We start from the raw sequence: 41,548 nt of genomic DNA, 5'->3' as shown, positions 1-41,548 counted from the left end.
CCCGTCCCAAGGACCTCACCCCTGGTTAAAACACCAGGTGCACAAAAGCGCCGTTCATCACTTGCGGGGCGGGGTGGTGGTGCCGCGCACGATGAGCTGGGTTTCGGCCACGATCTGCGGAACGTCCGTGTTGTCCGAGTCCAGCCAGTCGAGCAACAGGTTCACCGCGGTGCGTCCCGCCTGCGCCACCGGCATTGCCACCGTTGTCAACGCGGGCGAGCAGAGCGCCGCGTACGTCAGGTCGTCGAACCCCGTCACGGACACGTCACCGGGAACGGAGATCCCGCGGTCCCGCAACCGCGCCAGCACGCCCAGCGCCATGATGTCGTTGTAGGCCACGATCGCCGTCGTGTCGGCCGCCACGGCCAGATCGGCCGCCTGCAGGCCACCCTCGTAGCGCGGCGCGAACGGTCCGAGATCCACCAGATCCACGCCGTGCTGGGCAACCGCCGACATCAGGCCGCGGCGACGCTCCTGGTTGGACCACGACGTGCGCGGCCCGTTGAGGTAGGCGATCCGCCGGTGTCCCAACGCGACGAGGTGGTCGATGATGGCGTGCATGCCACCGGCGGAATCCATCAAGGCGGCGGGCACTCCCGGCAGCCGCCGGTTGAGCAGCACCAGCGACGTCGCCCCTGCCACTTCGTAGATCTGCGAGTCCTCCAGGCCGGGCGCGCACAGCACGACGCCGTCGACCTGCTTGGCCATCGCGTGCACGAGCTTCGCCTCGGTGACCGGGTCCTCGTCGCTGTCGGCCACGAACACCGCGTAGTCGGCCTGCATCGCCCGCGCCTGCACGGCCTTGAGCACGCCCGTGAAGAACGGGTTGTCGAGGTCGGGCACGACGATGCCGATGTTGCCGGTCTTGCCGGTGATCAGCCCTCTGGCCGCCCGGTTGGGCTGGTAGCCGAGGTCGGAGGCGGCAGCCAGCACCCGTGACCGGGTCTCCGGGCGCACCAGCTCGGGAGATGTCAGCGCACGCGAAACGGTGGCGACCGATACGTGCGCCCTGCGTGCCACGTCGCGGATGGTGACTGCCACTTGTACCTCACCCTCAGCTGCCGGTTGAAACAATCATGACGGGTCAGGTCCTAAGCCGGTTCTTTGAGTCTCGTGACGAGCTGGGTCGGGTTCACGAACCGCAGCGCGATCACGAGGAGCAGCAGCATAGAACCGGTGTAGATCACGGCCATCGAGTCGACCATCTGCTGTGGCCGGATGCCCGCCGACGACATCGCCTCGTACAGCGACACGACCAGGGTCTGGCTGGTCGGTCCCGCGGTGAGGAACGTCAGTTCGAACATGCCCACCGTCCGCACGAGCACGAGGATCGATGCTGCCAGGATGCCCGGCACCAGCAAGGGGGCCAGCACGCGGGTGAAGATGGCGACCGTGTTGGCCCCGCACATCCGCGCCGCCGCCTCGATCTTCGTGTCGATCTGCTCGATGAACGGTGTCATCGTCAGCACCACGAACGGCACCGCCGGGACGAGGTTCGCCGCGATCACCCCGGCCATGCTGCCCGCCAGGTGGAACTTGTACAGCACCGTGGCGAGCGGGATGCCGTACGTCATCGGCGGCATCAGGATCGGCAGCAGGAACAGCACGTTGAGCAGCTTCTTGCCGGGGAAGTTCCGCCGTGCCAGCGCGTAGGCCGTCGGGACTCCGATCAGGACGGAGATGACGACCACCGCGATCGCGACCTGGAACGTGACAACCAGCACGTCCAGCAGCCGGTAGTCGCGCCACGCCTCGCCGTACCACTTGCCGGTGTACCCGTCCGGCAGCCAGGTGCCGAACCACGACTCGGCGAACGAGTTCGTGACGACGGCGCCGACGATGCCGGCCAGGTTCAGCATGAAAAAGGCCAGAGCGCCCCAGGTCAGCCACACGGCCGGACGTGCTTTCATCCTTTGCCTCCCGTGGCGCCGCGGTAGAGGGTCGTTCGCCAGATCAGCACCACGCCGATCACGATCAGCATCACCAGCGCCATCAGCATCGCGATCGCCGAACCCATCGCGAAGTCGTTGTCCCGCAACGCCGTCTCGTACGCGGCGATCGACATCACGTGCGTCTCGCCGGCCGGGTTGCCGACCATGACGGCGGACGGGAACACCGAGAACGCGAGCACGAACGACAGGCAGAACGTCACGGCGAGGCCCGGCGCGAGCAACGGCATCGTGATGGTGCGGAACCGTTGCCGTTTCGAGGCACCCAGGGTCGCCGCCGCCTGTTCCAGCGTCGGGTCGATGCCCGACAGGTACGACAGCGTCAGCAGGAACGCGAACGGGAAGCCGGTGATGATCAGCGAGAACAGCACGCCCCAGTAGTTGTGGGTGAGCCTCGCCGGTTCGTCAGCGCCCAGCGCGAGCCAGATGCGGTTGAACCACCCCGTCGGCCCGAAGAACGCGAGAAGTCCTTCCGCCGTCAGCACGGTGCCGAGGGTGATCGGCACGACGAGCAACGTGGTGAGCGCTCGCTTGCCCCGGAACCTCCCGCGCATCCGGAACGCAATCGGGATCGACGCCAGCACGTTGAACAACGCCGCCGGGAGGCCGAGCCGCAGCGTGATCCAGACGGTCTCGGCCAGATACTCGTCGGAGAAGAACGTGACGTAGTTCTGGAACGGGCTCCCGCCGCTCTTCGGCTGGAACGACAGCTGCAGCCCGTAGAGGAACGGGTAGACGAACAGCAGCACCACGAACACCGCGCCCGGCACCAGCAGCCACAGGACGCGGTCGACGCCCTTCTCGGCCAGCCGGTGCCGCAGCGAGGCCCTCTCCAGCACGGCCGTCATGAGAACACCAGCACTCGTTCGACCGGCACCTTCAACCTGATGGCGTCGCCGGGAGCCAGCCGCGAGTTCGTGCGGACGTGCAGCTGCGTGCCGTCCCGCAGCCGTGCCTCCACCGCCTGCTCACGACCGTGGTACTCGACGATCTCGACGGTGGCGTCGAGCGTGTTCTCGCCGGCCTCGGTCACCACCGCGAAGTCCTCCGGCCTGACCGCCGCGACCGCGTGATCGGCGAGCTCTTCCCGTTTGACGCCAACGAGTTCCACGCCATCGGCCCGCACGGTCGCCCGCTCGTCGTCCTGCGCCGTCACGGTCACCGGGATCATGTTGCGGTAGCCCATGAATCCGGCCACGTACCGGTTGACCGGATGCGCGTAGACCTCCTCGGGCGAGCCGACCTGCTGCACCTCGCCCAGCCGCAGCACCACCAGCCGGTCGGCGAGTGCCAGCGCCTCCTCCTGGTCGTGCGTGACGTAGACGGTCGTGAGCCCCAGCGACTGGTGCAGCCGGCGGATCTCGGTGCGCATCTCCAACCGCAGCGCGGCGTCCAGATTGGACAGTGGTTCGTCCATCAGGACCAGCGGCGGTTCCAGCACGATCGCGCGGGCGATCGCCACCCGTTGCTGCTGACCGCCGGAGAGCTGGGCCGGGAACTTGTGCTGGTGTTCCTCCAGCTGGACGAGCCGCACCGCCTCGTCCACCCGCCGGGTCAGCTCGGCCTTGGGGGTCTTGCGCATCGACAGGCCGAACCCGATGTTGCGCCGCACCGACATGTGCGGGAACAGCGCGTAGTTCTGGAACACCATCCCGAACCCGCGCTTCTCGGGCGGCAGGTCGTCGATCCGCCTGCTGTCGAGCGTGATCCGCCCGCCGGTCAACGGCAGCAGGCCCGCCAGGCAGTTGAGCGCCGTGGACTTCCCGCACCCCGACGGCCCGAGCAGGGCGACGAACTCGCCGCCCTTGATCGTCAGGTCCATGCCCTTGAGGGCAAGGGTGTCACCGAACGCGCGCCGCACGTGGTCGAGGTGCAGCTCGGCGAAACGCTGGCCCGTCACTACTTCTTACCGATCTCTCGGTCCCACCGCTGGAACGCCTTCACCTGCTGCGCCGCCGGCAGCGACTGCTCCTTGGGGTTGTCGGAGATCAGCTTGTCGTACTCGGCGCGGCCGAACTTCGCGATGGCGTCCTTGGACTCCTGCGGCGCCATGTCGAGCGTGACGTCCTTGACCGCGGGACCGGGGTAGAAGTACCCCTTGTCGTACGCCTTCGCCTGCTGCTTGGGATCCAGCATGAACTTGATGAGCGCGAGGTTCGCCGACAGCACGTCGGACGACACTCCCTTCGGGACGACGGCGTAGTGCGCGTCGGTGACCCAGTGGAAGCCCTTGAACGTCGAGATCTTCATGCCCTCCGGCACCGAGCCGAGCACGCGCGGGTTGATGTCCCAGCCGGTGGTGGAGGCGACCATCCACGACGTGCCGTTGGCGAGGTTCTTCATGACGTCGGTCGTGCCGCCGGGGTAGTTGTCGACGTACTGGCCCAGTTCCTTGAGGTACGCCCAGGTCTTCTCCCAGCCCTTCTCCGGGTCCTTGGGGTCGGAGTCGCCGAGCAGGTACGGCAGTCCCATGAGGAACGTCCTGCCGGGACCGGAGTTCGCCGGCCGCGCGTACTGGAACTTGCCGGGATGCGCCTTGGCCCACTCGAGCAGCTCGGCCGGCGACGTCGGCGGCGTCGGCACCTTCGCCGGGTCGTACTCCAGCAGCGGGCCCGCGGGGTAGTAGGTGACGGCGACGCCCTGGCCCTGCGCGAGCTTCTGCATCTCCCACGCGGGCGGGAGGTAGGTCTTCTCCAGGTCCGGCAGCTTCGCCGAAAATCCGGGGAGCAGTTCGTAGACGAGCTTCTGCTCGATGACCGACGACAGGCCGTCCGTGCCCGTGAGCACGAGGTGTGTCTGGGAGTTGCCGGAGTTCTGCTCGGCCTTGAGCTTGCCCGGCATGTCCGGCGCGGTCGCCTTGGTGTAGTTGACCTTGCTGATGACGTCCGGGTTGGTCTTGACGAACTCGTCGATCATGCCTTGGGTGAGCTGCAGGTTGCCTGCCACGTCGAGCACGTTCAGCTCGACGGGTTTCGACGGCTTGTCCGGGACGGTGGTGGGCGCGTTCTGCGCCTGCGGGGTCTCGGGCGCACCACACGCCGTGACCACCAACAGGGCGGGGATGACGAGCTGTAACTTCCTTGTCCAGCGCATCTCGGGGCTCCCTAACTGACTCTGGACCTGGCGCTCGAAAACGTTTACGGTTTTTCTGTAACACTCGTACACCCGCCGCCGGGTCGAACGCAATGCCGCCGCACAACCCATTCCCGACGAAAGTGGGAGGCTCCTGTGGCACCCCGTTCACGGCGGTTGCCGGTCACCAGAACCGGCATCCTGGCCACTGCGCTCGCGGTGGCGGTGACCTCGCTCGTCTCCGCGGCGCCCCAGGCGTCCGCCGCGGATGTCCTGCTGTCCCAAGGCAAACCAGCGACCGAGTCGTCGTCCGGTGGCGCGAACTACGCGCCCAGGAACGCCTTCGACGGCAACTCGGGCACGCGCTGGGCCAGCAAGGCGAACGTCGATCCGGCCTGGATCCGCGTCGACCTCGGCGCGTCCGCGAACATCAGCCGGGTCCGGCTCCAGTGGGACCTCTCGTGCGCCAAGGCGTACCGGGTCGAGACCTCCGAGGACGACTCGAGCTGGACGCCGATCCACAGCACGGCCGACGGCAAGGGCGGCGTCGAGGACCTGACGGTCACCGGGCGGGGCCGTTATGTCCGCGTCCACGGCACGACTCGGTGCCGCACCGGCACGTCGTACGGCTACTCCCTGCAGGAGTTCCAGGTCTTCGGCAGCACCGGCATCGTGGACCCCGAGCCGCCGTCGCCGCCGTCGGACCTCGTCGCGTCGGAGATCAAGTCCGACTCGGCGAAGCTGACCTGGAAGGCCGCGACGGACAACGTCGGCGTGACGTCCTACGACATCTACAACCTCGGCCAGTTCCAGAAGACCGTGCCGGGCAACACGCTCAGCACCGTTATGACCGGCTTGAAGCCGAACGTGACGTACGGCTTCTACGTCAACGCGCGCGACGCGGCGGGCAACGTCTCACAGGCGTCCAACACCGCGGAGTTCAAGACACCGCCCGCGCAGGACGACCCGATCCCGCCGACCGCGCCGAAGAACCTGCGCTCCACCGGCGTGACGGCGAACTCCGTGTCGCTCGCGTGGGATCCGGCGACGGACAACGTCGGTGTGACCCGCTACGAGGTCTACACGGGATCGACGAAGGTCGGTGACGCGACCGGCACGTCCGCGACGATCGGCGGCCGCACCGCCAACACCGAGTACACGTTCACGGTCAAGGCCTTCGACGCGGTGGGCAACCCCTCGCCCGCCTCGAACGCGGTGACGGTGAAGACCCGTCCCGGCGGCGACCAGGTCGGTGCCGTCACGCAGATCGCGACCGACAACGACGTGCCGTGGGGCCTCGCTTTCCTGCCCAACGGCGACGGCATCTACTCGCGTCGCGACGCGCAGGACATCGTGCGGATCACGCCGTCGGGCCAGAAGACCAGTCTGGGCAAGGTTCCCGACGTCTCCGGCACCAACGGCGAGGGCGGTCTGCTCGGCATCGAGCTGTCGCCGACGTTCGCCGCGGACGGCCTGATCTACATCTACCACACGTCCGCGAACGACAACCGGATCGTGCGCGCGAAGATCGTGGGCAACTCGCTGACCGGCTGGCAGACGCTGCTGACCGGCATCCCGCGCAACAAGTTCCACAACGGCGGCCGCCTGCGCTTCGGTGCCGACGGCAAGCTCTACGCGGGCACCGGTGACGGCCAGAACAAGGCCAACGCGCAGAACAAGCAGTCGCTGGGCGGCAAGGTCCTGCGCCTGAACCCGGACGGCACCGCGCCGAGCGACAACCCGTTCTTCGGCGAGGGCGGCAACGCGCGTTACGTCTGGACCTACGGCCACCGCAACGTCCAGGGCCTCGCCGTGGACTCGCAGGGCCGCATGTGGCAGGCGGAGCTCGGCGACGGCACGATGGACGAGATCAACCTGCTGCAGAAGGGCGGCAACTACGGCTGGTCGAACTGCGAGGGCACCTCGGGCAACTGCAGCGGCTACATCGCGCCCAAGAAGACCTTCCCGGTGAGCAGCGCCTCACCGTCGGGTCTCGCGATCGTGAACGACGTGCTGTTCCTCGCCGCCCTGCGCGGTGAGCGGCTGTACCGGATCCCGATCACCGGCTCGTCGCTCGGCACGCCCAAGGCCCACTTCCAGGGCACCTACGGCCGGCTGCGCACCCCGGAGCCGGCGCCGGACGGCTCGCTGTGGGTCACCACGTCCAACGGTGACAAGGACTCCACGGCGGGCAACAGCAACACCAAGATCCTCAAGGTGGCGCTGAACTAGGGGCGCGCTCCCACAGGCAGCTCGCCGTCGATGAAGGGCTCCTTCCTCCACCTGACGTGGATGAAGGAGCCCTTCATCGATCGCCCGGCCCAGCCCCGGCCGACAGGCCGTTCAGGAGCAGCGTGATCAACCGCCGCGGGTCGTAGCGCGGGTCGTCGCCCCGTCCGATGCACAGGTTCCCGATCCCGCGCATCAGCTCGTACGGCTGAATCCCTTCCCGGATCTCGCCGGCCTGCACCGCCGCGTCGAGCAGCTCCCCGCACACCGGTCCCAGCCGGTCGAGGAAGTACGCGTGCAACGACTCGAAGCCGCTGCTGTCGGACTGCAACGCGTTCGCCAGCCCGTGCTTGGTCACCAGGAAGTCCACGAACAGATCAACCCACCGCCGCAGCGCTGCCAGCGGTGAGTCCTCTTCGGACAGCAACGCCGGTCCCGCCTCCGCACACGCCTCGACCTGGTGCCGGTACACGGCGACGACGAGGTCGGCACGGGTGGGGAAGTGGCGGTAGATCGTCCCCATCCCGACGCCCGCCTCGGCCGCGATCTCGCGAATGGGCGCGTCGACGCCGGACCTGACGAACACCTCGGCCGCGGCGGCGAGCAACGTCTGCTCGTTGCGCACGGCATCGGCCCGCTTGCGTGGTGGCACAGCGCTCCTTCCCGGACGGTTGACAAAGCGGAACAGCGCTCCGTATCGTTCCGGAACGTCGCTCCACTTACGGCGACAGACTACTCGAAGGGGAACCGATGACCGTCTTCACGGTGAGTCCTGTCGTGCTCGACATCCCCGGAAGGCCCGTTGACCTGCAGTTGAAGGTCTCGGCGCCGACCGAGGGCAGCGAGTTGCCGATCATCCTGCTGTCCCACGGCCAGGGCTACTCGAACCACCTCTCCTCGCTGAACGGCTACGCGCCGCTCGCGAACCACTGGGCGGAGCAGGGCTTCGTCGTCCTGCAGCCGACGCACCTGAGCTCCCGCACCCTGAACCTGCCCGCCGACACGCCCGGCGCGCCGATGTTCTGGAAGCAGCGCGCCGAGGACATGTCGGCGATCATCGACCGGCTCGACGAGATCGAGAAGGCCGTGCCGCAGCTGCAGGGCCGCCTCGACCGCACGAAGATCGCGGTCGCGGGCCACTCGATGGGCGGGCACACCGCGAGCCTGCTGCTGGGCATGACGACCGAGGGCGTCAGCCTCAAGGACGAGCGGATCAAGGCGGGCGTGCTGCTCGGCTCCACCGGCCGCGGCGAAGGGCTCACCGACGTCGTCAAGGAGAGCTACGCGTTCATGCTGACGCCGGACTTCAGCGACATGACCACGCCCGCGCTCGTGGTCGCCGGCGACAAGGACGCCTCCGAACACCTCACGGTCAACGGCCCGGAATGGCACATGGACCCGTTCTACCTGGCGCCTGGCCCGAAGGATCTTCTCGTGCTGGAGGGCGGCGAGCACGGTCTCGGCGGCGTCTCCGGGTACGACGTCGCCGAGACCACGGACGAAAACCCCGAGAGGGTCGCGACCGTCCAGCGGCTCACCACGGCCTACCTGCGCAGCCGGCTGCACGGGACGGCCGACTGGCAGCGGGAGGCGTCAGTGGGCGTTGGGTTCCGGGTTGACTCCCGTCCGTGACAGGAACTCGAAGTCGCAGCCCTCGTTGGCCTGCGTGATGTGCTCGTAGTACAAAGCGCCGTACCCGCGTTCGAACTTCGGCGGCGGCGCGATCCACGCGGCTTTCCGCCGTGCCATCTCCTCGTCGGAGATCTCCACGCGCAGCACCCGCGCCTCGACGTCCAGCGTCACGAGGTCGCCGTCCCGCACCAGCGCCAGCGGCCCACCCACGTGCGCCTCCGGTGCGACGTGCAGAACGCAAGCGCCGTAAGAAGTTCCGCTCATCCGCGCGTCTGACACGCGCACCATGTCACGGACGCCCTCCTTCAGGAGCTTGTCCGGGATGGGCAGCATCCCGTATTCCGGCATGCCGGGCCCGCCCTTGGGGCCTCCACCGGCCAGCACGATCACCGAATCCCTCGTCACGTCGAGCGAAGGGTCGTTGATCCGTGCCTGCAAATCCTTGTACCCGTGGAAAACCACGGCGGGCCCGGTGTGCTTCCACAACGAAGGATCAGCCGCCACGTACTTGATCACAGCGCCGTCCGGTGCCAGGTTGCCGCGCAGCACGGCCAGCCCGCCCTCGGCGGAGATCGGATCGTCCAGCGGCCGGATCACGGCGGAGTCGTACACCTCGGCACCCTCCAGCTCCTCGCCGAACGTCCGCCCGGTCACCGTGATCCGCTTGAGGTGCAACGAGTCCCGCAACCGCGACAGCAACCCGCGCAGCCCGCCCGCGTAGTAGAAGTCCTCCATCAGGTGCTCGCCCGCGGGCTGGACCGAAGCCAGCACCGGAACCTCACGCGACAACCGGTCGAAGTCGTCCAGCGACAACGGAATCTGCGACCGCCCGGCCATCGCGATGAGGTGGATGTACGAGTTCGTCGAGCCGCCCAGCGCCAGCACCGTCCGGATGGCGTCCTCGTAGGCCTCCGCGGACAGCACGTCGGAGATCGTCAACCCCTCGCGGACCATCTCCACGACCCGCATGCCGGACGCGGCGGCCATCCGGTGGTGGGCCGAGTCGACGGCCGGAATCGACGACGCACCGGGCAAAGTGAGCCCGAGCGCCTCCGCCGCGGCGGTCATCGTGGAGGCGGTGCCCATCGTCATGCACGTGCCGGGGGAGCGCGCCAGCCCGGACTGGATCTCCGCCCAGTCCGCCGACGAGATCGTTCCCGCCCGTTTCTCGTCCCAGAACCGCCACATGTCGGTGCCGGACGCGAGCTTCTCGCCACGCCAGTGGCCGCGCAGCATCGGCCCGGCGGGCACGAACACCGCGGGCAGACCGGCGGAAGCGGCTCCCATCAGCAACGCGGGCGTGGTCTTGTCGCACCCGCCCATCAGCACCGCGCCGTCGACGGGGTACGAACGGAGGATCTCCTCCGTCTCCATCGACAGCATGTTCCGGTACAGCATGGGTGTCGGCTTCTGGTACGTCTCCGACAGCGTCGACACCGGGAACTCCAGCGGATACCCGCCCGCCTCCCAGACACCGCGCTCGACCTGCTTGGCCCGCTCGCGCAAGTGCATGTGGCACGGGTTGATGCCGCTCCACGTGTTCAAGATCGCGATCACGGGCTTGCCGAGGTGTTCCTCGGGATTCATGCCCAACTGACGCATGCGGGCGTTGTGCGAGAACGCCCGCAATCCCTCGCCCTCGAACCACTCCGCGCTGCGCAGCTTCACAGCAGGCTCCACGAGTTCAGCAGCACACCAACGGCCGACCGGTCGGCCTCGCTCAACACGCTGGCGGGCGGCCGCACGTCCCGGCGGCACAACCCCAGCTGTGCCAACGCTTCCTTCACCACGGACACGTTGTTCGCCGACTCGTTCGCCGCCCGCAACTCCTCGAACCTGCGGATGAACTCCCAGAACTCCATCGCCGCGCCGAACTCCCCTGCCCGCAGGCACCGGAACATCTGCACCGACAGCTGCGGCGCCACGTTCGCCAGGCCGGAGGTGAATCCCGTTGCCCCGACGGCGAAGTAGCCCGGCGCCGACAGCTCGGCCAGCCCGGCGATCCACGTCAGCCGGTCCAGCCCGGCGTCCCGCGCCACCGAGGCGAACCGGACCGGGTCCGGCACCGCGTACTTCACGCCCACGACGTTCGGACAGGCGTCCACCAGCGCGGCGATCTGCGCGCCCCCGATCCGCGGGTTCCGCACGTAGAGGATCACGCTCAGCTCGGGCACGGCCGACGCGATCGCCCGGTGGTAGTCGACCCACCCGTCCAGCGACACGTACGGGTGCACCGGCTGGTGGATCATGATCCCGTTCGCGCCGGCCCGATCGGCGAACCGGGCGGCGGCGACGGCGGTCTCCAGGTCGTGCCCGACACCGGCGACGATCGCGGCACGATCACCAACGGCGTCCACGGTGATGGAAAGCGCGCGCTCGGTCTCAGCGGCGGACAACGTGTAGAACTCGCTCGTGTTGCCGTTCGGCGTGACGACCGAGACGCCGCCCTCCACCATCCGGTCCACGATCGCGGCGTAGTTCTTCTCGTCGATCGCACCGTCGGCGTCGAACGGCGTGACGGTGATCGCCACGACGGACGCGAGCCGCTCGGAGAGGTCATCGAACGCCATCGGGAAGCTCCTCAACTACTCGGTCGGCGAAGGTCTGGATGTGGCGGCGGAGGAGTTCGCAGGCGAGGTCGTCCTTGCCCTGCACGGCGGCGGCGAGGATCGCGCGGTGCTCGGCGGCCTCGTCGTCCCAGGTCGGGCAGATGCCCCACCCGGCAACGGTGATCAGCGCGGCCTGGTCGCGCAGACCGTCCAGGATCTGGATCATCAACGGGTTGCCGCACCCGGCGTACAGGGCGCGGTGGAAGCGGCGGTTGGCGAGCGACCGCTGTGCAAGATTCTTTTGGGCCAGGTCGGAGACGTCCTCCAGCGCGGCAGCGGCGTCGTCGAACGAGGCGCCCAGCAGGATCGCGCGGCGCAACGCCTCGGGCTCCAGCAGCATCCGCACGTCGTAGACGGATCCGGCCATCTCGGCGTCGACCGTGCGGACCGCGGCCCCCTTGTACGGGCTCATCACGACGAGCCCCGACCCGGCGAGCGTCTTGAGCGCCTCGCGCACAGGCGTCTTCGAGACGTTGAGCGCGGCCGCGAGATCTGTTTCCACGAGCGCCTGACCGGGCTTCAGCTTTCCGTTGAGAATCGCTTCTTTGATCGATTCCAGAACGAAGTCGGTACGCGACGCGGGAGGCGCTTCCACCCGGTCATACATCATATATGAGACCCTAGGAGCTCCCAGACGCCCAGGTCAAGCGTCTGGTGTGGGCTGAGCAACGTCCGTGTATCTGCGTTGAACCAAGTTCCTCGGGCGCTCGTTTTGAAGGTGTCGGTCACCGCAACCGCGCGGGACTGGAGAAGGAGAAATGGGTGAGTCGTTCCGCGTGAACCGTGTCCATTGCCGCGTCCGCCAGCGCATGGCACCGAACGTCCTGGGCACCAACGAGTTGAACGAGATCGACACATGCTGATGGAAGAACTGCCACCGGAGGCCGCACTCGACGGCCCTCCGCGCAACGCGGACCACCTGCTGCAGCGCACGCTGGGCACGGTCCGCGAGGAGAGACACCAGGCCGTGCGACGCCGAGGGCGCATCACGGCCCTGACCTCGACCTTCGTGGTCGCCGGCGTGCTGGCCGGCGGCGTCTGGCTGGGCCAGGGCATGGGGGTCGGCGGTCCGACGTTGCAGGGAACCTCGCCGGCCGGAGCGCACCTGGCCGTGCGGGTCACCGACACCGAGGGCGGCCTGAGGCTGGTCGCCACCGTCGACGGCGTGCAGGACGGGGAAGCCTGCTGGCTGGTCGTGCACACGAAGGACGGACGAACCTTCACCGCGGGTTCGTGGCGAGCGCACGAGGGCGAGGTCACCCTCGCCGGGTCCGCGATGGTGCGGGCGGGGGACGTGGCCGGGGTCAGCGTGGTGGACCACCACCGCCAGCCGCTGGTCACCGCGAGCTAGTGAGACGCGCCCTTGTTGCCTTCGTGATCGGCTTGGCAAGCTGTAGCGGTGGCCCCGAACAAACCGACGACCATCGCAGTCGCGGCGGTCGCGGCCATCGTCATCGGGGTCTCCGCAACGCTGCTCTGCGGCGCGTCCAGCGGCAAACGACCGGCTGAGCAGTACGTGAGCGAACTCGGGCAGGTGCTGAACGAGCCCGAGCGGCCCGGCGTCGTCATCCAGTGCGGCACGAACGAGGAGAGGCACCTCAACGCCGACAACCCCGTTGTGTCGCCCGGCGTCCCGTTCGGCGCACACCACACACACGAGTACGTGGGCAACGAGTCGGCCGATGCGACGTCGACCAACGCCTCTCTCGCGGCCGCGCCCACGACGTGCGAGAAGGACGACCGCTCGACCTACTACTGGCCGGTGCTGCGCCTGACCGACGGCACGGGCCACGACGTGCACGCCGACGGTGGCGGACTGCACGGCAACACCGGCGAGGTGCTGAAGCCCAAGAGCGTGGAGATCCGGTACGAGGGCAGCCCGGTGAGCGATGTGCTGCCGATGCCGCGGTTCCTGCGCATGATCACCGGCGACCCGTCGGCGTTCACCAACAACTACGGCCCGAACGTCCGGGCCAGGTGGGGCTGCGCGGACCGGCCCGGCCGGTACACGACGAGGTACCCGCTGTGTGGGAGCGCGACCACGCTGCGCAGCTTCGACTTCGGCAGCTGCTGGGACGGCAACAACACCGACAGCGCCTCCCACCGCACGCACGTGGTGTTCCCGCTGGCAGGCGGTGTCTGCCCGCCCAAGACCTTCCCGATTCCGCGGCTGCGCGTCACCGTGGGGTACGACGTGCCGGCGGGCCGCCCGTTCGCCATCGACAGCTTCCGCGAGGAGCTGCGCGACCCGGCGACCGATCACGCGATGTTCATCAACGTGATGCCGGAGGCGCAGATGAGTGACCTCGTCGGGCGCCTGAACCGATCACGGCACTAGCATCCCCTCAACTTTTTCTTCAAACCTCTTTGAACCGAAGCCCGCTTTCGTTCGTGTGTCGGCTGAGGTCTTGAACTTGAACGCCCGCACGAGGTGTTCGCGGGCGGGGAGGAGTGGGTGGATGGCGGCTTTGTTCTCCCGCAAACGGGAGACCGCGGCCGACGAGGCACTGATCCGATCGCTCTACGAGGAGCACGGTCGGGCGCTGCTGGCGTACGCGACGCGGTTGACCGGCGACCGGGCGGCTGCCGAGGACGTGGTCCAGGAGACCCTCGTCCGAGCATGGCGCCACCCCGACGCCCTCGTGAACGGCAAGGGATCGGTGCGCGGATGGTTGCTGACCGTGGCGCGCAACATCGTCACCGACCGCGTGCGGGCCAAGGCGGCGCGTCCGCAGGAGGTGGCCGAGTCACCGGCGACGCCACCGATCGAGCGCGACCACGCCGACCAGGTCGTCGATTCGGTGGTGGTGCTGGAGGCGCTCGACAGGTTGTCCTCCGACCACCGCGACGTGCTGATGGAGATCTACTTCCGCGGTCGCAGCGTCACGGAGGCGGCAGAAGCGCTCGGGGTACCACCGGGCACGGTTAAATCAAGATCGTATTACGCGTTGCGAGCCCTGAGGGAGACGTTCGTCGGTCAACAGGTCGCACTGAAGGGGGTGGCCGGATGACCACGCAGCACGACCCGCAGCTGCTCGGTGCCTACGTTCTCGGAGCACTGGACGAGCAGGAGGTGCGCGAGATGGACGAGCACCTGGCGTCCTGCCCTGACTGCACGCGTGAGCTCGAGGACCTCCGCGCGATGGAGGCCTACCTCGGCGAGGTGCCGCCGGAGGCCATGCTCGACGGGCCGCCGGAGGGCGGCGATCTGTTGTTGCAGCGCACGCTCCGCCAGGTGCGTGCGGAACGAGGCGGCGTCGCGCGACGTCGCCAGTTCGCGTTGGGCGCCGCGGCAGCCGTCGTGGCCGCCCTGGTGCTGGGTGCCGGCGTCTTCGTCGGCAAGGCGACCTCGCCGGACGTCACGGCTGCCCCCTCGCAGACCGTGGCACCGGATCCGTCCGGCACCAAGCTCGCCACCTTCACCGACCCGGTGACCAAGGCGTCGATGACCGTCAAGGTCGTTCCCGCCGCGGGCTGGGTGCGCACGAACATGGCGATCAGCGGCATCCCCGAAGGCGAGAAGTGCCGGATCTTCGTCGTGGCGAAGGATGGCAGCCGCCAGGAGGCTGGTTCCTGGGTGGTGTCCAAGAAGGGCGCCGCCGAGGGCACGAACCTGGACGGCTCCGCGCTCGTCGCACCCAACGACGTCAAGTCCGTCGTCGTGGAGAACTTCGCGGGCAAGAAGTTCGTCGAGGTGCCCGTTCAGGCCTGACCGAGGGGTGAGAAAAGGAGGGGCCGTCCGATACGGGCGGCCCCTCTGCCTCGTCACGGCTTGAGCACGACTTTCCCGACCGTCGCACGGGATTCCAGCGCCTCGTGCGCCTTGGCGGCGTCCTTCAGCGCGAACGGCGGGTTGACCAGCGGCACGAACCGCCCGCTCGCGAGCCCTGCCATCGACTCGTCCTCCAGCGCACGGAGCCCGCGCCGCATCAGGCCCGGCCCGAGCGCGACCGTGGCCGTGAGGCTGTTGGTGAACAACGCCGCCGTGCTGATCGGCGTCATCGTCCCCGACGCCCAGCCGTAGATGATCTGCCGGCCGCCGACGCCGAGCGTCTTCAACGCGGTTTCCCCGACCTCGCCACCGACGCCGTCGAGCACGACGGTCATGTCCTTGAGCCCGTCCGCCCACCCCGGCCGGGTGTAGTCGATGGCGGCGTCCGCGCCGTTGTTCATCACGTGGTCGAGCTTCTCGCCGCTGGCCAGCCCGACCACCCGCGCGCCGACGTTGCGCGCCTCCTGCACGAACAACGCACCCATGCCACCCGCCGCCGACGTCACCAGCACCACGTCGTCCGCGGTGAGCTTCGCGGCGTCGAGAACCCCGACGACGGTGCGCCCGGTACCGATCATCGCCACCGCCGCCTCGAACGACACGTCGTCCGGAACGGCGTGCAGCGCCTCGACTTTCGCGACCGCCAGCTCCGCGTAACCGCCGTTGGCCTGGCCGAGGTGCGCGACGACCCGGCGGCCCAGCCACTCGGGCGAGACGCCGTCGCCGAGCGCCGTGACGATGCCGGCGACCTCCCTGCCCGGCGTCATGGGGAAGTCGACGGGGCCGAACGCACCCTTGCGGATGGTCGTGTCGACGAGGTGGACGCCGGCCGCGGCCACCGTCACGCGGACCTGGCCCTGGGCGGGCTCCGGGTCGGGAACCTCTTCGTAGCGCAGGTTCTCCGCCGGACCGAACTCGTACTGCCGAATCGCGAACATGCGGCCAACGCTATGAGCTCGACTTAACTGGAGGTCAACAGCCGTTTCGCGACGCGGGGACGAACACGCTGACCGCAGAGACGAGCAGGTCGCCGGCCACACCTCGAATCCCGCGGTCGAGGCGGCGACGCGAGAGCATCTCGGCAACCACTGGCGAGGGCTACGCGGTGCAGGCGAGGGGTCCCCTGGAACACAGCGTCGAGGACTGAACCGAAGTCGGTGGCGGTTAATGACACGAGTGTGCTAAAAACACAGTCGTGCTGAAAACCGTCATCGCGAGCCTGCTCCTGGTCACGTCGGCGCCCGTGGCGGTGTCGGCGGCCCCCGAGCAGGTGCCGCACGTCGTCGCGTCCAACTACCGCGACCTGGGGGACGGCATCGGGTTCGGGCAGGCCAAGGCGCACCTGTGCGAGCTCGCCGGGATGTTCACCGGCTACGCCGCCGATCCGCAGTTCCGGGACCTCGAGAAGAGGCAGGTGGTCGAGCGGATCGTCGCCCAGCCGCCGCCCGTCGGGCCGACCCAGCAGGTCCGTGACCTGGTCGCCGGGTACGTGCGGGGCTACAACCGGTACGCCGCAACACATCCCAGGTGCAACAGGCCGATCACCGAGGCAGAGCTCTACCGGTTCAACCACGCGGCGTTCAACGAGGGGATCTTCCGGGCGCACGCGGGCGTCTGGCCGTCGCTGCCGAAACAGGTCAAGGAGCGGGGGAGCAACTCGATCGCCGTTGGTTCGAGGGGTACCAGCGGAGGTCGAGGAGTGCTGCTGGGCAACCCGCACGTGCCGTGGAACGGCGAGATCTCGTTCTGGCACTCGCGGTTGACCATTCCGGGCAAGGTGGACGTCGACGGCGTGACGCTGCTCGGCATGCCGTTCGTGTTCAACGGCTACAACCGCGGCGTGGCGTGGTCGGCCACCGTGTCCACGGCGGTGAGCTACTCGGTGGCGAAGCTGAAACTGGTCGACAAGCACACCTACCTGGTCGACGGACGGCCGGAGCGGATGATCGACCGCGGCACCCACTGGGACACCCGCTACGGCCCGGTCACCACGCTCCTCCGCACGAACCCGCACCTCACGGGCCATGAAATGACGCCGCTGCCGTGGACCGACGAGGTCGCCTACGCCATCACCGACGGCGCAGCGGACCGGCTCGCGGCGGTGAACGCGGCGGCGGGGTTCCTGGAGGCGCGGACCACGGCCGATCTCAAGGCGAGCCTCGACCGGCACGGCGGCACGGTGCGCACCAACATCATCGCGGCGGACCGGCGCGGCAGGACGCTCTACGCGGGCATCCAGGTCGTGCCGGACGTGGCCGACGACTGCGTGGTGGACCAGGAGTTCCTCAGCCGCACCAGCGTCGCGATCGTCGACGGCACGCGCTCGGCGTGCAAGCCGGGGTTGCTGCCCGTGGACAAGATGCCGTGGATCGAGAGCGACACGTACGCGACGAACTCCAACTCCTCGCACGCGTTCGTGCGGGCGGACAAGCCGCTCACCGGATTCCCGCGGGCGTTCGGCGACGAGAAGATCATGAACCTGCGCACCGAGTTCGGGTTGAAGGAGATCCCTCGGCACCTCGGCCGCTACGACGCGGACACCATGCGGAAACTGGTGCTGGAGAACAGGAACACGGCGGCCGAGAAGTACCTCGACAGCATGCCGTGCACCCGTCCGGAGTGCGAGATCCTGCGGAAGTGGGACCGCCGCAACGAGATCGGCAGCGTGGGGGCGCTGCTGTTCGACCGGTGGTTCGCCACGGGCGGCACCCCGGAGGCGTTCGACAAGGCGGTGGCCGAGCTCGGGCCGAAGATCCGCCAGCCGCTCGGGGAGGTCCAGTACGTCGTGCGCAACGGCAGGAAGATCCCGCTGCACGGCGGGCCGGGAGCGTCCGGCGTCTACAACCTGATCAACATGGACTGGGAACGCCAGGAGGTCAGCGACGGGTCGAGCTTCATCTTCGCCGTCGAGTACACGGACAAGGCGTGCCCGACCGCGTACACGCTGATGGCGCCCGCTCGCCCCGACCTCTACTCGGCCAAGAAGTGGCAGAAGGGGGCTCTTTGCCGCTGAAGTCAGGTTCGTGAGCGCTCGACCCACTGCAGAATGCCGTGGGCCCCGCAGTCCCTGGCGGTCTTCTCGGCTTCGTCGAGCAGTGCCAGCTCGGCGTCGCGGTCACCGCTCTCCGCAGCCACCTGGGCGAGCGCGAGCAGTCCGGCCGCGACGCCGGCCTGGAAACCGATCTTCCTGCGCAGTTCCACGGACTCCTCCAGCTTGCGGCGCCCGGACGCCCTGTCGCCCTTGGCCAGGTCCGCGAAACCCAGGTGCCGCACGGCGTAGGACCTCGTCAGATCGTCACCTGACGCGGTGGCCAGCTCGTAGGAGCGTTCCAGGAACGGCACACCCGCCTCGTCGCCGTCCCTCACGACCTGGTGGTAGCAACCGATCCAGAACAGCGCCTCGGCTTCGCCGCGGGCGTCGCCGAGCCGGCGGTACAGCTCGGCCGCCTGCTCGAAGAGCGGGAGCTCCCGCGGATCCTCCTGGCGGTCCTGGAGAAACCGAGCGTGCAGGACACGGCCGCGGGCTAGCGCGAGATCGGCTTCGACGGCGTCCAGCTCGCGGTCGGCCTGGGTGAGCGCCTCCGGGTCACCGCCGAACACGGCCTGCTCGTAGAGTTCCTTGGCCCGTTCGGCCAGACTGTTCGTCGTCACCGCCGCACTCTAGTGCGCGATCATCACGTGCTTGACGCGCGTGTAGTCCTCGAGCCCGTGCATCGAGAGGTCCTTGCCGTACCCGGACGCCCCGAACCCGCCGTGCGGCATCTCGGACGCCACGAGCCCGTGGGTGTTGACCCACACGATGCCGAAGTCGAGCCGTGCCGTCAGCGCCGCGGCTCGGCTCGTGTCACGGGTCCAGATCGACGACGCGAGTCCTTGCGGCACACCGTTGGCCAGCTCGATCGCCTCGTCGTCGGAGCTGAACGACTGCACGGTGATCACCGGCGCGAACGCTTCCTCCTGCACCAGCTCGTCGTCCTGCGCGAGCCCGGAGATCACCGTGGGTTCCAGGTAGAACCCGGCCGATCCGTGCTGCTTTCCTCCACAGTGGATGGTCCCGGAGGAACGTGAGAGCAGGCCGAGCACGCGGTCCAGCTGCGCCTGGCTGTTCAGCGGACCGAAGTCGGTGCCGGGTACCTGCGCCGACGCCGCCTTCACCAGTGCCGCGACGAACTCGTCGTGCACGCCAGCGTGCACCAGGACGCGGGTGGCGGCCGTGCAGTCCTGGCCAGCGTTGTAGTAGGCCGCGCCCACGATTCCCTCGGCGGCGGAAGCCACGTCGACGTCGTCGAACACCAGAACCGGTGCGTTGCCACCGAGTTCGAGGTGCGTGCGCTTGACGGTCGCGGCGGCGCTGCGGGCCACCTCGACGCCGGCACGGGTGGACCCGGTCAGGGACACCATCGCGGGCACGGGGTGCTCGACCAGCAGGCGGCCGGTGTCGCGGTCGCCGAGCACGACGTTGAACACGCCAGCGGGCAGCACTCGGGCAGCCAGCGCGGCCAGCAGCACGCTCGACGACGGCGTGGTGTCGGCGGGCTTGAGCACCACGGTGTTGCCCGCGGCCAGCGCCGGGGCGATCTTCCACACGGCCATCATCAGCGGGTAGTTCCACGGCGTGATCTGCGCGATCACACCCACCGGCTCACGGCGCTGGTACGAGGTGGCGCCGGGGAGGTACTCGCCCGCGGCGGCGGTGCCCAGGGCGCGGGCGGCACCGGCGAAGAACCGGATCTGGTCCACGCACTGCGGAATCTCCTCGCCGAGCACGACCGAGCGGATCTTGCCGGTCTCCCGGATCTCGGCGTCGGCGATCTCGGCGGCCGTGGCCTCCACCAGGTCCGCGAGCTTGAGCAGAGCCAGCTGCCGTTCACCGGGGGTGGTGCGAGACCACGTCTTGAACGCCTCCGCCGCCGCCGCGACGGCGGAGTTGACCTCGATCTCCCGCGACACGACGGCCCGCCCGAACTCGGCGCCGGTCGCCGGGTCGACGAGCGGACTCGTCTCCGTCCTCCGCTCGACCGGGAGGCCGGTGGTGGCGTCGGTGGCGGGTGCCGACGTGCCGTTGATGAAGTTCGCGACGATCACGGGTGCTCCAGGTGCGTGGGGGCGAACATGCGCAACACCGCGGGCAGCACCACCACGTGCGGACCGTCCCCGGCGAACGCCTTGACCAGATCTTCGCGCAGCGACTCCGGCGTGCTGCGGGTGGCGGGCACCCCGAACGCCTCGGCGAGCGCCACGAAGTCGGGCCTGGCCAGCTCGGTCGCGGTGGCCTGGCCGAACGCGTCGGTCATGTACTCGCGCAGGATGCCGTAGCCGCCGTCGTCGACGATCAGCCACACCACCCGCGACCTGTGCTGGGCGGCAACGGCGAGCTCCGAGATCCCGTACATCGCGCCGCCGTCACCCGACACCGCCAGCACCGGACCGTCCACGGCCGCCGCGACGCCGAGCGCGGCAGGGAAGCCGTAACCCAGCCCGCCGGCGCCCTGGGCGGAGAACTGCGCGCCACCGCGCGGATCCCACGCCGACCAGGCCCAGTAGGCGAGGATCGTCATGTCCCAGCAGGTCGGCGTGCCGTCCGGAACCGCCGACCGCAGCGCCGCCAGAACCTGCTGCTCCAGCTCCAGTTCCTGCTCGGAGAGCCGCGTCCGCACGAGCTCCAGCAACCGGGAGACGCGCGCCTCGGCGACACCGTCCGCAGGACGTGCGGTCACACCGGAAGTCAAGGCGCGCAACGCGTGCCGCGCGTCGGCGTGGATGCCGAGCGCCGGGTAGTTCGACTCCAGCTTGCCCAGGTCGGCCTCGATCTGGATCACCGAACCGCACGGCCGGAACGTCCGGTAGTTGCTCGACAGCTCGCCCAGCCCGGACCCGACGACGAGCAGCACGTCGGCGGACGCGAGGAACTCCGTGGTGTGCCAGTCCTCCAGCCACGACTGCGCGGAAAGCGGGTGGTCCCACGGGAAGTTGCCCTTGCCGCCGAACGTCGTCACGACCGGCGCCCGCAGCTTCTCCGCCAGCTCCAGCAACTCGTCCGAGGCGCGCAGCGCACCACCACCGGCCAAGATCACCGGCCGGGAAGCTCCGTCCAGCAACCGGACGGCCTCCGCGACCAGCTCCGGCCGCGGGTGCAGTTCCCGCACGGACCACGACACCGACGTCACCGGCGGCACGGAAGCGGGCCCGAGCAGCACGTCCTGCGGAATCTCCACCCACACCGGCCCGAACGGCGCGGTCAGCGCGATCTCCCACGCCTCGGCCAGCGCCGACGGGATCTGCGACGCGTGCCGCACGACCCGAGCGTGCTTCACCACGTCCCGGAACGACGCGAGCTGGTCGGTGAGCTCGTGCAGGTACCCGCCGCGCACCCCGCCCAGCCCGGCGGACGGGATCTGCGACGAGATCCCCAGCACCGGCGCCGACGCGGCGGCGGATTCCTGCAGTCCCGCCAGGGTTTGCAGCGCGCCGGGCCCGGTCGACACGAGCAACGGCGTCACCGACCCGGTGATCCGCGCGTGGCCGTCGGCGGCGAAGGCGGCGTTGACCTCGGTCCGCGAGCCGACGTACCGGAGTTCGGAGCGGCGCAGGGCGTCGAACAGGCCGAGGGCGTGCTGGCCGGGGATGCCGAACACGGTGTGGGCGCCGAGCGCTTCGAGCGTCTCGACGACGACGTCACCGCCGTTGCGCTCGCTCACAGCCCCTCCTTGAGCGCCAGCAGGCTCACCAGGTCGTACGCGAGGTGGGACGCCGCCACCGACGTGATGTCCGCGTGGTCGTAGGCAGGCGCCACCTCGACGACGTCCGCCCCCACCAGGTTCAGCCCCCGCAGCCCGCGAACGATCTCCAGCAGCTCCCGCGAGGTCATCCCACCGGCCTCAGGCGTCCCGGTCCCCGGCGCGTGTGCCGGATCCAGCACGTCGATGTCGATCGACACGTACAACGGCCGTGACCCGATCCGCTGCCGCAACGCGTCGACGGTCTCGTCGACCCCGCGCCGCATCACGTCCGACGACGTCACGATGCCGAACCCGAGCCGCCGGTCGTCCTCGAGATCCTTCTTGCCGTACAACGGTCCCCGCGTGCCGACGTGCGAGATCGCCTCGGTGTCGAGGATCCCGTCCTCGACCGCGCGCCGGAACGGCGTCCCGTGCGTGTACGGCTCGCCGAAGTACGTGTCCCACGTGTCGAGGTGCGCGTCGAAGTGCAGCAGCGCCACCGGCCCGTGGATCCGCGACACCGCCCGCAGCAACGGCAGCGCGATCGTGTGGTCACCGCCGATCGTCACCAGCTTCGTCCCGTCGGCCTGCAGCTGGGAGGCGGCCTGTTCGATCGTCTCGATCGCCTCGCCGATGTGGAACGGGTTCACCGCGACGTCCCCGCCGTCCGCGACCTGGACGCGTTCGAACGGCGACACGTCCAGACCGGGGTTGTAGGGCCGCAGCAACCGGGACGCCTCCCGCACGGCCGAGGGCGCGAACCGCGCTCCCGGCCGGTAGGAGACTCCGGTGTCGAACGGGACTCCCACCACCGCGACGTCCGCGTGCGCCACCTGGTCGAGGCGCGGCAGCCGGGCGAAGGTCGCCGGTCCCGCGTAGCGCGGGACCCGGGAGGAGTCGACGGGGCCGATCATGCGTTCACCAGTTCCTCTTCTTCCGCCTGCCCTGCCACCCGGCGGTCCCACGCCGCCAGCACCTCGGCCGAGGTCGGCGGCGTCGCCAGGCTCACCACCACGTAGGTCACGAGGGACGCGCCCAGGCTGTAGTAGATCGGGGAGTCGGCCAGCACGCCGTCGATCACCATGAACGCGATCGCCGTCAGCGCACCGACCGCCATGGACGCCATCGCGCCGACCCTCGTGCCGCGCTTCCACACCAGCCCGCCGATGATCGCGACCAGCAGCCCGCCGACGAGGATGTTGTAGGCCACCGTCAGCGCGGCCACGACGTCGTTCAACGCCACCGCGATGCCGATCGCGATCACGCCGAGCACCAGCGTGAACATCCGGTTGGAGTGGACGTCGGTCTTGCGCTTCCAGATGTCGTTGGCGGCAACGGTCGCGCACGCGATCAGAGCGCCGGAGGACGTCGACATCATCGCGGCCAGGGCGGCGGCGAGCACGAGCCCGCGCACACCGGTCGGCAGCAGGCCTTCCACGATCGTCGCGAACGCCTCGTCCTTGTTGGCGATGTCCGGGTACAGCGCCTTGCCCGCCGTGCCGATCAACGCGCCGGCGACCGCGTAGACGAGGCAGTACAGGCCGGAGGTGATCCCGCCCCAGGTCGCGACCTGCGGCGACTTCGCGGTGAACACGCGCTGCCAGATGTCCTGGCCGATCAGCAGGCCGAACACGTAGATCAGCAGGAACGTGATGATCGTGCTGGTGCCGATGTTGCCGACGTCGAACATCGCCGGGTCGTTGAGCCGAGCCTGGATGCCGTCGATGCCGCCCGCCGCGTAGAGCGAGATCGGCAGCAGCAGGAACAGGATGCCGATGGTCTTCACGACGAACTGCACGATGTCGGTCAGCGTGATCGACCACATGCCGCCGAGAACGCTGTACAGCACCACGATGCTGCCGCCGATGATCACGCCGACGGACTTGGGCAGTCCGAAGAGGACGTTGAAGATGGTCGAGTAGGCGATCGTCGACGTGACGGTCAGCATCAGCGTGTACGCCCACATCACCGCGCCGGACACCGTCGACGAGTTGCCGCCGTACCGCAGATCGAGCATCTGCGAGACGGTGTAGACCTTGAGCCGGACGATCCTGCGCGCGAACAACGCCGACAGCAGCAGGATGCCGAGGCCGATCGCGAACACCATCCAGGCGCCGGAGATGCCGAACTTGTAGCCGAGCCCGACACCGCCGATGGTCGACGCGCCGCCGAGCACGACGGCCGACATGGTGCCGGAGTACATGCCGAAACCGAGCCTGCGTCCAGCGACCAGGTACTCGCTCTTGCTGGTGGCGCGGCGCATGCCCCACCAGCCCATGCCGATCATGCCGAGCACGTAGGCGGCGATCACCGCGTAGTCGAGAGCCACTGTTGGACCTCCTTGGGTTGCAGGTCACAGTAGGAACGGCCACTGGCGCAGGTAAGTGGTTGTTCTGCACAATCGTCCGACCATGGTTGTGCAAACCGTCCCACTGCGGGATCTCGTCGCGCGAGTCGATCTCGGGCTGACCGTCCTGTGTGGAACCGACGCGCTGGACCGGCCGATCCGCTGGGCGCACGTGTCCGAGCTGGCGGACCCGTCGCCCTACCTGGTCGGTGAGGAGCTGCTGCTCACGGCAGGCGTGCGGTTCCCGTCCGACGTGCCCGCGTACGTCGCCGGACTGGTGTCCAAGGGCGTCTCCGCGATCGGGTTCGGCGTCGAGCCGGAGTTCCCGACGGTGCCGTCGTCACTGGTGGAAGCCTGTGCGGCGCAGGGGATGCCGTTGCTGGAGGTGCCGCCGTCGACGCCGTTCCTCGCGGTGTCGCAGGCCCTCGGCGCGCTGCTGGCGGAGATCGCCGTGCGGGAGCAGCGGATGCTCGCGGACAGCCAGCGCGCTCTGACCCGCGCGGCGACCCGCGTCCGTCCCGTCGAGTCGGTGTTGACCACGCTCGCCGTCGTCCTGAACTGCCGCGCCGATCTCGTCGACCCCACCTCCGCGCCTGACGAGCTCGCCTCTCTCGTGGCACGCGTTGCGTCGGGCACCGGACCTCGTTCGGCTTCGACCCAAGTGGGTGAGGACCACGTGACGCTCGACCCGGTCGAGTCCGCGGTCCTCGTGGTGCGCCGCGACACCGCGCTCTCGCCAGCCGAACGGGCCGTCGTCGCGGTCGCGCTCGCGTTGCTCGGCCTGCTGCGCCGGGACGTGGAGAGCGAACGCGGCCAGATCGCTCGGGTCGCGGCGTCGGCGTTGTTGCGCTCGCAGGTGGCTGACGTGACGGGCGTGCTCGGGCCGGGGCCCTACCGGGTGGTGGCGGGGGAGTCGCGGGCGGACTACGACGTGCTGGCGCAGAGATACGGGCCGCTGGTGTCGAAGGAGGGGGACGGGTTTCTGGCGCTGGTGCCCGCGGCCTTCGAGGTTTCCGGCCCGGTCGGGGTCTCGTCACCATTCGCCGAACCCGCCTCCGCCCCCGCCCCCATCTCCGCGGTCGAGGATGCGGCAGCTGAGGCGACAGCGTTGCTGGCCCGCGCCAAAGCCACCGGCGCCCCGGCCCTCCCGGCCTCCGACCTGTCCTCCCTCGTCGACCCCGTCGCGGCCCGCGCCTTCGCCCGCCGCGAGCTGGCCGCCCTCCTGGGCCGCCCCGAGCTGGTCGAGACCCTGCGGGTCTGGCTGGGGCAGCACGGCAGCTGGGACCGGGCGGCGGCGGTGCTCGGCGTGCACCGCAACAGCGTTCGGCACCGAATCTCACACGTCGAACGTCTGCTCGGTCGTGATCTTGGTACGGCCGACGCGCGGGCCTCGCTGTGGCTCGCGCTGACGTGGCTCGATTAATTCCTTTGCGACGTGCGCGGCCCCTCGGTCATCATTGTTCCATGATTGCTGCAGATGAATGGGCCGGAGCGCCCTCGAAGCTGTGACCTGCTGGTACTCTTTCTTCTAATTACTTTCGAGCATTTGTGTACCAATGCTCGTTCCTGGCGTGTTCGTCTAGTGGTCAGGACGCTGGACTCTCAATCCGGAAACACGGGTTCGATCCCCGTACGCGCTACGTGGCCCGGTCTCTGTGGGGTGGACCGGGCCCGCTCGCCTCAGACGGGCCCAAAGAATCTTTCCAAAACTTCGCCCGAATGGTCTAGGCGCCAGTTACGCTCTGCGAATGGCTGCGGTCCCCGCCTTCGCACGCTACGAGGTCGACGTACGTCGGCCGAACGCCGCACGGATCCACGACTTCTACCTGGGCGGCGCGCACAACTACGCCGCCGACCGGGCGTTCGCCAAGCAGGCAGTCCGGATCGACCCGGAGCTGCCGCTCGTGACGCGAGCGCACCGGGTGTTCCTCCGGCACGCCGTCCGCCACTGCTGGGCGGCGGGCGTGCGGCAGTTCCTCGACCTCGGTGCGGGCATCCCGACGTGCGGTGCGACGCACCAGACGTTGCCGGACGCCCGCGTCGTCTACGTGGACTCCGACCCGGTGACCGTGGCGTTCGCGCGCGGGCTGCTGCGGGGTGAGCCGCGGGCGTGCGCGATCGAGGCCGACCTGCGCCGTCCCGAGCAGGTGCTGAGGCATCCGGGCGTGGTGTCCCATCTCGACCTCCGCGAGCCCTACGCGGTGTTGATGGTCGACGTCCTGAGATACGTCGACGACGCCACCGGGCCAGGGCGGGTGGTGCGCCGGTACCGGCACGCGCTGCCGGCGGGAGGGTTCCTGGTGGTGTCGCATCCGGCTCCGGTCGAGCAGCTCATGGAAGGGCTGTCGATCGAGGCGCCGTGCGTCGTTCCGGGCGCGTACGCGGGCATCGGGCGCAAGCCGGGTCGTATCTAGACGTCCCGTCGCACCTCCTAAGGGAACGTGCGGGATGCGCTTGAACGAGCGAAGGCGTTGCGGTGGGAGGGAAGGCCGCAGGACGCCGCCCTGGAGCTGCGCAAGGCGCTGCTGGGCGCCGGCGACCGGTGCGAGGTGCTGTACCTGTTGTGGGACTGCCAGTTCGTGATGGGCGACCGGGCCGCGGCGCACGAAACCCTGCTGGAGGCCAAGGGATTGGCCACGGGTGAGATGGTCGCGCGCATCGCCGTCGCCGAAGCCAGCTGGCTGATGTCGCAGGGCGAGTACTCCCACGCCGTCGCGAAGCTTGCGGCGGTCGACACCGACGACGACGAGATACGCGCGTACGCGTTGAGCGTCAAGGGTGTCTGCGAGGCGTTCCTCGGCGATGTGGAACGCGGCACCGCCACGCTGGAGGACGCTCGCACCGCCGCGCACCGCAGCGGCAGCATCCGTGAGCTCACCAGGGCCGTGGGGAACCTGACGTTCGTGCTGGGCAGTTCGGGACAGCACGAACGCAGCGCGCGCATCGGCAAGGAAGCGTTGACACGCCTGGGGATCCAAGGTCTCGCGCCGACGTTCAGCGCGGTGATCCGCTACAACCTCTCGACCAGTCTGCTCGCGCTCGGGCGCTGGCAGGAGCTGGACGCGCTGGACGTTCCGGACGCCGTCCCCGGCAACAAGGCCGCGCGGATCATGCTGTGCAAGGCCGAGGCGATGGCGTTGCGCGGGCGGGATCCGGACGACCTGATCGAACAGGCCGAGAAGGTCATCGAGGGCCCCGACGCGCTGTTCTCCGCCCAGGCCGCCTACACCAGAGCTGTTGCGGCCAGGGCGAAAGGCCGGTTCCGGGCCGCCGTCGAGCTGTGCCGCGAGACCGTCGCGGACCTGCCGGCGGCGTTGACCGGCGGCGAGGTCCTGCGGCTCTGCGCGGCGGGTCTCGGTGCGGCGCGCGACCTGCAGTCAGCGGGTGGCAGGGTGACCAAGCTCGATGATCCGGAAGCGACGGAGCAGGAGCTGCTGGCCAGGATCCCTGCGCCGCAGGGGCCGGAGGACGAGGTGTGGCGCAGGCTCGCCTTCGCCGAGGCCGGCCGCGACTCGTGGGACGAGATCGCGGTGGAGTGGGATCGCCTGAAGATGCCGTACCAGGCCGCCTACGCGCGAACCCGTTGTGGCGAACCGGAAGCGTTGCGTCACGCCGACCGCACCGCACGCCGCCTGGAGGCGCTGCCGTTGGTCAAGATGATCGACCGGCAGGCGCGCAGGCAGCGCATCCCGTTGTTGCACAAGGACAAGCCGCGGATCGGGACGTTGACGCCGCGCGAACGCGACGTGCTGGAACTGCTGGGATGGGGCCGTACCAACAAGGAAATCGCCGAGGAGCTGGTGCTGAGCGTGCGGACGGTGGGGCTGCACGTCTCGCACGTGCTGGCGAAGCTCGGCGCGAGCAACAGGTCGGAGGCGGCGCGCATAGCTCGCGACCAAACCTAGGTAATGCGACAGATGTGCGAGTGGACGTGCATGAGTTCTCCTTGAGGGGCAACGGAAACCCTGCTGAAGGAGAACGAGATGAACCTCAGGCGAGTCGCAGCCGTGTTGTCCCTTGCCGGCGGAATCACCGCCGGTTTCGCGGGAACGTCGCACGCACAGGCCGCCATGGCCGGTGGGTGCGAGCTGCGCATCACCGAAGTGCGTGCACTGGACCTGCAGGAGACGCCCACGGACGAGATCTACCTGCGGGTCGGTGACGAGAGAACCGGCACGCGCACCTTCACCGAAGGTCAGACGAGAGAGGCCACCGAGCTCGGGAACGCCGACGAGATCACGGAGTTCATCGCGCCCGGCGGTTTCGTCGTCGTGTCCGTCGTCGAGGACGACGCGCTGGCCGACACCGTCATCGGCTCGTTCCGCGTGCCGTGCCGCGCCGCCTCGGTGCAGCGCGACGTGTCCGGAGCCGGTGCGTTCTACCGGGTCTCGTACGTCGTGACCCAGCTGCCGTGATCCAGCTGCCCTGATCCAACTGCCGTGACGAGAATTCCGGGCGCCGAGCGGTGGGCGCGGCGCCCGGAGCCCACCTGTGAGGAGACCGACTGCCCATGAACCCGACCGATCCACCCACCGACACCGAACTCTGGGCCGTGCTGAACGTCGACGAGTTCCAGTTCCGGCTCGTCAAGCCGTGGAACCTGGACACGCTCGCCGCGGCCCTGCGCACCGCCGCCGCACGCGGCACGCAGGTCGAGGTCCGCGCGTACAACGAGCAGAACGCCGAGATCACCGTGCTCGTGAACCCCGCGAGGGCCCGCGTGGTGCACATCGGCAAGCGCAACGTCGTCGTGGCCCGCACCGGCATGCCGGACGTGTCGGCGGACGGTTTGACGGAGGTCAACGCAGGGTAGCCGTCCTGGCGACAAGTACGGAGCCTGGAGGGCGTCATGACCCACCGCGTCACTGTCAAGGTCGCCGGTCTGCAACCGGTGCAGGTGCTGGCCGCACTGGCCGGCATCGCGTTCATCGTGTTCGGCGTCGTGGGCTTTTCCCGCACCGGGGTCGGCGACTGGGCCACCCACTCGTTCGTGCTCGGGTTCTCGGTGAACCCGCTGCACAACCTGGTGCTCGTGGCCGCCGGCGTGCTCGGTCTGCTCATGGCTCTCGGGTCGGGCCTCGCCCGGCTGTACGGGTGGCTGATGTTCGTCGGCTGCGCCGCGATCTTCGTGTGGGGCCTGATGATCACCGGCATCCTCGCGAGGAACCCGGCGTCGCAGTTCGGCAACCCGTTGGCGCTCAACACGAACGACAACTGGCTGTACCTCGGCCTCGCGCTCTTCGGCCTGCTGCTCGCGGTGCTGCCCGCGCGCCGCAAGGTGATCGAGGAGGAAGAGGAGCCGGAGCTGCCCCAGCAGCGCTCGGCCGCGTTCCGGGGCGTTCGTGACGAACCGGACCGCGAACCGCGCATCGAGGAGATGGACCCGACCGTCAGCCCGAGGGAACGGGAACCCGTCACCAAGGAGCAGGCCGTGGTCGACCCCAAGACCGACCGCGTGAGCAAGGACAAGATCAAGCACTGACCCTGCACCGAACGGACGCGCCGGGAGAGCCCACATGCGGCTCTCACGGCGCGTCTGTTTCGATGTGCCGATGCCGGAGCTGACACACGAGGTCGTCATCACCTGGGGCACCGCGCTCGCCGCGTTCCTGGCTGTCGCGCTGCACGGGATCTGGCGATACACCCGCAACGTCATCACCATCGCCCACGAGGGCGGCCACGCGCTGATGGCGGTCCTCACCGGCCGGCGCCTCAGCAGCATCAAGCTGCACTCCGACACCAGCGGCCTCACCGTCTCCCGCGGCAAGCCCCGCGGCCCCGGCATGGTGCTCACCGCCCTCGCCGGTTACGTCGCGCCGTCGCTGCTCGGTTTCGGCGCGGCGGTGCTCATCACGAACGACCAGATCCGCCTGATGCTGTGGATCAGCATCGCCTTCCTCGCCGCGATGCTGGTCATGGTCCGCAACGTCTTCGGCTTCGTCTCGATCATCATCACCGGTGTCGCGATGTTCGTGATCTCCTTCGTCGCGAGCCAGGAGGTGCGGGACACCGCCGCGTACGTCTTCGCCTGGTTCCTGCTGCTCGGCGGGGTGCGGCCGGTGTGGGAGCTGCAGGTCAAGCGGTGGCGGCGGCAGGCCCCGCGCTCCGACGCCGACCAGCTCGCGTGGCTCACCGGCGTGCCCGCGCTCGGCTGGGTGACGCTCTTCGGCTTGGTCAGCCTCGCCGCGCTCGTGGGCGGTGGTGCACTGCTGCTCGGCAGGTGGTCAACTCCGCTGCTCTGACGAGCAGGGTCGCGTTCTCCACACGCCACTGGCTGTGGCGTGTGAGCCGCATCGACCTGTCATCGTCCGATGACGGGTTCGGGCACGTTGACGAGTACCCACGCCGAGCGTGCGCGGTTGCGCACGTTGATCCCGGCGACGTGGTCGGCAGGCCCAGCGAGGCCGCACCGGCGACAGCAGAAGTGGTCGCGATCGGACCTGTTGTTCCTAGCTGTGTGCCCACAGCGCGGACACATCTGGGACGTGTGGCGGGCGTCCACGGTGATCATCGGAACTCCTGCCCGTTTCGCCTTGTACTCGATGAACGTGCCGAGTTGGCGAAACGGCCAGGACGAGTGGGTGGCTCGCTGGTCGCGACGGGGCCGTACCCGGTCACGGATACCACTCAGGTCCTCCAGAGCGATACCGCGACCGGTGCGTTGGGCGACAGCCACCAGCTCCTTGGCAATGGTGTGGTTGACCTGTGTGACGTGGCGACGCTCACGACGGGCACGCCGGCGTAGGCGGCGGGTCGCGGACTTGGTCCGCTTTGCCTGCAATTCGGCGCGTTTCCGCGTCTGCCACCGCCGATAGCGCCGCAACCTGCGGCCCTGGAAGTTCGTTCCGTCGGAAGTCGTGGCGAGGTTCACGATGCCGCGGTCGACGCCGAGCCAGTCGGCTGGTTCGAAGGCGGGCGGCTCAGGCACGTCGCAGGTGGCGATCAGCAGCAACTTGCCGTCACGCAGGACCAGGTCCGTCTCGCCCTGGCGGAACGCGATGAGCGTCTTCAGCTGCTCCGGGTGTCCAACGAACCGAACTTTTTTCAGGCGGCCCGCAATGGTCCAGATCGACACCGTTTCGGCGTCGTGCTGCCAGGAGAGCATTCGGTCGTCGAACGGTTGGGCCGCACCCTCGCGGAACCTGATCGGCTTGTCTTCGGACCTGGCCCGGCTTGGTCCACGCAGCTTTCCGGTACCGCTGCGGGCTCGCGTTGCGGTGTAGGCGTCGACGACCTTCTTCACGGTTCGCACCGCAGCCTGGGCGCCCAGGCCGGATGATCTCAACTCGGCGTAGACCAGTTTCTGCAAGTCGTTGCGGGAGAACACGTTGCGCTCGAACGCAACGCGCGACACCTGGTTCGCCGCGGCGTTGCACGCGTGCAGAGTCTCCGCCAGCGCCGACGCCTGCTCGGCGGAGGGCGACAGGCGGACCTGCACGACGAGCTTCACCCCACGAGTGTAGAACGTTTGTTCGAGCGCGGGCGCGGTGGGTATCTGTTTTGCCGATGGTGAAATACTGGGATTCTTCAGCCGCGTTTCAGGAAGGTGGGTTCAGTGCTGCGTGGGGATGTCGGGCTCGAGCTGGGCCAGCGGGTCGCGCGGGCGTTGCGCGCCGCTCTGGACGTGGACATCACCGCAGAGGAAGCGCTGATCCGACCGTCCAACCGAGACGGTGCCGACTACCAGTGCAACGTGGCGATGAGCCTCGCGAAGAAGGTCGGCCGCAATCCCCGTGAGGTCGCCCAGCTCATCGTCGAGCACCTCGACGCGGCCGACGCGGTCGAGACCCCGGAGATCGCGGGCCCCGGCTTCATCAACCTGAAGCTGCGCCGCGAGTGGCTGCAGACGCAGACCGCGCGCCTGCTCACCGACGAGCGCCTGGGCGTGCCCACGGTCGCCGAGCCGCGCCGGATCGCGATCGACTACAGCAGCCCGAACGTCGCCAAGGAGATGCACGTCGGCCACCTGCGCTCGACGATCATCGGTGACGCGTTCTGCAGGCTGCTCACGTTCGCGGGCCACGAGGTCATCCCGCACAACCACCTCGGTGACTGGGGCACGCCGTTCGGCATGCTCATCGAGCACCTCACCGACGAGGGCCACGGCGCCGACCACGAGATCAGCGACCTCAACGCGTTCTACCAGCAGGCCCGCCAGAAGTTCGACAACGACCCGACCTTCGCCGACCGCGCGCGCCGCAGGGTGGTGCTGCTGCAGGGCGGCGACGAGCAGACGCTCGCGCTGTGGAACGAGCTGGTCGCGGAGTCGCAGCGGCACTTCAACCAGATCTACGAACTGCTCGGCATCGGCCTGTCCGCCGACGACAACTACGGCGAGAGCTTCTACAACCCCTACCTCGCCGACACGATCACCGAGCTGCAGCAGAAGGGCCTCGTCGAGGTCAGCGACGGCGCGCTGTGCGTGTTCCCGCCCGGCTTCACCAACCGCGAGGGCGACCGGCTGCCGCTGATCGTCCGCAAGAGCGACGGCGGCTACGGCTACGCCACCACGGACTTCGCGACCGTCCGCTACTGGGTGCGCGAGCGCAAGGTCGACGACCTGATCTACGTCGTCGGCACCCCGCAGGCCCAGCACTTCCAGATGATCTTCGCCATCGCGAAGCAGGCGGGCTGGCTCGACGACGCCCACACCGCCGTGCACACGGGCTTCGGCACGATCCTCGGCTCGGACGGCAAGACCATCCGCACCCGCGCGGGCGGCACGATCAAGCTGATCGAGCTGCTCACCGAGGCGATCGAGAACTCGTACAAGGTCATGCCGGAGACGTCCGAAGTGGAGGGTGCGGAGAAGGACGCGCTCGCCCGCACCATCGGCCTCGGCGCGGTGAAGTACGCGGACCTCTCCAACGACCGCGAGAAGGACTACGTCTTCACGTGGGAGAAGATGCTCGCCACCACCGGCGACACGTCCGTGTACATCCAGTACGCGAACGCCCGCATCCTCTCCATCGGCCGCAAGGTGGGCCGCGAGCCCCCTGCGGACGCCCCGCTGGTCCTGGTCGAGCAGGCCGAGCGCGACCTCGCCCTGAAGCTGCTGCAGCTGCCCACGGCGATCCAGGCCGCGATCGACGAGCTCGCCCCGCACAAGCTCACGACCTACCTGTTCGAGACGGCCACGGCGTTCTCCACGTTCTACAACCACTGCCCGGTGGCGACGGCGGAGACGCAGGAGCTGCAGGACTCGCGCCTGCACCTGCTCACGCTCACGTCGCGAGTGCTCACGCTGGGCCTCTCGCTGCTGGGTATTGGCGCACCCGAACGCTTGTAGAAGGTTTATCCCTGGTCAGACCACGGGTACGCAGTGATCGCAACTCTTCCGCCCAGCAAGGGAGTCGCGATGACCTGCACGACCCGTCTGCCCAAGCCGGTCACCGACGTGTGGGACTGGCAGATGCACGGTCTGTGCCGAGGCCGCAACAGCGCCATCTTCTTCCACCCCGACAACGAACGCGGCTACGCCCGAGCCGCGCGGGAGGAGAAGGCGAAAGCGATCTGCGGACACTGCCCGGTGCTGGAACAGTGCCGAGCCCACGCACTGGAGGCCCAGGAGCCCTACGGCGTGTGGGGAGGCATGGGGGAGGACGAGCGGCGTCAGATCATCGCCGCGGCCCGGCGGCGCGTCCGCGTGGCGTCTTGAAGAGCTGATCGGGGCTTGGCGGAAGCCAAGCCCCGATCAGTGTTCACGCCGGAACGCCGGAACGCCGGAACGAAAGCTCATTCCTCCAGCACGTCTCGCAGCTGCCGCAACGTCTTCGCGAGCAACCGCGAGACGTGCATCTGCGAGATCCCGACCTTCTGCGCGATCTGCGTCTGCGTCATGTTCCCGAAGAACCGCATGATCACGATCTTGCGCTCCCGCTCCGGCAGCTTCTGCAGCAACGGGTGCAGCGCCTCCCGCTGCTCGATCATCGCGATCTCGGGGTCTTCCTCGCCGATCGTCGAGCCGAGCGAGATCGACGAGTCCTCCGACATCAGCATGTCGTCCAGAGACGCGCTCTGGTAAGCGTTTCCGGCCGCGAGTCCTTCGTGGATCTCGTCGCGCGACAGTCCCAGGTGCTCGGCCAGCTCCGACGGTGTCGGCGCCCGGCCCAGCTGCTGCGACAGCCGCGAAGTGCCCGCGTTGATCGCGAGGTGCAGCTCCTTCAGCCGCCGCGGCATCCGCACCGACCAGCTGGAGTCGCGGAAGTACTTCCGGACCTCGCCCATGATCGTCGGCACGGCGAAGGACAGGAAGTCCGAGCCGCGTTCGGGGTCGAAGCGGTCGACCGCGTTGATCAGGCCCACCGTCGCGACCTGCACGAGGTCCTCGTGCGGTTCGCCGCGGTGGCCGAAGCGGCGTGCGATGTGCTGAGCGACCGGGAGGTGCTCGGTGACCAGCCGGTCCCGCAGCGCGTCTCTCGACGGACCCTCGGGGGTCGCCGCGAGCTCGGCGAACAGCGGGGCCAGGTGGTCGTAATCACCGCCCTGCGAGGTCTTCTTCTCCTCGGCAGGGGAGGTCGTGGTCGCCTCCTCCGAGCCCGTCACGCATCCACCGCCCCTGCCGAGGACTTCACGAGGCCGATGTGGACCACGAACCCTTCGGCGTCCTCGACTCTGGTCTCCACGGAGTCGACGAGCGCGGTCAGCACGCGCCACCCGAAGCTGCCCTCGTCGGGCCCTGCGGCGGACTTCGCGGCGACCTTCGCCGACACCCGGACCGCGCCGGCGGCGTCCACCGCGAAGTGACAGCTGAGCACGGCGTCCTGAGCCGCGAGCGTGATCAGCGTCGAGCACGTCTCGTCGACGGCGAGCTTCAGGTCCTCGATCGAGTCGAGGTCGAAGTCCTGCCTCATCGCGATGTCCGCCGCGACGGCTCGGACGATGGACAGCTGCGTGGGATCCGCGGCCATCCGCAGCTCGACCCCTGACAATTGCGTCACACCCACCTCGTTGTCCGTTCTGCTGAAGGCCGGCATGTGATTGCCGTACCCGATTCGAATTCGTTTCACACGTGTAGTGGTTCGACTGCCTGGGAAATCACCTGGCAGAGGCAATCCAGGGGAGGAGCGTTGTGCTGGTGCACGAGGACTTCCTGGCCCTCCGCTTCCCCGCAGAAGCACGTGAGGTGGCGCCGGTGCGCCACCAGTTGCGTGAATGGCTGCAGGACAGCGGTTTCGACGACGACGAGGCGAGTGATCTCGTCCTCGCGGTCAGCGAAGCGGTCAACAACTCCGTGGAACACGCGTACCCGGCGCCCGCGCGGGGCACCGTCGAGGTGCGCGCGCAGATCGCGAAGGACGGCTCGGTCGGCATCGACGTCACCGACCACGGCCAGTGGCGTGTACCGCCGCCGGCGCTGACCACGCGCGGCCGGGGACTCCTGCTCATGCGGGAGAGCGTGGACGAGGTCGCGATCAACCGCTCGGCGAGCGGCACGACCGTGCGACTGCGCCGCGCCCGTTCTCCGGTGGCGATCGCGCCCCAGACCACACCCGACTGCGAAGTGCACGTGTACGAGACCTCCTCCGGCGTCGTCGCCGTCGTGCGGGGAAACGTGCCCGAGGAGGCCGGACCGTCGCTGCGGCGCACGCTGTGCACGGCCGCCCGCGGCGGCACCGTGCCGCTGACCGTCGACCTCACCCGGCTGGGTGAGGACAGGGCCGGTGTGCAGCACGCCCTTCGCGCCGTCGCCGAGGCCCTGGAGGCGGCGGGAAACCGCCTCGCCATCCGGATGAACTAGGCGCTCAGGGCAGCGTCCACCGACTCGTGCACGCTGAACACCTCACCGAGCCCCGTGGCCTCCAGAGGCCGCGTCACGGCTCGCGCGGTCGCCACGACCTTGAGGGCCGCGGACTGCTGCGGCGCCAGCCGTGCGGCCTCCACCAGCACCGCCAGGCCGGCCGAGCCGAGGAAGGTCACGCCGGTCATGTCCACCACGAAGGTGCCGCCGTCCGACAGGCCGTTCACCAGAGCGTCGCGCAACGCGGGCGCGGACACCATGTCGACCTCGCCGGACACGGCGAGCACCGTGACGCCGGGCGCCGGCTGAGTCGCCGACAGGGCGATGGTCTGCTCCGCTCGCGGGTCCTGCACAGTCACCGATGTTCTCCCTCTCGCACCCAGGGAGCCGCCACTGCAGCGGCCCCGACGCGGCTGCTGGCTCAACCGCTGCGGCCTCAACCGTACGGGAGAGGCCGCATCACAGGACAGGTCGAGGTGTCCTTACCCAACGCGAGGGTGACTCAAACGTGCAGCGCCTCCCACAACCGTTGCGCGGTGTCGTAGGCGATCTGCGGAGGCATCGTCACGTCGTCGGCGTCCTCCAGCTCCCCGCACGCCACCAGGACCAGTGCCATCGCCACGTCCCGCAGCTTGACGTTGGCGTGCTGGCTCGCCCGCACCAGCAGTTCGAAGGCGTCACCCGGTGGGCAGGGCCGCGCTCCCATGAGCAGCCCCTTGGCCTGCTCGATGTAACGACGGTGCTGCACCATCCGCACCATCTGGTCGGCTCTGAGGACCTCGCCCGCGCAGAACTCGATCACCGCGGCCGCCGTGGCGACGAGCGGCTCGATCTCCTCGATGGCCTTGAGGTCCTCCGCCTCCGGCGGGTGGTCCAGGTACACGGTGAGCACGACCGGACCGCCGTCACCCCAGCTGCCCGGCACCGCCACGACGTGCAGGTCGCCGACCTCGCCGGCCACCTGCCGTTCGTCGCGGGAGGCGTCGACGAGCGGTCCCTCCCGCCGGTCCACCTGCGCCCGGTCCAGCTCTTCCGCGACTCCGACGGCCCTGATCACCGCGCCGTCCGGCCACACGCTCAGGCCGACGCCCCGGCAGCCGGGAAGCCGTTCGCACAGGTGCGACATCAACCGGGAGATCAGCTCACCACCGAATTTCACCTGGTTCACCAGGGAAGGTTAGGCCAGGCCGATATGTCGCAAACGTTGTGCGGTCGTCGCCGTACGACGAACGGTTGCGTCAGCAATGACCCGTTCATCCGTTCCGCTTCGGGGCCGAACAGCTCGGCGCGCGGTTCGATCCAGTTAACGCTAAGGACCCAAACAGGACACGTGTTCTGAACCACAGTCGGCCAGAATTCGTTCCCAGGGATAACGCCGGAGCCCCGGTGCACGACATCCCTGATGTCACGGAGGGACTGAAATGAGAACCGCCATGGAAACCCAGCCGGAGCAGACCGCGGAGCTGCCGACCACGCCGTGCAGCGTGGTGTGGAGCCGGGGCCACGCGTACGTGCTCGAGGGTTTCCGCGCTCGCTGGGTGGGCAGGGACGACCGCGGCCGCCCGCACGCGATCACCGGTGCCGAGATGCAGCGCCGCGGCTGGACGCTCACGCGGACAGTCTGATTTCACCCGCACGTAACGAACGTCCCGCACAGACCCGCAACCAGTCGCACCGCGAGCCGTGACGCCATCCGGCAGCCAGTGCGCAGTCACTCGTTTAGAGTGCGGGTGTGCGTGATCCGGCTGATCGCCTGCTGACGATTCCGAACCTGCTCAGCGTGTTGCGGCTGGCCGGTGTTCCGCTCTTCCTGTACCTGTTGCTCGGACCCCGCGCGGACGGCTGGGCGCTGCTCGTCCTCGTCTTCGCGGGGCTTTCCGACTGGCTGGACGGCAAGCTCGCCCGCTGGCTCGATCAGACCAGCAGGCTGGGCGCGCTGCTCGATCCCGCAGCCGACCGCCTGTACGTGTTCTGCACGTTGCTGGCGTTCGTGGTCAGGGACATCATTCCGCTGTGGATCGCTCTCGTGCTCGTGGGCCGAGAGGTCGTCGTCGGCATCTGCCTGCTGGTCCTGCGCACGCGGGGCTGGGGCCCGTTCGAGGTCACCTATCTGGGCAAGGCCGCGACTTTCAACCTGCTGTACGCGTTCCCCCTGCTGCTGCTCGCGCAGGGCGATTCGGCGTGGGCCCAGATCGCCCAGCCGTTCGCCTACGCGTTCACGGCCTGGGGCGGAGCGCTCTACCTGTGGTCGGCGCTGCTGTACGTCTACCAGTTCTTCCTGGCCCTGCGGGTCACTCCCGGCAAGGCCGCGTGAAAAGATCACCCCATACAGGTTCAGCACGAGGAGCGCAGTCAGTTGATTCCCGAGGAGCTTCGCTACACCGAGGAGCACGAGTGGGTCGCCAGCACGGGCGAGAACACCGTGCGCGTCGGCATCACCGACTACGCCCAGGAACAGCTCGGTGACGTCGTCTTCGTCCAGCTGCCCGAGGTCGGCCACACCGTCTCGGCGGGCGACACGTTCGGCGAGGTCGAGTCCACGAAGAGCGTGTCCGACCTCTACTCGCCGCTCGACGGTGAGATCGTCGCCATCAACGACGCGTTGGTGCAGACCCCCGACTCGGTCAACAGCGACCCGTACGGCGAGGGCTGGATGGTCGAGATCCGCGTGAGCGACCCCGAAGCGCTGGAAGGCCTGCTGGACGCGGACGGGTACAAGGCGTTGGTGGAGAAGGAGTGACGTCGATCTTTCGCCGGATCTTCGGCCGGAAGGGGAGCCGCTCCTCGGGCGGCGACCCGAACGCGATAGGTTTTACGGGAAGTGACGGATCCAGCAGCAGGATGAGAGCTCAGGTGAGCACGAACGACGGCCCAGGCGTTCCGCCGGAGCAGTCCCCGGAGCGGACCTCCGTCTTCCGGGCGGACTTCCTCGCAGAGGTCGAAGGCGCCGAGGCGCCCGCGCAGGAGCCGGCCGTTGCCGGCGTCGACGCCCTTCCCGCCGGTTCCGCGCTGCTCGTGGTGAAGCGCGGCCCGAACGCCGGTTCCCGGTTCCTGCTGGACCGCGACACGACCAGCGCAGGGCGCCACCCCGACAGCGACATCTTCCTGGACGACGTGACGGTCTCGCGCCGCCACGCCGAGTTCCGCAGGGAGAGCGGCGAGTTCGTCGTCATCGACGTCGGCAGCCTCAACGGCACCTACGTCAACCGCGAGCCGGTCGACCAGGCCGTCCTCGCGAACGGCGACGAGGTCCAGATCGGCAAGTTCCGTCTCGTCTTCCTGACGGGTCCTGGCTCCGCGGGAGCCTGACGCGTGACGGCCGGGCGGCCACAACGTGGGGGACTGAGCATCGGGGCGGTGCTCTCGCAGCTCCGCCCCGAGTTCCCCGAGGTCACCATCTCCAAGATCCGCTTCCTGGAAGCGGAGGGGTTGGTCCGCCCGGCACGCACCGCCTCCGGCTACCGTCAGTTCTCCGCGGCGGACGTCGAGAGGCTGCGGTTCGTGCTGTCCGCGCAACGCGACAGGTACCTGCCGCTCAAGGTGATCCGCGACCAGATCGACTCCGCCCCCGCGGACTCGGGTTCGGTGTCGCGGGCCGATCTGCTGGCCCAGACCGGAGTCAGCGCCGAACAGCTGTCCCAGCTGGAACGCGACGGTCTGCTGCGCCCAGGCCCCGGCGGCCGTTTCACCACCGACGACATCACCGCGCTCCGCACGATCCGGACGATGACCGGACTCGGCGTCGAGCGCGAACACCTGCGCGCGGTTCGCGCTGCGGCGGACCACGAGGTGGTTCTGCTGAAGTCCTTCTCAGATCCCGAGACGGTCCGGGAATTGGCCGACCTGTTCACCTCGTTGCACACGTTGTTGGTGAGAGCGGGTCTGCGGCAATCATCTTGATCACGTTCTGCCCGCAACGATTGAGCACACGGCCCGCTTGGCGGGTAGCGTCGAACGCATACGCCGGGGGATGCTCGGGAGAAGAACCGGGTACTCCCCAACGAGTCAGAGGGAGGCGAGACCCGATGAGCGAGATGCGCGTCGTGGGCGTGCGGGTGGAGCTGCCCCAGAACCAGCCGATCCTCCTGCTGCGCGAAACCGAGGGCGAGCGGTACCTGCCGATCTGGATCGGCTCCGTCGAGGCCACGGCCATCGCACTCGAACAACAGGGCGTCCGTCCTGCCCGGCCCCTCACCCACGACCTGCTCAAGGACGTCATCGGCGCGTTGGGGCGCAACCTCGAACAGGTGCGCATCACCGACCTGCAGGAGGGCACGTTCTTCGCCGAGCTCGTGTTCGACGGCGACGTGCGGGTGTCCGCGCGGCCCTCGGACTCGGTGGCGCTGGCGTTGCGCGTGGGCGTGCCGATCCACGCGGAGGAGTCCGTGCTGGCCGAGGCGGGCCTCATCATCCCGGACGAGCAGGAGGACGAGGTGGAGAAGTTCCGCGAGTTCCTCGACTCGGTCTCGCCAGAGGACTTCCGCGGAGCGGACACGTAGGCACCGCAGGGGCGCGGACACCTGATTTGCGCGGTGTAGCTCTCCGTCTCGTTTGGAACCGGCTTAACCCGTCCGAATGTCGCTCTTTCGGGCTACTTTCCGCTCGATTTGCGCGCTAAACGATCACTAAACGTCACCTGAACGTCCTACTTCGAGTGACGGTATGACTCTCTACCTGAGGTTGAGGGTCGACACTCCCCGCGCGTCGCGTTGACCTGCCCTCTGACCGGTCTTACCGTCGAACTCGAGTGGACGTCGCTGGTGTGCGCGAGCTGACGCAGCGGCTTGACGGCCTCGAATTTCGTGGCCGTTGGCGAGGGGAGGCAGGCGTGGTCGAGGAAGCGCCCGTTCGGGCCGAATCCGGGCAGCAGGGTGAGCTGTTCCCGGACTCCTCGCTGCCGGACGAGCTCGTCGGCTACCGGGGGCCCGCGGCGTGCCAGATCGCGGGCATCACCTACCGGCAGCTCGACTACTGGGCCAGGACCGGGCTCGTCGCCCCGACGGTGCGGATGGCGCACGGCTCTGGCAGTCAACGGCTGTACTCGTTCAAGGACATCCTGGTCCTGAAGGTCGTCAAACGACTCCTGGACACCGGGGTCTCGCTGCAGAACATCAGGGTCGCGGTCGACCACCTGCGCCGCCGCGGCGTGCAGGACCTGGCGAAGATCACGCTGTTCTCCGACGGTACGACCGTCTACGAGTGCACGTCGCCGGAAGAGGTCGTCGACCTGCTGCAGGGCGGTCAGGGCGTGTTCGGCATCGCGGTCTCCGGCGCCATGCGGGAGATCAGCGGCACGATCCACGAGTTCCCTGCCGAACGCGCGGACGGCGTGGAGATCGCTCCCATGACGGAGGACGAGCTGGCCCGCCGCCGCCGCGAGCGCGCGACCGGCTGATTCCCCACCTCTTGCCTTGCCGCACGCGGGGCCCTTGCGTGCGCCAAGAGAGTACGAAAGCTCCCCGCGTACTGTTGCCGGGCG

Annotated in this window: 44 protein-coding genes and 1 tRNA gene; 25 read left to right on the top strand and 20 right to left on the bottom strand. The window is 68.8% G+C overall.

Features of this window, described 5'->3' with window-relative positions; translation table 11 throughout:
* Positions 1-57: 57 nt before the first annotated feature.
* The 5 genes from IEZ09_RS30245 to IEZ09_RS30225 are packed head-to-tail and all read right to left on the bottom strand — an operon-like array spanning position 58 to position 5,042.
* A complete protein-coding gene (locus tag IEZ09_RS30245; protein ID WP_189257193.1) occupies positions 58-1,041 on the bottom strand; it encodes a LacI family DNA-binding transcriptional regulator in 984 nt (327 codons plus the stop codon).
* A gap of 50 nt (positions 1,042-1,091) precedes the next feature.
* Positions 1,092-1,910 (bottom strand): ABC transporter permease, encoded by an 819-nt coding sequence (locus IEZ09_RS30240; protein WP_189257192.1) that lies wholly within the window; start codon positions 1,908-1,910, stop codon positions 1,092-1,094.
* A complete protein-coding gene (locus IEZ09_RS30235) occupies positions 1,907-2,797 on the bottom strand; it encodes an ABC transporter permease (RefSeq protein WP_189257191.1) in 891 nt (296 codons plus the stop codon). Before IEZ09_RS30235 ends, IEZ09_RS30240 begins: the two co-directional genes overlap by 4 nt.
* Positions 2,794-3,849, bottom strand: a complete 1,056-nt coding sequence (locus tag IEZ09_RS30230; protein ID WP_229813084.1) for an ABC transporter ATP-binding protein — start codon at positions 3,847-3,849, stop codon at positions 2,794-2,796. The genes IEZ09_RS30235 and IEZ09_RS30230 overlap by 4 nt, the downstream gene beginning before the upstream one ends.
* Positions 3,849-5,042, bottom strand: coding sequence for an extracellular solute-binding protein (locus IEZ09_RS30225; protein WP_189257190.1), 1,194 nt, complete (start codon positions 5,040-5,042; stop codon positions 3,849-3,851). The genes IEZ09_RS30230 and IEZ09_RS30225 overlap by 1 nt, the downstream gene beginning before the upstream one ends.
* 135 nt (positions 5,043-5,177) lie before the next feature.
* Here IEZ09_RS30225 and IEZ09_RS30220 point away from each other — a divergent pair, with 135 nt between their 5' ends.
* A complete protein-coding gene (locus tag IEZ09_RS30220; RefSeq protein ID WP_229813083.1) occupies positions 5,178-7,253 on the top strand; it encodes a PQQ-dependent sugar dehydrogenase in 2,076 nt (691 codons plus the stop codon).
* A gap of 73 nt (positions 7,254-7,326) precedes the next feature.
* On the opposite strand, the gene IEZ09_RS30215 is transcribed toward IEZ09_RS30220, so the two are convergent.
* Entirely contained in the window at positions 7,327-7,902 is a 576-nt protein-coding gene (locus tag IEZ09_RS30215; protein WP_229813082.1) for a TetR/AcrR family transcriptional regulator, read from the bottom strand.
* Between the two features lie 98 nt (positions 7,903-8,000).
* Between IEZ09_RS30215 and IEZ09_RS30210 the strand changes: the two genes are divergently transcribed.
* Positions 8,001-8,882, top strand: a complete 882-nt coding sequence (locus IEZ09_RS30210) for an alpha/beta hydrolase family protein (RefSeq protein ID WP_189257189.1) — start codon at positions 8,001-8,003, stop codon at positions 8,880-8,882.
* On the opposite strand, the gene araD is transcribed toward IEZ09_RS30210, so the two are convergent.
* Genes araD through IEZ09_RS30195 form a run of 3 tightly spaced genes read right to left on the bottom strand, consistent with a single transcriptional unit; the run spans position 8,844 to position 12,101 of the window.
* Entirely contained in the window at positions 8,844-10,550 is a 1,707-nt protein-coding gene (gene araD, locus IEZ09_RS30205; RefSeq protein ID WP_370467758.1) for an L-arabinonate dehydratase, read from the bottom strand. The two genes, IEZ09_RS30210 and araD, sit on opposite strands and share 39 nt — an antisense overlap.
* Complete coding sequence (locus tag IEZ09_RS30200; protein WP_189257187.1) at positions 10,547-11,452, bottom strand: dihydrodipicolinate synthase family protein; 906 nt, start codon at positions 11,450-11,452, stop codon at positions 10,547-10,549. The genes araD and IEZ09_RS30200 overlap by 4 nt, the downstream gene beginning before the upstream one ends.
* Positions 11,439-12,101: a GntR family transcriptional regulator gene (locus tag IEZ09_RS30195; protein WP_229813081.1), complete on the bottom strand. Its 663-nt coding sequence runs from the start codon at positions 12,099-12,101 to the stop codon at positions 11,439-11,441. Before IEZ09_RS30195 ends, IEZ09_RS30200 begins: the two co-directional genes overlap by 14 nt.
* A 246-nt stretch (positions 12,102-12,347) precedes the next feature.
* Between IEZ09_RS30195 and IEZ09_RS30190 the strand changes: the two genes are divergently transcribed.
* The 4 genes from IEZ09_RS30190 to IEZ09_RS30175 all read left to right on the top strand — a co-directional run bounded on the left by IEZ09_RS30190 (position 12,348) and on the right by IEZ09_RS30175 (position 15,203).
* On the top strand, positions 12,348-12,842 hold the full coding sequence (locus IEZ09_RS30190; RefSeq protein ID WP_189257186.1) for a hypothetical protein: 495 nt from the start codon (positions 12,348-12,350) through the stop codon (positions 12,840-12,842).
* Positions 12,843-12,890: 48 nt separating this feature from the next.
* Positions 12,891-13,829 (top strand): DUF1996 domain-containing protein, encoded by a 939-nt coding sequence (locus IEZ09_RS30185; RefSeq protein WP_229813080.1) that lies wholly within the window; start codon positions 12,891-12,893, stop codon positions 13,827-13,829.
* 121 nt (positions 13,830-13,950) lie between these two features.
* A complete protein-coding gene (locus tag IEZ09_RS30180; protein WP_109637237.1) occupies positions 13,951-14,502 on the top strand; it encodes a sigma-70 family RNA polymerase sigma factor in 552 nt (183 codons plus the stop codon).
* Positions 14,499-15,203 (top strand): anti-sigma factor family protein, encoded by a 705-nt coding sequence (locus tag IEZ09_RS30175; protein WP_189257185.1) that lies wholly within the window; start codon positions 14,499-14,501, stop codon positions 15,201-15,203. The genes IEZ09_RS30180 and IEZ09_RS30175 overlap by 4 nt, the downstream gene beginning before the upstream one ends.
* Before the next feature lie 53 nt (positions 15,204-15,256).
* Here IEZ09_RS30175 and IEZ09_RS30170 read toward each other — a convergent pair whose 3' ends face one another.
* Positions 15,257-16,201: a zinc-binding dehydrogenase gene (locus IEZ09_RS30170; RefSeq protein WP_189257184.1), complete on the bottom strand. Its 945-nt coding sequence runs from the start codon at positions 16,199-16,201 to the stop codon at positions 15,257-15,259.
* Between the two features lie 257 nt (positions 16,202-16,458).
* On the opposite strand from IEZ09_RS30170, the gene IEZ09_RS30165 reads away from it, so the two are divergent.
* Positions 16,459-18,276 (top strand): penicillin acylase family protein, encoded by a 1,818-nt coding sequence (locus IEZ09_RS30165; protein WP_189257183.1) that lies wholly within the window; start codon positions 16,459-16,461, stop codon positions 18,274-18,276.
* Between the two features lie 2 nt (positions 18,277-18,278).
* Here the strand turns inward: IEZ09_RS30165 and IEZ09_RS30160 are convergent, their stop codons facing one another.
* The 5 genes from IEZ09_RS30160 to IEZ09_RS30140 are packed head-to-tail and all read right to left on the bottom strand — an operon-like array spanning position 18,279 to position 24,311.
* Entirely contained in the window at positions 18,279-18,914 is a 636-nt protein-coding gene (locus tag IEZ09_RS30160) for a tetratricopeptide repeat protein (RefSeq protein ID WP_189257182.1), read from the bottom strand.
* A gap of 9 nt (positions 18,915-18,923) precedes the next feature.
* Positions 18,924-20,348, bottom strand: coding sequence for an aminobutyraldehyde dehydrogenase (locus IEZ09_RS30155; protein ID WP_229813079.1), 1,425 nt, complete (start codon positions 20,346-20,348; stop codon positions 18,924-18,926).
* Positions 20,345-21,961 (bottom strand): thiamine pyrophosphate-binding protein, encoded by a 1,617-nt coding sequence (locus IEZ09_RS30150; RefSeq protein WP_189257181.1) that lies wholly within the window; start codon positions 21,959-21,961, stop codon positions 20,345-20,347. Before IEZ09_RS30150 ends, IEZ09_RS30155 begins: the two co-directional genes overlap by 4 nt.
* Entirely contained in the window at positions 21,958-22,896 is a 939-nt protein-coding gene (gene speB / locus IEZ09_RS30145) for an agmatinase (protein WP_189257180.1), read from the bottom strand. The genes IEZ09_RS30150 and speB overlap by 4 nt, the downstream gene beginning before the upstream one ends.
* A complete protein-coding gene (locus tag IEZ09_RS30140; protein WP_189257179.1) occupies positions 22,893-24,311 on the bottom strand; it encodes a sodium:solute symporter family protein in 1,419 nt (472 codons plus the stop codon). The genes speB and IEZ09_RS30140 overlap by 4 nt, the downstream gene beginning before the upstream one ends.
* Before the next feature lie 82 nt (positions 24,312-24,393).
* Between IEZ09_RS30140 and IEZ09_RS30135 the strand changes: the two genes are divergently transcribed.
* The 8 genes from IEZ09_RS30135 to IEZ09_RS30100 all read left to right on the top strand — a co-directional run bounded on the left by IEZ09_RS30135 (position 24,394) and on the right by IEZ09_RS30100 (position 30,571).
* The gene (locus IEZ09_RS30135; RefSeq protein WP_189257178.1) at positions 24,394-25,752 is read left to right on the top strand and encodes a PucR family transcriptional regulator; all 1,359 of its coding nucleotides are present in this window, start codon (positions 24,394-24,396) and stop codon (positions 25,750-25,752) included.
* A 145-nt stretch (positions 25,753-25,897) separates the two neighbouring features.
* Positions 25,898-25,969: transfer RNA gene (locus tag IEZ09_RS30130), tRNA-Glu, on the top strand.
* Positions 25,970-26,077: 108 nt separating this feature from the next.
* A complete protein-coding gene (locus IEZ09_RS30125; RefSeq protein WP_189257177.1) occupies positions 26,078-26,743 on the top strand; it encodes an SAM-dependent methyltransferase in 666 nt (221 codons plus the stop codon).
* A gap of 27 nt (positions 26,744-26,770) precedes the next feature.
* The gene (locus IEZ09_RS30120; protein ID WP_189257176.1) at positions 26,771-28,234 is read left to right on the top strand and encodes a LuxR C-terminal-related transcriptional regulator; all 1,464 of its coding nucleotides are present in this window, start codon (positions 26,771-26,773) and stop codon (positions 28,232-28,234) included.
* A 78-nt stretch (positions 28,235-28,312) separates the two neighbouring features.
* On the top strand, positions 28,313-28,744 hold the full coding sequence (locus IEZ09_RS30115; protein ID WP_189257175.1) for a hypothetical protein: 432 nt from the start codon (positions 28,313-28,315) through the stop codon (positions 28,742-28,744).
* Between the two features lie 95 nt (positions 28,745-28,839).
* Positions 28,840-29,142, top strand: coding sequence for a hypothetical protein (locus tag IEZ09_RS30110; protein ID WP_189257174.1), 303 nt, complete (start codon positions 28,840-28,842; stop codon positions 29,140-29,142).
* A 36-nt stretch (positions 29,143-29,178) separates the two neighbouring features.
* Positions 29,179-29,811, top strand: coding sequence for a DUF4383 domain-containing protein (locus IEZ09_RS30105; RefSeq protein ID WP_189257173.1), 633 nt, complete (start codon positions 29,179-29,181; stop codon positions 29,809-29,811).
* A 70-nt stretch (positions 29,812-29,881) separates the two neighbouring features.
* The gene (locus IEZ09_RS30100; RefSeq protein WP_229813078.1) at positions 29,882-30,571 is read left to right on the top strand and encodes a M50 family metallopeptidase; all 690 of its coding nucleotides are present in this window, start codon (positions 29,882-29,884) and stop codon (positions 30,569-30,571) included.
* A gap of 59 nt (positions 30,572-30,630) precedes the next feature.
* On the opposite strand, the gene IEZ09_RS30095 is transcribed toward IEZ09_RS30100, so the two are convergent.
* Positions 30,631-31,779 carry an RNA-guided endonuclease InsQ/TnpB family protein gene (locus IEZ09_RS30095; RefSeq protein WP_189257171.1) on the bottom strand — a complete coding sequence of 383 codons (1,149 nt, stop codon included), beginning with the start codon at positions 31,777-31,779 and terminating at the stop codon, positions 30,631-30,633.
* Between the two features lie 105 nt (positions 31,780-31,884).
* On the opposite strand from IEZ09_RS30095, the gene argS reads away from it, so the two are divergent.
* Positions 31,885-33,618 carry an arginine--tRNA ligase gene (gene argS / locus IEZ09_RS30090; RefSeq protein WP_189257170.1) on the top strand — a complete coding sequence of 578 codons (1,734 nt, stop codon included), beginning with the start codon at positions 31,885-31,887 and terminating at the stop codon, positions 33,616-33,618.
* 69 nt (positions 33,619-33,687) lie between these two features.
* The gene (locus IEZ09_RS30085; protein ID WP_030468948.1) at positions 33,688-33,987 is read left to right on the top strand and encodes a WhiB family transcriptional regulator; all 300 of its coding nucleotides are present in this window, start codon (positions 33,688-33,690) and stop codon (positions 33,985-33,987) included.
* Positions 33,988-34,064: 77 nt separating this feature from the next.
* On the opposite strand, the gene IEZ09_RS30080 is transcribed toward IEZ09_RS30085, so the two are convergent.
* Both IEZ09_RS30080 and IEZ09_RS30075 read right to left on the bottom strand, forming a co-directional pair.
* Complete coding sequence (locus IEZ09_RS30080) at positions 34,065-34,874, bottom strand: SigB/SigF/SigG family RNA polymerase sigma factor (protein WP_370467757.1); 810 nt, start codon at positions 34,872-34,874, stop codon at positions 34,065-34,067.
* Entirely contained in the window at positions 34,871-35,269 is a 399-nt protein-coding gene (locus tag IEZ09_RS30075; RefSeq protein ID WP_229813077.1) for an ATP-binding protein, read from the bottom strand. The genes IEZ09_RS30080 and IEZ09_RS30075 overlap by 4 nt, the downstream gene beginning before the upstream one ends.
* A gap of 131 nt (positions 35,270-35,400) precedes the next feature.
* On the opposite strand from IEZ09_RS30075, the gene IEZ09_RS30070 reads away from it, so the two are divergent.
* On the top strand, positions 35,401-36,069 hold the full coding sequence (locus tag IEZ09_RS30070) for an ATP-binding protein (RefSeq protein WP_189257168.1): 669 nt from the start codon (positions 35,401-35,403) through the stop codon (positions 36,067-36,069).
* On the opposite strand, the gene IEZ09_RS30065 is transcribed toward IEZ09_RS30070, so the two are convergent.
* Positions 36,066-36,428, bottom strand: coding sequence for an STAS domain-containing protein (locus IEZ09_RS30065; RefSeq protein ID WP_229813076.1), 363 nt, complete (start codon positions 36,426-36,428; stop codon positions 36,066-36,068). The two genes, IEZ09_RS30070 and IEZ09_RS30065, sit on opposite strands and share 4 nt — an antisense overlap.
* Positions 36,429-36,571: 143 nt before the next feature.
* Positions 36,572-37,237 (bottom strand): ANTAR domain-containing protein, encoded by a 666-nt coding sequence (locus IEZ09_RS30060; protein WP_189257167.1) that lies wholly within the window; start codon positions 37,235-37,237, stop codon positions 36,572-36,574.
* 253 nt (positions 37,238-37,490) lie between these two features.
* Here IEZ09_RS30060 and IEZ09_RS30055 point away from each other — a divergent pair, with 253 nt between their 5' ends.
* The 7 genes from IEZ09_RS30055 (at position 37,491) to IEZ09_RS30025 (ending at position 41,464) form a co-directional block, all read left to right on the top strand.
* A complete protein-coding gene (locus tag IEZ09_RS30055) occupies positions 37,491-37,694 on the top strand; it encodes a hypothetical protein (RefSeq protein WP_189257166.1) in 204 nt (67 codons plus the stop codon).
* 107 nt (positions 37,695-37,801) lie between these two features.
* Positions 37,802-38,383 carry a cardiolipin synthase ClsA gene (gene clsA, locus IEZ09_RS30050; RefSeq protein WP_189257165.1) on the top strand — a complete coding sequence of 194 codons (582 nt, stop codon included), beginning with the start codon at positions 37,802-37,804 and terminating at the stop codon, positions 38,381-38,383.
* A 42-nt stretch (positions 38,384-38,425) separates the two neighbouring features.
* The gene (gcvH, locus tag IEZ09_RS30045) at positions 38,426-38,809 is read left to right on the top strand and encodes a glycine cleavage system protein GcvH (RefSeq protein WP_189257164.1); all 384 of its coding nucleotides are present in this window, start codon (positions 38,426-38,428) and stop codon (positions 38,807-38,809) included.
* Positions 38,810-38,922: 113 nt separating this feature from the next.
* The gene (gene garA / locus IEZ09_RS30040; RefSeq protein WP_030468957.1) at positions 38,923-39,378 is read left to right on the top strand and encodes a glycogen accumulation regulator GarA; all 456 of its coding nucleotides are present in this window, start codon (positions 38,923-38,925) and stop codon (positions 39,376-39,378) included.
* 33 nt (positions 39,379-39,411) lie between these two features.
* On the top strand, positions 39,412-39,969 hold the full coding sequence (locus IEZ09_RS30035) for a MerR family transcriptional regulator (RefSeq protein WP_229813088.1): 558 nt from the start codon (positions 39,412-39,414) through the stop codon (positions 39,967-39,969).
* 125 nt (positions 39,970-40,094) lie between these two features.
* Positions 40,095-40,568, top strand: a complete 474-nt coding sequence (locus tag IEZ09_RS30030) for a bifunctional nuclease family protein (protein WP_030468959.1) — start codon at positions 40,095-40,097, stop codon at positions 40,566-40,568.
* A 329-nt stretch (positions 40,569-40,897) separates the two neighbouring features.
* A complete protein-coding gene (locus IEZ09_RS30025) occupies positions 40,898-41,464 on the top strand; it encodes a MerR family transcriptional regulator (RefSeq protein WP_109637263.1) in 567 nt (188 codons plus the stop codon).
* Positions 41,465-41,548: the final 84 nt, after the last annotated feature.

The organism is Lentzea flava (genome assembly GCF_014648475.1).
GTDB lineage: Bacteria > Actinomycetota > Actinomycetes > Mycobacteriales > Pseudonocardiaceae > Lentzea > Lentzea flava.
This window is presented reverse-complemented; position numbering and strand designations above follow the sequence as displayed.

Coding starts and splice junctions, on each gene's coding strand:
- IEZ09_RS30180 (WP_109637237.1), top strand. CDS start 13,951: ATGGCGGCTTTGTTCTCCCGCAAACGGGAGACCGCGGCCGACGAGGCA.
- IEZ09_RS30210 (WP_189257189.1), top strand. CDS start 8,001: ATGACCGTCTTCACGGTGAGTCCTGTCGTGCTCGACATCCCCGGAAGG.
- IEZ09_RS30115 (WP_189257175.1), top strand. CDS start 28,313: ATGAACCTCAGGCGAGTCGCAGCCGTGTTGTCCCTTGCCGGCGGAATC.
- IEZ09_RS30055 (WP_189257166.1), top strand. CDS start 37,491: ATGAGAACCGCCATGGAAACCCAGCCGGAGCAGACCGCGGAGCTGCCG.
- IEZ09_RS30200 (WP_189257187.1), bottom strand. CDS start 11,452: ATGGCGTTCGATGACCTCTCCGAGCGGCTCGCGTCCGTCGTGGCGATC.
- IEZ09_RS30175 (WP_189257185.1), top strand. CDS start 14,499: ATGACCACGCAGCACGACCCGCAGCTGCTCGGTGCCTACGTTCTCGGA.
- IEZ09_RS30225 (WP_189257190.1), bottom strand. CDS start 5,042: ATGCGCTGGACAAGGAAGTTACAGCTCGTCATCCCCGCCCTGTTGGTG.
- IEZ09_RS30030 (WP_030468959.1), top strand. CDS start 40,095: ATGAGCGAGATGCGCGTCGTGGGCGTGCGGGTGGAGCTGCCCCAGAAC.
- IEZ09_RS30170 (WP_189257184.1), bottom strand. CDS start 16,201: ATGTTCGCGATTCGGCAGTACGAGTTCGGTCCGGCGGAGAACCTGCGC.
- IEZ09_RS30110 (WP_189257174.1), top strand. CDS start 28,840: ATGAACCCGACCGATCCACCCACCGACACCGAACTCTGGGCCGTGCTG.
- IEZ09_RS30240 (WP_189257192.1), bottom strand. CDS start 1,910: ATGAAAGCACGTCCGGCCGTGTGGCTGACCTGGGGCGCTCTGGCCTTT.
- IEZ09_RS30135 (WP_189257178.1), top strand. CDS start 24,394: ATGGTTGTGCAAACCGTCCCACTGCGGGATCTCGTCGCGCGAGTCGAT.
- IEZ09_RS30125 (WP_189257177.1), top strand. CDS start 26,078: ATGGCTGCGGTCCCCGCCTTCGCACGCTACGAGGTCGACGTACGTCGG.
- IEZ09_RS30085 (WP_030468948.1), top strand. CDS start 33,688: ATGACCTGCACGACCCGTCTGCCCAAGCCGGTCACCGACGTGTGGGAC.
- IEZ09_RS30235 (WP_189257191.1), bottom strand. CDS start 2,797: ATGACGGCCGTGCTGGAGAGGGCCTCGCTGCGGCACCGGCTGGCCGAG.
- IEZ09_RS30100 (WP_229813078.1), top strand. CDS start 29,882: ATGCCGGAGCTGACACACGAGGTCGTCATCACCTGGGGCACCGCGCTC.
- IEZ09_RS30105 (WP_189257173.1), top strand. CDS start 29,179: ATGACCCACCGCGTCACTGTCAAGGTCGCCGGTCTGCAACCGGTGCAG.
- IEZ09_RS30190 (WP_189257186.1), top strand. CDS start 12,348: ATGCTGATGGAAGAACTGCCACCGGAGGCCGCACTCGACGGCCCTCCG.
- IEZ09_RS30195 (WP_229813081.1), bottom strand. CDS start 12,101: ATGATGTATGACCGGGTGGAAGCGCCTCCCGCGTCGCGTACCGACTTC.
- speB (WP_189257180.1), bottom strand. CDS start 22,896: ATGATCGGCCCCGTCGACTCCTCCCGGGTCCCGCGCTACGCGGGACCG.